42 protein-coding genes and 2 tRNA genes (1 of these 44 running past the window's edge) are annotated in these 57,671 nt (G+C 71.9%); 9 read left to right on the top strand and 35 right to left on the bottom strand.

The annotated features are described in order from the left end of the window. Positions 1-1,127 carry the 5' portion of a translation elongation factor 4 gene (gene lepA, locus ACSLTV_RS21475; RefSeq protein ID WP_432137461.1) on the bottom strand. Its footprint begins 742 nt before the window's first position, so only the first 1,127 of its 1,869 coding nucleotides appear in the window; the start codon lies at positions 1,125-1,127; the stop codon falls past the left edge of the window. A gap of 248 nt (positions 1,128-1,375) precedes the next feature. Here lepA and rpsT point away from each other — a divergent pair, with 248 nt between their 5' ends. Further along, positions 1,376-1,642 (top strand): 30S ribosomal protein S20, encoded by a 267-nt coding sequence (rpsT, locus tag ACSLTV_RS21470; RefSeq protein ID WP_432137460.1) that lies wholly within the window; start codon positions 1,376-1,378, stop codon positions 1,640-1,642. 241 nt (positions 1,643-1,883) lie between these two features. Here rpsT and ACSLTV_RS21465 read toward each other — a convergent pair whose 3' ends face one another. The 10 genes from ACSLTV_RS21465 to leuS all read right to left on the bottom strand — a co-directional run bounded on the left by ACSLTV_RS21465 (position 1,884) and on the right by leuS (position 14,746). Further along, positions 1,884-2,279 (bottom strand): nuclear transport factor 2 family protein, encoded by a 396-nt coding sequence (locus ACSLTV_RS21465; RefSeq protein ID WP_432137459.1) that lies wholly within the window; start codon positions 2,277-2,279, stop codon positions 1,884-1,886. A gap of 248 nt (positions 2,280-2,527) precedes the next feature. Next, a complete protein-coding gene (gene holA / locus ACSLTV_RS21460) occupies positions 2,528-3,514 on the bottom strand; it encodes a DNA polymerase III subunit delta (protein ID WP_432137458.1) in 987 nt (328 codons plus the stop codon). Positions 3,515-3,614: 100 nt separating this feature from the next. After that, on the bottom strand, positions 3,615-3,860 hold the full coding sequence (locus ACSLTV_RS21455; protein ID WP_432157138.1) for a hypothetical protein: 246 nt from the start codon (positions 3,858-3,860) through the stop codon (positions 3,615-3,617). A gap of 102 nt (positions 3,861-3,962) precedes the next feature. Further along, entirely contained in the window at positions 3,963-4,607 is a 645-nt protein-coding gene (locus ACSLTV_RS21450; protein WP_432137456.1) for a dihydrofolate reductase family protein, read from the bottom strand. A gap of 93 nt (positions 4,608-4,700) precedes the next feature. After that, positions 4,701-5,501 carry an arylamine N-acetyltransferase family protein gene (locus ACSLTV_RS21445; RefSeq protein WP_435612668.1) on the bottom strand — a complete coding sequence of 267 codons (801 nt, stop codon included), beginning with the start codon at positions 5,499-5,501 and terminating at the stop codon, positions 4,701-4,703. A gap of 278 nt (positions 5,502-5,779) precedes the next feature. Next, the gene (locus ACSLTV_RS21440; RefSeq protein WP_435612667.1) at positions 5,780-8,452 is read right to left on the bottom strand and encodes a ComEC/Rec2 family competence protein; all 2,673 of its coding nucleotides are present in this window, start codon (positions 8,450-8,452) and stop codon (positions 5,780-5,782) included. Further along, the gene (locus ACSLTV_RS21435; protein WP_435612666.1) at positions 8,449-9,477 is read right to left on the bottom strand and encodes a helix-hairpin-helix domain-containing protein; all 1,029 of its coding nucleotides are present in this window, start codon (positions 9,475-9,477) and stop codon (positions 8,449-8,451) included. Before ACSLTV_RS21435 ends, ACSLTV_RS21440 begins: the two co-directional genes overlap by 4 nt. A gap of 483 nt (positions 9,478-9,960) precedes the next feature. After that, positions 9,961-10,806 (bottom strand): DegV family protein, encoded by an 846-nt coding sequence (locus ACSLTV_RS21430; RefSeq protein ID WP_432137452.1) that lies wholly within the window; start codon positions 10,804-10,806, stop codon positions 9,961-9,963. A gap of 190 nt (positions 10,807-10,996) precedes the next feature. Further along, positions 10,997-11,725: a hypothetical protein gene (locus ACSLTV_RS21425; protein WP_435612665.1), complete on the bottom strand. Its 729-nt coding sequence runs from the start codon at positions 11,723-11,725 to the stop codon at positions 10,997-10,999. Between the two features lie 153 nt (positions 11,726-11,878). Continuing rightward, positions 11,879-14,746: a leucine--tRNA ligase gene (gene leuS / locus ACSLTV_RS21420; RefSeq protein ID WP_435612664.1), complete on the bottom strand. Its 2,868-nt coding sequence runs from the start codon at positions 14,744-14,746 to the stop codon at positions 11,879-11,881. A 432-nt stretch (positions 14,747-15,178) separates the two neighbouring features. Between leuS and ACSLTV_RS21415 the strand changes: the two genes are divergently transcribed. Next, positions 15,179-16,588, top strand: a complete 1,410-nt coding sequence (locus tag ACSLTV_RS21415; protein ID WP_435612663.1) for a cytochrome b/b6 domain-containing protein — start codon at positions 15,179-15,181, stop codon at positions 16,586-16,588. Next, positions 16,585-18,192, top strand: coding sequence for an NADH-ubiquinone oxidoreductase-F iron-sulfur binding region domain-containing protein (locus ACSLTV_RS21410; RefSeq protein WP_435612662.1), 1,608 nt, complete (start codon positions 16,585-16,587; stop codon positions 18,190-18,192). The genes ACSLTV_RS21415 and ACSLTV_RS21410 overlap by 4 nt, the downstream gene beginning before the upstream one ends. Before the next feature lie 143 nt (positions 18,193-18,335). Here the strand turns inward: ACSLTV_RS21410 and ACSLTV_RS21405 are convergent. The 4 genes from ACSLTV_RS21405 to ACSLTV_RS21390 form a co-directional block, all read right to left on the bottom strand. After that, positions 18,336-18,408, bottom strand: a tRNA-Ala gene (locus ACSLTV_RS21405). Positions 18,409-18,546: 138 nt separating this feature from the next. Further along, a complete protein-coding gene (locus ACSLTV_RS21400; RefSeq protein WP_432137447.1) occupies positions 18,547-18,780 on the bottom strand; it encodes a hypothetical protein in 234 nt (77 codons plus the stop codon). Between the two features lie 3 nt (positions 18,781-18,783). Further along, positions 18,784-18,957 (bottom strand): hypothetical protein, encoded by a 174-nt coding sequence (locus ACSLTV_RS21395; RefSeq protein WP_432137446.1) that lies wholly within the window; start codon positions 18,955-18,957, stop codon positions 18,784-18,786. Positions 18,958-19,026: 69 nt separating this feature from the next. After that, positions 19,027-20,490, bottom strand: a complete 1,464-nt coding sequence (locus ACSLTV_RS21390; RefSeq protein ID WP_432137445.1) for an MFS transporter — start codon at positions 20,488-20,490, stop codon at positions 19,027-19,029. A 103-nt stretch (positions 20,491-20,593) separates the two neighbouring features. Between ACSLTV_RS21390 and ACSLTV_RS21385 the strand changes: the two genes are divergently transcribed. Next, positions 20,594-21,457 carry a helix-turn-helix transcriptional regulator gene (locus tag ACSLTV_RS21385; RefSeq protein ID WP_432137444.1) on the top strand — a complete coding sequence of 288 codons (864 nt, stop codon included), beginning with the start codon at positions 20,594-20,596 and terminating at the stop codon, positions 21,455-21,457. A 71-nt stretch (positions 21,458-21,528) separates the two neighbouring features. Here ACSLTV_RS21385 and ACSLTV_RS21380 read toward each other — a convergent pair. The 7 genes from ACSLTV_RS21380 to ACSLTV_RS21350 form a co-directional block, all read right to left on the bottom strand. Next, positions 21,529-21,601: transfer RNA gene (locus ACSLTV_RS21380), tRNA-Ala, on the bottom strand. A 96-nt stretch (positions 21,602-21,697) separates the two neighbouring features. Further along, positions 21,698-22,369 (bottom strand): histidine phosphatase family protein, encoded by a 672-nt coding sequence (locus tag ACSLTV_RS21375; protein ID WP_432137443.1) that lies wholly within the window; start codon positions 22,367-22,369, stop codon positions 21,698-21,700. Then, the gene (gene rsfS / locus ACSLTV_RS21370; RefSeq protein ID WP_432137442.1) at positions 22,366-22,812 is read right to left on the bottom strand and encodes a ribosome silencing factor; all 447 of its coding nucleotides are present in this window, start codon (positions 22,810-22,812) and stop codon (positions 22,366-22,368) included. The genes ACSLTV_RS21375 and rsfS overlap by 4 nt, the downstream gene beginning before the upstream one ends. A 119-nt stretch (positions 22,813-22,931) precedes the next feature. Next, the gene (locus tag ACSLTV_RS21365) at positions 22,932-24,779 is read right to left on the bottom strand and encodes a LytR C-terminal domain-containing protein (RefSeq protein WP_435612661.1); all 1,848 of its coding nucleotides are present in this window, start codon (positions 24,777-24,779) and stop codon (positions 22,932-22,934) included. A 25-nt stretch (positions 24,780-24,804) separates the two neighbouring features. Further along, positions 24,805-25,431, bottom strand: a complete 627-nt coding sequence (gene nadD, locus ACSLTV_RS21360) for a nicotinate-nucleotide adenylyltransferase (protein ID WP_432137440.1) — start codon at positions 25,429-25,431, stop codon at positions 24,805-24,807. A gap of 82 nt (positions 25,432-25,513) precedes the next feature. Then, a complete protein-coding gene (locus ACSLTV_RS21355) occupies positions 25,514-25,678 on the bottom strand; it encodes a hypothetical protein (RefSeq protein WP_432137439.1) in 165 nt (54 codons plus the stop codon). Positions 25,679-25,799: 121 nt separating this feature from the next. Then, complete coding sequence (locus ACSLTV_RS21350; protein ID WP_432137438.1) at positions 25,800-25,961, bottom strand: hypothetical protein; 162 nt, start codon at positions 25,959-25,961, stop codon at positions 25,800-25,802. Between the two features lie 114 nt (positions 25,962-26,075). Here ACSLTV_RS21350 and ACSLTV_RS21345 point away from each other — a divergent pair, with 114 nt between their 5' ends. Beyond that, entirely contained in the window at positions 26,076-27,197 is a 1,122-nt protein-coding gene (locus ACSLTV_RS21345) for a M48 family metallopeptidase (RefSeq protein WP_432137437.1), read from the top strand. Between the two features lie 87 nt (positions 27,198-27,284). Here the strand turns inward: ACSLTV_RS21345 and ACSLTV_RS21340 are convergent, their stop codons facing one another. From ACSLTV_RS21340 to ACSLTV_RS21315, 6 genes are all read right to left on the bottom strand, one after another. Then, positions 27,285-28,358 (bottom strand): hypothetical protein, encoded by a 1,074-nt coding sequence (locus ACSLTV_RS21340; RefSeq protein ID WP_435612660.1) that lies wholly within the window; start codon positions 28,356-28,358, stop codon positions 27,285-27,287. Between the two features lie 88 nt (positions 28,359-28,446). Further along, on the bottom strand, positions 28,447-29,022 hold the full coding sequence (locus tag ACSLTV_RS21335; RefSeq protein ID WP_432137435.1) for a hypothetical protein: 576 nt from the start codon (positions 29,020-29,022) through the stop codon (positions 28,447-28,449). A gap of 96 nt (positions 29,023-29,118) precedes the next feature. Next, the gene (locus ACSLTV_RS21330) at positions 29,119-30,405 is read right to left on the bottom strand and encodes a glutamate-5-semialdehyde dehydrogenase (RefSeq protein ID WP_432137434.1); all 1,287 of its coding nucleotides are present in this window, start codon (positions 30,403-30,405) and stop codon (positions 29,119-29,121) included. Between the two features lie 114 nt (positions 30,406-30,519). Then, positions 30,520-30,996 carry a hypothetical protein gene (locus ACSLTV_RS21325; RefSeq protein WP_432137526.1) on the bottom strand — a complete coding sequence of 159 codons (477 nt, stop codon included), beginning with the start codon at positions 30,994-30,996 and terminating at the stop codon, positions 30,520-30,522. A gap of 283 nt (positions 30,997-31,279) precedes the next feature. Beyond that, positions 31,280-32,407 (bottom strand): glutamate 5-kinase, encoded by a 1,128-nt coding sequence (gene proB, locus ACSLTV_RS21320; protein WP_432137433.1) that lies wholly within the window; start codon positions 32,405-32,407, stop codon positions 31,280-31,282. Positions 32,408-32,583: 176 nt separating this feature from the next. Continuing rightward, positions 32,584-38,973 (bottom strand): RHS repeat-associated core domain-containing protein, encoded by a 6,390-nt coding sequence (locus tag ACSLTV_RS21315; RefSeq protein WP_435612659.1) that lies wholly within the window; start codon positions 38,971-38,973, stop codon positions 32,584-32,586. Positions 38,974-39,431: 458 nt separating this feature from the next. Here ACSLTV_RS21315 and ACSLTV_RS21310 point away from each other — a divergent pair, with 458 nt between their 5' ends. After that, entirely contained in the window at positions 39,432-40,391 is a 960-nt protein-coding gene (locus tag ACSLTV_RS21310; RefSeq protein WP_432137431.1) for a phage baseplate protein, read from the top strand. A gap of 52 nt (positions 40,392-40,443) precedes the next feature. Here the strand turns inward: ACSLTV_RS21310 and galE are convergent, their stop codons facing one another. Next, positions 40,444-41,415: a UDP-glucose 4-epimerase GalE gene (gene galE / locus ACSLTV_RS21305; protein WP_432157147.1), complete on the bottom strand. Its 972-nt coding sequence runs from the start codon at positions 41,413-41,415 to the stop codon at positions 40,444-40,446. A gap of 277 nt (positions 41,416-41,692) precedes the next feature. Here galE and ACSLTV_RS21300 point away from each other — a divergent pair, with 277 nt between their 5' ends. From ACSLTV_RS21300 to ACSLTV_RS21290, 3 genes are read left to right on the top strand one after another with little or no spacing between them, the layout of a single operon-like run. Further along, positions 41,693-43,957, top strand: coding sequence for a bifunctional glycosyltransferase/CDP-glycerol:glycerophosphate glycerophosphotransferase (locus ACSLTV_RS21300; protein WP_432137429.1), 2,265 nt, complete (start codon positions 41,693-41,695; stop codon positions 43,955-43,957). Positions 43,958-43,965: 8 nt separating this feature from the next. Beyond that, positions 43,966-46,842, top strand: a complete 2,877-nt coding sequence (locus ACSLTV_RS21295; protein WP_432137428.1) for a bifunctional glycosyltransferase/CDP-glycerol:glycerophosphate glycerophosphotransferase — start codon at positions 43,966-43,968, stop codon at positions 46,840-46,842. Next, complete coding sequence (locus ACSLTV_RS21290; RefSeq protein ID WP_432137427.1) at positions 46,839-47,984, top strand: glycosyltransferase family 4 protein; 1,146 nt, start codon at positions 46,839-46,841, stop codon at positions 47,982-47,984. The genes ACSLTV_RS21295 and ACSLTV_RS21290 overlap by 4 nt, the downstream gene beginning before the upstream one ends. Before the next feature lie 129 nt (positions 47,985-48,113). Here the strand turns inward: ACSLTV_RS21290 and obgE are convergent, their stop codons facing one another. The 6 genes from obgE to ACSLTV_RS21260 all read right to left on the bottom strand — a co-directional run bounded on the left by obgE (position 48,114) and on the right by ACSLTV_RS21260 (position 57,252). Beyond that, entirely contained in the window at positions 48,114-49,550 is a 1,437-nt protein-coding gene (gene obgE / locus ACSLTV_RS21285; protein ID WP_432137426.1) for a GTPase ObgE, read from the bottom strand. A gap of 155 nt (positions 49,551-49,705) precedes the next feature. Beyond that, a complete protein-coding gene (rpmA, locus tag ACSLTV_RS21280) occupies positions 49,706-49,960 on the bottom strand; it encodes a 50S ribosomal protein L27 (protein ID WP_010041940.1) in 255 nt (84 codons plus the stop codon). Between the two features lie 13 nt (positions 49,961-49,973). After that, on the bottom strand, positions 49,974-50,294 hold the full coding sequence (gene rplU / locus ACSLTV_RS21275; RefSeq protein ID WP_412793873.1) for a 50S ribosomal protein L21: 321 nt from the start codon (positions 50,292-50,294) through the stop codon (positions 49,974-49,976). 273 nt (positions 50,295-50,567) lie between these two features. Further along, positions 50,568-54,974 carry an Rne/Rng family ribonuclease gene (locus ACSLTV_RS21270; RefSeq protein WP_435612658.1) on the bottom strand — a complete coding sequence of 1,469 codons (4,407 nt, stop codon included), beginning with the start codon at positions 54,972-54,974 and terminating at the stop codon, positions 50,568-50,570. Between the two features lie 276 nt (positions 54,975-55,250). Continuing rightward, positions 55,251-56,033: a TIGR03936 family radical SAM-associated protein gene (locus ACSLTV_RS21265; protein ID WP_432157149.1), complete on the bottom strand. Its 783-nt coding sequence runs from the start codon at positions 56,031-56,033 to the stop codon at positions 55,251-55,253. A 46-nt stretch (positions 56,034-56,079) separates the two neighbouring features. Continuing rightward, positions 56,080-57,252: a hypothetical protein gene (locus ACSLTV_RS21260; protein ID WP_435612657.1), complete on the bottom strand. Its 1,173-nt coding sequence runs from the start codon at positions 57,250-57,252 to the stop codon at positions 56,080-56,082. Between the last annotated feature and the right edge of the window lie 419 nt (positions 57,253-57,671).

The raw sequence follows: 57,671 nt of genomic DNA, 5'->3' as shown, positions 1-57,671 counted from the left end.
AACTCGCGCTCCAGCCGCTCGCGGATCACGTCGAGGTGGAGCAGCCCCAGGAAGCCCACGCGGAAACCGAAGCCGAGAGCCGCGGAGGTCTCCGGCTCGTAGACCAGCGCGGCGTCGTTGAGCTGCAGCTTGTCCAGGGCCTCGCGCAGCTCGGGGTAGTCCGAGCCGTCCAGGGGGTAGAGCCCGGAGAAGACCATGGGCTTCGGGTCCTTGTAGCCGCCGAGCGGCTCGGTGGCGCCCTTGTGCTGGCTGGTGACGGTGTCACCGACCTTGGACTGGCGCACGTCCTTCACACCGGTGATCAGATAGCCCACCTCGCCGACGCCGAGGCCGTCGGCCGGCAACATCTCGGGCGAGTTGGTGCCGATCTCCAGCAGCTCGTGCGTGGCGCCCGTCGACATCATCCGGATCCGCTCACGCCTGTTGAGCTGACCGTCGATGACCCGGACGTACGTCACGACGCCCCGGTACGAGTCGTACACGGAGTCGAAGATCATCGCGCGGGCGGGGGCGTCCTTGACGCCGACCGGGGCCGGGATCTCCTTGACGACCTTGTCGAGCAGCGCCTCCACGCCCAGGCCCGTCTTGGCCGAGACCTTGAGCACGTCGGACGGGTCGCAGCCGACCAGGTTGGCCAGCTCCTCGGCGAACTTCTCGGGCTGCGCGGCCGGCAGGTCGATCTTGTTCAGTACCGGGATGATCGTGAGGTCGTTCTCCATCGCCAGGTAGAGGTTGGCGAGGGTCTGGGCCTCGATGCCCTGGGCCGCGTCGACGAGGAGGATGGTCCCCTCGCAGGCGGCCAGCGACCGCGAGACCTCGTAGGTGAAGTCGACGTGCCCCGGGGTGTCGATCATGTTGAGGATGTGCGTGTTGCCCGGGTCGTTGGTCGGCGCCCAGGGCAGGCGCACGGCCTGGGACTTGATCGTGATGCCGCGCTCACGTTCGATGTCCATGCGGTCGAGGTACTGAGCACGCATCTGCCGCTGCTCGACCACGCCGGTCAGCTGGAGCATCCGGTCGGCGAGGGTGGACTTGCCGTGGTCGATGTGCGCGATGATGCAGAAGTTGCGGATCAGAGCCGGGTCGGTACGGCTCGGCTCGGGCACATTGTTAGGGGTCGCGGGCACGCAGGGTCCTGATTCTTGAGGTATCCGCAGGGCAGCGGCTCGGGTCGGATCGATACGTAGCTTCCATGGTCCCACGGGTGGGAAGCGGCAGCCGGTTTGGGCCACTCCGAGGGCCGCTGGTAGTGTGGGGGGCTGTGTCTCATGCCCTCTCAGCGCGAGGCACGACCCCAAGAAATCACCTGGTACGGGACCGGACGATCCCAGTGGGATCCCTCCTGCCCCGTGCCTGAACCTGAAAAGGCTCATTCGTGGCGAACATCAAGTCCCAGATCAAGCGGATCAAGACCAACGAGAAGGCCCGGCTGCGCAACAAGGCCGTCAAGTCCTCCCTGAAGACCGCGATCCGCAAGGCCCGCGAGGCCGCCGCCGCGGGTGACGTCGAGAAGGCCACCGAGCTGCAGCGCGCCGCGTCGCGTGCGCTCGACAAGGCCGTCTCGAAGGGCGTCATCCACAAGAACCAGGCCGCCAACAAGAAGTCGGCGCTGGCTTCCCAGGTCGCGTCCCTCAAGGGCTGAACCTCTTATCTGGTCTGATCGCCGGCAGGACCCAGGGCGGGCCCTCTCTCATCCGCCCCCGACCGGCACCCGAGCTCGCTCGCGGCCTGCGTTCGCCACGCGGGAGCGAGCTCACCCGGTATTGATCACCGGCATTGATCACCGGTACTGATCACCGGTTTTCACCGAAGGCCCCGGCATCTCGCCCTTCCCCAGGGCGGGTGCCGGGGCCTTCGGCTTGCCGGACTGCCGTTCCGGGCGCTCATGCCCAGAATTCGTTGTCCATGTCGAGGTCCATGGAGCACTCGTCGAGATCGCTCACCTTGTCCCCGACGATCCGGAAGACGATCACCTCGTCCGCGTCGAACCGCTTGCCGCCGCGCTCGGCGGTGATGTGGTGCAGTCCGACGGCATGACCCCGGCCGTCGACGAAGACGTTGCGCGGTTCCACACGCATCGTCCCGTTCGTCTCCTGCATGAGCCGGCCGTACATCTCGATGACCGAGTCCTGCCCCTTGTAGTCACCCGAGAGCATGTGGGTACCGGGCACGTGATGCGTGCAGTCCGCTGTGAACAGTTCACGCAGGCCGTCCATGTCACCACGGGAGAAGGCTTCATAGCCTCTGCGGACGAGCGCGGCATGCGGGTGTTCAGCCATGACGATCGCCACCTTTCACTGCCTGGGAGAGGTGCGGCTGATACGTACAATTCTCCTCGCTGGTCGGGCGGCGGCGACTGGATCACGGGTCCCACGGGCGGGTCCCGGTTCTCCGGGCCACAGGCGGGTCCCGGTTCTCCGGGCCACGGGCGGGTCCGGGTTCTCTGGGCCACGGGCGGGTCCGGGCTGTCCGCCTCACCGGACCAGGCCGGAGCCGGGCTGTCGCGGCCGGAGCCGGGCTCTCCGCGTCACCGCCCCCGGGAACGGGCTGCGCGGGCGATCGTCACCACGGCCTTCTCCAGGGCGTACTCCGGGTCGTCCCCGCCGCCCTTCACGCCGGCGTCGGCCTCGGCGACCGCCCGCAGCGCCACCGCGACCCCGTCCGGCGTCCAGCCGCGCATCTGCTGGCGCACTCGGTCGATCTTCCACGGCGGCATGCCCAGCTCCCGCGCCAGATCGGCGGGCCGCCCGCCGCGTGCCGAGGACAGCTTGCCGATGGCCCGCACGCCCTGCGCCAGCGCACTGGTGATCAGCACGGGCGCGACCCCGGTCGCCAGCGACCAGCGCAACGCCTCCAGTGCCTCGGCCGCCCGTCCCTCGACGGCCCGGTCGGCCACCGTGAAGCTGGACGCCTCCGCCCGGCCCGTGTAGTAACGCGCGACGATCGCCTCGTCGATCGTCCCCTCCACGTCGGCACAGAGCTGCGACACCGCGGAGGCGAGTTCCCGCAGATCACTGCCGATGGCGTCGACCAGCGCCTGGCACGCCTCGGGCGTGGCCGACCGCCCCGCGGCCCGGAACTCCTGCCGCACGAACGCCAGCCGGTCGGCCGGCTTGGTCATCTTCGGGCAGGCGACCTCCCGCGCGCCCGCCTTCCGCGCGGCGTCCAGCAGCCCCTTGCCCTTGGCCCCTCCGGCGTGCAGCAACACCAGCGTGATCTCCTCGGCGGGCGCCGGAAAATACGCCTTGACGTCCTTGACGGTGTCCGCCGACAGGTCCTGCGCGTTCCGCACGACAACGACCTTGCGCTCGGCGAACAGCGACGGGCTGGTCAGCTCGGCGAGTGTGCCCGGCTGCAGCTGGTCGGGGGTCAGGTCCCGCACGTCCGTGTCGGCGTCGGCGGCCCTGGCGGCGGCCACCACCTCCCGCACGGCACGGTCGAGCAACAGCTCTTCCTGCCCCACGGCGAGCGTCACGGGGGCGAGAAGGTCGTCATTCGCAGTCTTCCTGGCCATCGCCCCTCAGCATGTCACGCCGCACTGACAACCCGCCGCCCACCCGCGAGCCCGGGGCTCTTCCGACGCTTCACCACGGAGGTCGGTCCCTGGAAGGGCCCTACGGCTCCTCACGCCAGCCCTCCCACTCACCGGCGAACGCGTCCAGCTCCCCCGGGTCCAGCCGCCCGGCCTCGTCCCGCACCACCACCAGCCACTGGGCGTCCTCCGCGTCGTCCTCCCCGGCCAGCGCGTCCCGGACGAGCTGCGGCTCCTCGTGGATGCCGAACCGCTCCCCCAGGGCCTCGGCCACCTCCTCCGCCGCGTCACGGTCGGGCAGCACCAGGACATGTCTCACATCGCTCACGGCCCCATTGTCCAGGCACGGCGCGAGCCGACACGTCCGGCCGGGGGCGGCCCCCGCGGTCCCCGCCGCTGCCACCCCGTGCGCCCTCTCGGTCCGGCCTCGTCACTTCCGCCAGAACAGGTGGTGCGTCACCCCGCTCGAACTGGGCACCACATCGCAGTGGAACCGGTCGAACAGCTCCTCGGGCGACTCCCACAGCCTCGACCCCGCCCCGAGCTTCACCGGCGAGACCGCGACGTGCAGCGTGTCCACGAGGTCCGCATCGAGGAACTCCCGGATCGTGGTGGCCCCGCCGCCGAGCCGCACGTCCTTCCCCCGCGCCGCCTCCCGCGCCTGCTCCAGCACCGTCGCCGGGTCCCCGTCCACGAAGTGGAACGTGGTGTCGGACAGCGTGAACGACGGACGCGGATGGTGCGTCATCACGAACACCGGCGTGTGGAAGGGCGGCTCGTCACCCCACCACCCCTTCCACTCGTGGTCCTGCCACGGCCCCCGCTGCGGGCTGAACTTGTTGCGCCCCATGATCTCGGCCCCGATGTTCCGGGCGAAGTCCCGCGTGAGGTAGTCGTCGAGCCCCCGGCTCCCCGCGTGGTCCGTCCGCATGGGCCAGCCGGCCGTGGCCATGGCCCAGGACATCAGCTGGACCGGATCGGCGTGCCCGAACGGCCTCTCCAGACTCTGCCCCTCCCCGGCGCCGTATCCGTCACTCGACACAGTGAAGTTCTGGACCCTCAGCAGCTGCTGCATGACGTGCCTCCTACGCGTTCGGCAGTCGATTCCCGACAGGAGGGTGGACCGCCGTGACCGACGCCCCTTATCGCCCGCAGTGTGTGATGTGAATCACCTTTCGATGGGCTTCCGTACCTCCGGTACCCGGCCCAGCTCGATCCCGAACCGCTCCCGGTACACCGCCAGGACCTCCTCGTCCCCCGCCAGCTCCCGGCGCACCACCGTCCCGTCCGCCGTCGTCTCCTTCAAGCGCCGCCCGCTGAGCGTGATCCGCCCGCCGTCCTCCGTGTTCCGCGAACACACCAGCGACCGGGTGAAACCCGACTCCGGCGAGGTCCGATGCCACCATGCGCCCGTCACGAAGTCACCGAGCACCCGTGGCCGCAGCTCCAGCCGGTACTCCACCCTGCCGTTGCGCACGACGTCGAGGTCGTCCGCCTCCTCCGCCTCGACGAGGCGGAACACCCCGCCGGGCTCGACCTGCTCGCCCCGTTCCCCGAACGCCAGCGGATAGTGGCTGTGCTCCCCGAACCCCACATCCGCCAGCCACTCGCTCCCGTCCTCCGCCACCACCCGCAGCGCCATATGGTCGTACGGCACCCCCCACCGCCGCTCCCCCTCGCCGTGCACCCGGGCCGCGAGCAACGCCACCTCGAAGCCCAGCGCGCCCAGCAGCGCCCCGAACGCCCCGTTCAGCTCGTAACAGAACCCGCCCCGGTGCGCGCCCACCACCTTGTCCACCAGCCGCTTCTCCTCCAGCACGATCTCCTCCCCGAGGTGGATCGAGAGGTTCTCGAACGGCACCGCCCGCAGATGGCGCACATGCAGCTCGCGCAGAGCCTCCACAGTGGGCCGCGCGGGGCGCTCGGCGCCGAGGCGGCGTAGATAGGCGTCAACCTGTACGGAGTCCATGTGACCAGTCTCCTGGCTTGCCGCCTGTCCCTTCCTCCACTTGCTCTCCGCCTTTTGCCCTCCGCCTGTCGCCCTCCGCCTTCCGGCCTCCGTCTCCGGGTCCGGACCGTGCTGTGTCCTACTCCGCTTGCCCTCCATCCCGGGCCCCTCCCCCTCCCTCCCCCCGAGGCTTCCGCCCGCCCCTTCCTCTCCCTCCCCCGAGGCTTCCGCCCCGCCCCTTCCCCTCCCTCGGGCCTCCGCCTCCAACCCTCTCCCCCTCCGCCACCACCGCCCCCACTTCACCGCCCCTCGGCCCCCCACGCCCGCAGGTCCGACCGGCTGCCGCCGACCGCCAGCGCCCCGTCCCGGTCCGTGCGCAGCACCACCGCACCCGTCGCCCGCAGCGCGGCCAGCGTGGTGGGAGCGGGATGACCGTAGGTGTTGTCCGCCCCGACGGAGATCAGCGCCACTCTCGGCGCGACCACGTGCATCAGGTCCGGGTCCTGATAGGCCGAGCCGTGATGGGCCACCTTCAGGACGTCCACCGAGCCGAGCAGCCTCGCAGCCGGCGACCTCAGCAGCGCCTGCTGGGCCGGGGGTTCGAGATCCCCGAGAAGGAGCAGCCGCAGCCCCGCAGAGCGCACCAGCAGGGTCACGCTGGCGTCGTTCGGCCCGTCGGCCTCCGGGGCCGGCCGGGGCGGCCACAGCACCTGCCAGTCCACGGCTCCCACGCGCCGCCGCTCGCCCACCACGGCCCACCCGACCGGTACACCTCGCGCCGCCGCCTCCTTCCGTACGAACTCCACCTGCTCCTCGGGCTCCTCGAACCCGGTCGTCTCGATCGCGCCCACCGTCCGCCCACGCAACACCCCCGGCAGCCCGGCCACATGGTCGGCGTGGAAGTGCGTCAGGACGACCAGCGGGACCCGGGTGACGCCCAGCGTGCGCAGACACCCGTCCACCAGCGCCGGGTCGGGCCCGGCATCCACCACCACCCCGGTCGCCTCGCCGGCCGCCAGGACCAGCGCGTCGCCCTGTCCGACGTCGCACACGGCCAACCGCCAGCCCGGCGGCGGCCAGCCCGTGATGACTCGTGCCAGCGGCGGTGGCCGCACCACGGCCAACAGGAACAGCAGCGCGCACGCGCCGCACAGCCACGGGTGCCGCAGCAGCCGGCGCCCGGCTGCCACCGCCGCCGCCGTGACGAGGGCGAGCAGCAGCGCCCCGGTCCAGCCGCCGGGCCAGTCGACTCCGCTGCCGGGCAGCGCCGCCCCGGTCCGTGCGACGCCCGCGACCCACCCGGCCGGCCACCGCGCACACCAGGCCAGCACCTCGGACACCGGCATCGACAGGGGCGCCGCGGCCAGCGTCGCGAAGCCGAGCACCGTGGCCGGTGCGACCGCGCACTCCACGAGCAGATTGCAGGGCACCGCCACCAGACTGACCCGCGCCGACAGCACCGCGACGACCGGTGCGCACACCGCCTGCGCCGCTCCGGCGGCCGCCAGTGCCTCCGCCGGCCGGGCCGGTACCCCGCGGGCCTGGAGCCCGGCGCTCCAGCGCGGTGCCAGCGTGAGCAGGGCTCCGGTGGCGAGAACGGAGAGCAGGAAGCCATGGCTGCGGGCCAGCCACGGGTCGTACAGCACCAGCAGCAGCACCGCCGTCGCCAGGGCGGGGACCAGTGATCTGCGGCGGCCCGTGGCTAGGGCGAGCAGCACCACCGCCCCGCACGCCGCCGCCCGCAGAACGCTGGGGTCGGGCCGGCAGACGACCACGAACCCGAGCGTGAGTGCCCCGCCGAGCACCGCGGTGGACCGCAGCGGGATCCCGAGACGGGGTGCCAGACCGCGCCGCTCGGCCTGTTGGGCGAGGCCGGGCGGTCCGATCAGCAGGGCGAGGACGATGGTGAGGTTGCTGCCGGAGACGGCGAGGGTGTGCGCGAGGTCGGTCGCCTTGAACGCCGCGTCCAGTTCCGCCGTGATCCGCGAGGTGTCGCCGACGACCAGGCCCGGCAGCAACGCTCGCGCGTCGCCGGGCAGCGGGTCGGTGGCCTCGCGGAGCCCGGCCCGCAGGCGTCCCGCGAACCGTTGCGCAGCCGACGCCCGTGCGACGACCCGCGGCGCGATCGGGTCCCGGACCCGGAGCACGGCCGCGATCCGGTCTCCGCGCGTGAGGGCGGGTGCCAACCGTCCGGTGACCCGTACCCGCGTCGACGGGAGCAGCCCGAGCCAGGCCGAGCGCGTGTCCTCCGGCCCGCTGGCTCCGGGCTTCCGCAAGCCGTCGGGGCCGGCCCGCGCGTCCGGATCGGCGCCGGCACCCGGCCCGCGCCCGGTGTCTGCCTTTCCGGCGTCCACCACCAGCAGCACCGGTGTCCGGGTCGTCACCGCCGTGCCGCCCGCCTGCTCGACGCGGAGCACCTCACCCTCGGCCAGCACGGACGGGTTCCTGCTGCGGTCCCCACCGGCCCGGGGGCGGGTGAGCCGGGGATCGGAGGTGAGCCGTACCTCCGCGGTGACAGTCATGTACTGACGGGCCAGCGCCGGCACCGGCCCCCGGCGCAGATCCGCCCCGTGCAGCCCGGCCGACGCGGCGGCCGCCGCCACGCAGAGCAGTACACCGGCCACGGTCACCGTCCACCGGAGGCGGTCGCCCGCGGCGGCTTCCGGTGAGCCGCCGACCCCGCCCACACTCTGTCGCGCGGCAGCCCCACCCCCGGTACGGCGCCGTGCCAGGAGCAGCACGCTCCCCACTACCGCGCATCCCAGGGCGACGGCCGTCACCACGGTCGGCGTCGCGTTCAGCGTGAGCGCCGCCGTCGCCCACGCGGCGAGCGCGGGGGGCACCAGCCGCAGGTCGGCCGGCCCCTCCTGCCGGGGGTTGGCGGCGCCGAGCCGTTTCCCCGAGTCCGCGTGCACGGCCTGCCGGGCGGCGACCCCGGGGCTCGCTCCGCTCTCCGTCCGGACGTCCGTCATGGCCGCACCAGGTTGCGCAGGTCCGCGAAGCGTCGCTCGCCGATGCCGTTGACCTGGCGCAGTTCGTCGACCGAGCGGAAGCCGCCGTGCCGCGTGCGGTGGTCGAGGATGTGCCGGGCGAGAACCGGGCCCACTCCCGGCAGGGTGTCGAGCTGTTCCAGCGTGGCCGTGTTCAGCGAGAGGGGAGCGGTGGGTCCGGCACCCGGCGGTGGCACTCCGGCCGCTGCCCCGGCCGTCCCGGCGGCAGCGGCCGACGCGGGGAGCGGGGCGCCGACGACCACCTGTTCTCCGTCGACCAGGAAGCGCGCCCGGTTGATCCCGCCGGTGTCGGTGCCCGGCCTTACCCCGCCGGCCGCCCGGAGCGCGTCGGCGACCCGGGAACCTGCGGGAAGTCGGTGGATTCCCGGCTCGCGCACCTTGCCGCTGACGTCCACGACGATCTCGGCGGCTGTCGCGGCCGGGGCGGTGGCCGGGACGCCGGCGGCGCCCGTGACGGACGCCGTGCTGTCGGCCACCGCCGGGTAGGGCGCCGCCGCGCGCACCGTCTCGGGGGCCCGCACTGGCTGCGGTCGGCCGCCCCAGAAGTGCTGTGCGGCGAGGACGGCGGCGGCGAGCAGCACCACCGAGAGGGCCAGCACGCTCCTGCGCTCCATGGCGCAGTGTGCCTGCGCCCACAGCGGCAGCCGCTCCCGCAGGGCCGCCGCGATCCTGCCCCGCCGGATGTCCGTCCTCGTCTCCGCCGACCGCCCGGCCCTCTCGTCGGCCCCGGGCTCCGCCGACGATGTATCGGAGGTGGCGGCCGCCGGAGGCCCCGAAGCAGCTGCCGCCCCGAGGCTCGCGAGCGGAGCCGATACCGAGAACGGAACCGATGGCGCCGATGGCGCCGATGCGGAACGCCAAGCCGATACAGCCCGTGGCGCCGGTGGAGCCGGTGCCGCCAGTGAAGCCGGTGCGGCTGAAGTCGAGGGCGCTGGTGGCGCCGGTGGGATTGAGGCAACCGGTGGAGCCGGTGGCTCCTGTGCCACCGAGGCCGCCGGTGGATGCGAGGCCGCAGTGGCCGCCGGGGCCGGACCGGCTGCCGGACCGGCGAGCGCGGCCCGATCCGTTCCGGAGGCCGAGGACGGCCCGGTGTCGGGAACGGGCGTCCCCAGGGCTGCCCCGTCTCCCGGCGGGCCGGTCCCCGACTCCCTTGCCTGCACGGCCCGTTCGGTGAACAGCACCTCGGCGCGGCGGCGGACGTCCTCCGCCGAGGTCCGCCGGTGCCGCGAGGGCTCCCCTGCCGGTGGGCGAGAACGGCGACGCGTACGGCCGTCGGAGCCGGGTAGCCGGCCGGGGCCGCTGGTCGCGGTCGTGCTGCGGGTGCGTGATCGGAATGCCATGCCACGAGCATCGGACATCTCACCCAGCCACGATGATCTTGCTTGATTTCCGTGGATGACGGGCCAGTTGTGGACAACTGCGTCACCCACACGAGGGATCCGGCCCCGAAGAGCCCGGGTGACGCCTCATCACCTCGGCGAGACCACGACCCCGAGCAGCCCGGGTCCGGTGTGCGCCCCGATCACCGCGCCCACCTCGCTCACGTGCAGATCGGCGAGTCGGGGCACCCTCTCGCGCAACCGCTCCGTCAGAGCGGCGGCCCGGTCGGCGGCGGCGAGGTGGTGGACAGCGATGTCCACGGGCGCCCCGCCCGCCCGCTCGGCGACCAACTCCTCCAGACGGGCGATCGCCTTGGCCGCCGTCCGGACCTTCTCCAGCGGCTCGATCCGCCCGCCCTGCAACTGCAGCAGCGGCTTGACGGCGAGCGCGGAGCCCAGCAGTGCCTGCGCGGTGCCGATACGGCCGCCGCGGCGCAGGTAGTCGAGGGTGTCGACGTAGAAGTAGGCGGAGGTGCCGCCGGCCCGCTTCTCCGCGGCCGTGACCGCTTCGTCGAGAGTGCCGCCGGATTCCGCCGTCTCGGCCGCGGCGAGCGCGCAGAAGCCGAGCGCCATGGCGACCATTCCGGTGTCCACCACCCGCACGGGCACCGGCGCCTCACGGGCGGCGACGACGGCCGCGTCGTAGGTACCGGACAGTTCGGCGGACAGGTGCAGGGAGACGATGTCGGTGGCGCCGGACTCGGCGACCTTGCGGTACGTCTCGGCGAAGAGCTGCGGGCCGGGCCGCGAGGTGGTGACGGGGCGTCGCCTCTGCAGAGCCTGGGCCAGCGCGCGGTGGGAGATCTCGGTGCCGTCCTCCAGGGCCTGGTCACCGAGGACCACCGTCAGGGGCACGGCGGTGATGCCGTGGCGCTCCATCGTCCGCTGCGGCAGGTAGGCCGTTGAATCCGTGACGATCGCGACATGGCGGGACATGAGCTGGAGGTTACCTGCCGTAGCGTGCGGGTGGCAGCCCGGGCCCTCGCGGGCGGACTGCCCTTGACCGGATCCGTCGCCCGGGCCCGGCCGGTACCGGGCACGATTCCGGCCCTGTCCCGAGACGGAACCGGGAACCGTGCCGAGCAGTGCGGGCGCGCGCCGATCCGCTGCCGGTCCGGATTCCGGATCAGGTGGTGCTCTCGGGACGGGGCTTCTTCTGCCAGGGGTAGGTGGGCCGTACCCCGGGCGGGGTGATGGCCGGCCGCACCGGGTCGGGGTGCGGGTCCGAGGACTGCGTCCTTGGCCGGCCGTCGTCCGCGGCACCGGGAGCCGGGGCCTCGGGCCAGGGCGGCGGGGTCTGCGCGGGGTCCTCGACGGTCCAGTGTCTGAGGGCGCCGGCTTCGACGTCGATCTGGGACCTGAGGGCGTCGAGGTCGTCGTCGGCGAAGCGCCGGGCGCGGTCCCGGGCGGCCCAGCGCAGAGAGTCCGCCGAGCCGGTGATGCGCTCGGTGCGTTCGCGGAGGTCGGGCAGCCGGGCGGTCAGGGTGGCCCGGTCGGGCTCGGACTCGAGGCGCTTGAGGTCGGCGTCCAGTTCGTGCCCGTGGGCGCTCAGCCGCCGGAACAGGTCGAGGGACTCCTTGAGGGATTCGTCCTCGGCCGCTCCCGCGAGCAGCGCGTCCTGCGTGGCGCGCATGGAGGTACGCAGCTTGAGCCGGAGCTGGGCGATCTCGGCGGCCGGCCCGAACTGGGTGAAGGACTTGGCGCGCAGGGTGTGGTCCTCGACCGTGCGCCGGGCCTGGGTGAGCGTGCGGTCCACGCCGCGCCGGGCCGCGCCGACCACCTTCACCGTCGCGTACACGCCGAGCGCCAGGAAGGCGACGAGGAACAGGACGACGACGGCGATCACTGTTTCCACGGCGCTCCTCCTCCAGCGGGCACGGCGCGCTGCGCGCCATCTCTCCACGGTAAACGCCGCGGGCAGACCGTGGGTTCCTGCGGAACCCCGAACCTGCCCGCAGAAAACCCTGAGCCGTCTCCGGGATCACCCGGAGACGGCTCTGGTCACGCGCTACGCCGGGACGATGTTCACCAGCTTGGGCGCCCGCACGATGACCTTGCGGATGTCCGCACCGCCCAGCGCCTTGACGACGCCGTCGTCGGCCAGCGCCGCCTTCTCCAGCTCCTCCTCGGAGATGGTGGGGGGCACCTCCAGCCGGGCCTTGACCTTGCCCTTGATCTGCACGACGCAGGTCACCGTCTCGTCGACGACGTAAGCCGGGTCGGCGACCGGGAAGTCCCGGTGGACGACCGAGTCGCCGTGGCCCAGCCGGTGCCACAGTTCCTCGGCGATGTGCGGGGCCAGCGGAGCGATCAGCAGTACCAGCGACTCGGCGACCGGCCTGGCCACCGTGCCGCCGGCCTTGGTCAGGTGGTTGTTCAGCTCGGTGATCTTGGCGATGGCGGTGTTGAACCGCAGGCCTTCCAGGTCCTGGCGGACGCCGTCGATCGCCTTGTGCAGGGCGCGCAGCGTCTCCTCGTCGGGCTCGGCGTCGGTGACGGTGATCTCGCCGGTCGACTCGTCGACGACGTTGCGCCACAGCCGCTGCAGCAGGCGGTACTGGCCGACCACCGCGCGCGTGTCCCATGGCCGGGAGACGTCCAGCGGGCCCATCGCCATCTCGTACAGGCGCAGGGTGTCGGCGCCGTACTCGGCGCAGATCTCGTCCGGCGTGACCGCGTTCTTCAGGGACTTGCCCATCTTGCCCAGCTCGCGCCTGACCGGCTCGCCCTCGAAGAAGAACGCCCCGTCGCGCTCCTCGACCTCGGCGGCGGGCACCGGGAAGCCACGGCTGTCGCGGTAGACGTAGGCCTGGATCATGCCCTGGTTGAACAGCTTGTGGAACGGCTCCGCGGAGGAGACGTGCCCCAGGTCGAACAGGACCTTCGACCAGAAGCGGGCGTACAGCAGGTGCAGCACGGCGTGTTCGGCGCCGCCGACGTACAGGTCGACGCCGCCGTGCGGCAGGCCCTCGCGCGGGCCCATCCAGTAGCGCTCGATGTCGGGGGCGACCAGCTGGTCCTCGTTGTGCGGATCCAGGTAACGCAGCTCGTACCAGCAGGAACCGGCCCAGTTGGGCATGGTGTTGGTCTCACGGCGGTACGTCTTCGGGCCGTCTCCCAGGTCCAGGGTGACGTTGACCCAGTCCTCGTTGCGCGACAGCGGCGTCTCGGGCTGGGTGTCGGCGTCGTCCGGGTCGAAGGTGCGCGGGCTGTAGTCCTCGACCTCGGGCAGCTCCAGCGGCAGCATCGACTCGGGCAGGGCGTGGGCGACGCCGTCCTCGTCGTAGACGATCGGGAAGGGCTCGCCCCAGTAGCGCTGACGGCTGAACAGCCAGTCGCGCAGGCGGAAGTTGACGGTGCCTTCGCCGATGCCCTCGCGCTCCAGCCATTCGGTGATGCGCGCCTTGGCCTCGGCGACGCCCAGGCCGTCCAGACAGACGCCGTCACCGGCGGAGTTGACGATCTTCGCGTCGTAGGAGGCGAAGGCGTGGTCCCACGCGGACGGGTCGGTACCCCGGCCGTCGGTGGGCTCGACGACGCAGCGGATGGGCAGTTCGAAGGCGCGCGCGAAGGCGAAGTCGCGGGTGTCGTGCGCCGGGACGGCCATGATCGCGCCGGTGCCGTAGCCCATCAGGACGTAGTCGGCGACGAAGACGGGGACCCGCTCGCCGTTGACCGGGTTGGTGGCGTACGCGCCGGTGAAGACGCCGGTCTTGTCCTTGGCCTCGGCCTGCCGCTCGACGTCGGACTTGGACGCGGCCTGCGCGCGGTACGCGGCGACGGCCTCGGCCGGGGTGGCGTGACCGCCGGTCCACGCCTCGTGGGTGCCCTGCGGCCAGGCGTCCGGGGTGAACTTGTCGACCAGGGGGTGCTCGGGCGCCAGCACCATGTAGGTGGCGCCGAACAGGGTGTCGGGGCGGGTCGTGAAGACGGTGATGCGTTCGCCGTCGATCGGGAAGTCGACGCGGGCGCCCTCGGAACGGCCGATCCAGTTGCGCTGCTGCAGCTTGATCGCCTCGGGCCAGTCCAGCTCCTCCAGGTCCTCCAGCAGCCGGTCCGCGTAGGCGGTGATGCGCATGTTCCACTGGCGCAGCTTGGCCTTGAAGACGGGGAAGTTGCCGCGCTCGGAGCGGCCGTCGGCGGTGACCTCCTCGTTGGCCAGGACCGTGCCCAGGCCGGGGCACCAGTTGACGGGCGCGTCGGAGGCGTAGGCCAGGCGGTAGCCGCCCAGGACGTCGGCCTGCTCGACGCCGCTCAGCGCGTCCCAGGAGCGGCCACCGGGGACCGGGCGCTCACCGGAGGCGAACTGGGCGACGAGTTCGGCGATGGGGCGGGCCTTGCCGGCCTCCTCGTCGTACCAGGAGTTGAAGATCTGCAGGAAGATCCACTGGGTCCACTTGTAGTAGTCCGGGTCGATCGTGGCGAACGACCGGCGCTTGTCGTGGCCCAGGCCCAGCCGACGCAGTTGGGCCGTCATGTTCTCGATGTTGGCCTCGGTGGACACGCGCGGGTGCGTGCCGGTCTGCACGGCGTACTGCTCGGCGGGCAGGCCGAAGGCGTCGAAGCCCAGGGTGTGCAGGACGTTGTGGCCGGTCATGCGCTGGAAGCGGGCGAAGACGTCGGTGGCGATGTAGCCCAGCGGGTGGCCGACGTGCAGCCCCGCACCCGAGGGATACGGGAACATGTCCATGATGAACTTCTTGGGCCTGGCGACCAGCTCCGGATCACCCGCCAGGTCACCCGCGGGGTTCGGCGCGGCGTACGTCCCGTCGGCGTCCCAGAAGTCCTGCCAGCGTGCCTCGATCTCGGCCGCCATCGCGGCCGTGTAGCGGTGCGGCGCGGCCGTCTCGGCGGCAGCGGGGTTCGTCTCGCTCATGATCCTCAAAGCTCCATCGATCGTCTCTGCCAGCGGCTTCCCCGCGGAAACGAAAAATCCCCTCGCACAGGAGGGGACGCCGCGCCGACTCCGATCGCGGTCTCACCCGCGATCGGGACTGATCAGCGCGGCTCGCTAAGCAGAAGGCGTACGGCACGCATGCGGTCAGGGTACCGCAGGCATTGAGCAGGCCGCGACGCGCTTCCGTATGGCTAGGGAACACACCACGCGCGCGTGGACGCGTGGGACGGCGAAGGAGGAGCACTGCACCACGATCAAGGTTTACTTCGCGTACCAGCCCCTACTGGGCGCCGGACCCAGCGCATTGTCATTTGATAACAACGCAATAACTCAAACCTCGTACTCGTCGGTATGGCGCCGCCTAGAGTTCGCCAGCGGGACCGCTTTCCCGAACCGCTCGGAGTTGCCCCCATGAACCCTCGTCGTAGTAGCAGCTCGCTCCCCATGCCGGGCCGGTCGGCCTCCGGGGTGGCCTACGCTGCCGTCCTGCTCCTCATACCCGTGGTCGTCCTGCTCGGAGGCAACTGGCTCCAGGAGTTCCTCAACTTCGGTGCGGGCGTCCTGTCCCTGGTCTGCCTCACCTGCTCGGTGATCTGGGGGCTGGTGGCCCAGGACCGGCTCGTCCTCAACACACGCCAGCGCATCGTGGCGCAAGGCATCCACCGGGTGACCGCGGTCGCCTCGATCGCGTTCCTCCTGGTGCACATCACGGTCAAGCTCGCCCTGGACCACACCAGCTGGATCGCCGCCGTCATCCCGTTCGGGCTGCTGTTCAGCGACAGCGACGCCATGCAGGGCAGCGCCTTCCTGATCGGCCTGGGCACGGTGGCCGCGCTCCTGATGATCTTCGTCGCGGTGACGGGCGCGCTGCGCAACCAGTTCGCGTCGCCCGCACCGGTCGCGGCTCGCTGGCGCGCGATGCACATGCTGGCCTACCCGGCCCTGTGCGCGGCCCTGCTGCACGGCCTGTTCGCGGGCCGCGCGGCGAAGCCGTTCTTCATGATCTCCTACGAGCTCTCGCTGGCCGGTGTCGTGGCGGCGCTCGCGCTGCGCGCAGCCCCGCGCCCGTTCAAGCGCAAGGTCGCCGCCCGGCTCACCGCGCTGATCGGCGGCGAGGGACGCGACTTCCGCGAAGGGCGTGATTTCCGCGAAGGGCGTGATTTCCGCGAGGACCGTGACCTTCGCGGGGACCGGGACCTTCGCGGCGAGCGCGACCGTCGCGGGGAACCGGCGGACGGCTGGGCCGGAACAGCGCCGGGCGGTTCGGCGCTGCCGGGCTACGAGAACCGCGCGGCCCGCGCACCGGAGGCCGATTCCCGGTCCTCCTCGCGCCTGTCCCCGCCGTCGGCGTCGGCGTTCTACGACACGCCGACCGCACCGGAGCCCGCCAACGGCTTCGCGGCCGCCTACCGCGCCGTCTCGACCCCCTCGCGCGGACCGCGGACCCCCGCCGACCAGACCGCCCACATGGACCCACTCGATCTGCAGGCCACCGAGGCGATGCCGCGGGTCGACTCCGGCGGCAGCACCTCGGGCAGCTGGCCCATCCCGTCCCCGCCCCCGGTCGGCGAGGCACCCCCGTCGGCGTACGACCCGCTCCAGGACACCGGATACACCATCCCGGTCTATGGCAATCCGGACAGCGGCGGATACGGCGGACGTGATGTGTACGACACCGGTGAGACGAACACGGGGTACGGCGCGTACAACCAGAACGACACGTACAACAGCGGTCCCGCCAACGAGACGAACCCCGGCGCGTCCTACGACACGCCGGGTCCGGGCGAACCTTGGAACGCGCCTTCCGGAGGCTATAGGTGAACGAGGCCCTGCCCGACGTCCCCGAAGTCCGCGTGGTCGGCCTTCCGCAACTCACGTCGGGCTTCGACCTTGTGGAGCGACTCGACCTGCCCATGCACCTGAAGGTGCACGGGCCGCTCGAACCGATGGGCGGCGAGCAGCTCGCGAAGCTCGCCGAGAACATCAACCTGAAGGGCCGCGGCGGCGCCGGCTTCCCCTTCCACAGGAAGCTGCGCTCGGTCGCCGAGTCGGCGATCAAACGCGGTGTCCGGCCGGTCGTCGTCGTCAACGGCAGCGAGGACGAACCGGCCTGCCGCAAGGACACGGTGCTCATCAACCGTGCCCCGCACCTCATCCTGGACGGCGCCCTGCTGTGCGCCGAGGCCCTGGGCGCCCGCACGCTCGTGGTGGGGGTGACCCGGGAGTCCACCCAGCGCTCCATGGAGGCGGCGCTCGCCGAACGCGGCCTCAGCAACAGCCGTCGGTCGGCTCTACGCGCGTGGGTGCAGCGCAACCCGGTCCGCATGGTCACCGGAGCCGCCGCGTCACTGATCCGCTCGATCGACGGCGGCCCGGCGATCCCGCCCGGCCGCAAGATCAGTGCCTCGCAGAGCGGCGTCGGCGGCGCACCGACCCTGCTGTCGAACGCCGAGACGTTCGCCCAGCTGGCCATCGCCGCCCGCATCGGGCCGGAGCGCTACGGCAACACCGGCCTGTACGACGAGCCGGGCACCGTCATGCTCACGGTCTCCGGCGCCGTCGCCCGTCCCATGGTGCTTGAGGTGCCCACCGGCGTGCCGCTGCGCTACGTGCTGCAGCTGGCCGGCGCCCCGCCCGTCCCGCAGGGCGTGCTGACCGGCGGCTACCACGGCAAGTGGATCGACGCGGCGACCGTCAACGAGGCGGTCGTCTCCCGCAACTCCCTGGACGCCGTGGGCGGGTCACTGGGCGCCGGCGCGATCCTGCCGATCAGTCAGGAGACCTGCCCGCTGGGCGAGTCGTTGCGGGTGGCGCAGTGGCTGGCGGAGGAGAGCGCGGGCCAGTGCGGCCCCTGCTACCTGGGACTGCCCGCCGCCGCGCGCGGCATGGAGGACATCCTGAACGGCGGCGGTCCGGCCGCCCTGGAGGCGCTCAAGCAGGTCGCCAAGAACGTCAAGCGGCGCGGCGCGTGCTCGCACCCGGACGGTTCCGCGATGTTCCTGGAGTCGACGGTCAAGGCGTTCACCGACGACCTGGCCGCCCACGTCCTCGGCAACGGCTGCGGACGGCCCGTGGAGGGCGTGCTGCCGCTCTTCGAGGGGGGCAGGGTCCCTACGGGCATTCCGGGCGGCGAGAGCGAGGAGAACGGCCCCAGCCGGCAGAAGATCTTCGTCGACTGGACCCTGTGCCGCGGCCACGGCCTGTGCGCGGACATCCTCCCGGAGGTCTTCGAGTTGGGCGCGGACGGCTTCCCGACGGTCGCCCAGGCGAACGTGCCGCGCTACGCCGAGGACAAGGCGATGCGCGCGGTACGGCGTTGTCCGGCACTGGCCCTGCGCATCGAGGAGGACACGCGCGGGCAGGCTCCGTCGCGCAACCTGCCGGTGCTGTCCCAGGGCCGCGGCCGCCGGGCCCTGGGCCGCTGACCGACCCCGCGGGGCCGCCCACGCGGCGGCCCCGTGCTCCGGTCCGCGCCCCCACCGGGGCGGACCGCGGCCTCCCGAGCGGAAGCGCCTCGCCAAGAAGACGAAAAATCCCGCCGGATCATAGGATCCGGCGGGATCTGCTGTGGAGCTAAGGAGAATTGAACTCCTGACCTCCTGCATGCCATGCAGGCGCTCTACCAACTGAGCTATAGCCCCTCGCGTCACGCGGTGGAACCGCGCTTTTCCGCTGTCCTCCGGGTTTCCCCGGCGGCGACGCCAACATTACACGGTCCGGAGGGTGGAACACCAAATCGGTTTCCCCGGGCCCGGACGCGGACCGCGATGTGGTCCGCGTCAGGCCGTCACGAACGAGTAGAACCGCTTGAGCGTGCAGTGCTCCTCCAGGAGCCGGCCGTAGATCGGCTCCCCCTCCAGTTCGCGGTACGTCTCGATCGGGTCGCCTTTTATGATCAGCGCCCGCGCGCACTCCTCGCACCAGTACTGGTAGTCGGAGTTGACCGGCTCCATGTCACGGACGATCGGATTGCCGCTGCCGCACCAGTCACACTTCCGCCTGTGTGCACCCATCGATCAGCTCCAGCTGTGGCCGCAGGACGTGCACACGTACGAGATGCCGCCGTTGTCCCCGAGGACCTGGGCCACGTGCGCGGAACCACAGGAGGGGCAGCTCAGGCGGGTCACCGTTTCCCGGGTCGTCGCCCCCGCGAAGAGGCCGCCGACCTCTTCGAGGATGCTCGCAGGCATCGCCACTCCCTCCCGTCGGGCCGCGCCCCCTTCCGGCCGTTTGATTCTGCCACGACCGGACCGACACGGTCAGCGACGCCGTCGTACCAGTCCGGACACGGCACCCGCGACGGCCGTCGCGGCGAGCGCGCACATGCATGTCAGAAGAGCTTGCCCAGAGGTATACGCCGACAAGGCCCCGAGTGACTCAAGCCGGTCGAGGAAGAGTGCTCCGAAGGCGGCCACCCCGACCAGCTGGCCGAGCTGGGTGACCGTGGCGAGCAGCCCGCTGGCGTCCGCCGCGTCCTCGGGCCGCACCGTGGCGAGTGCCCCGGTGAGCGTCGGGCTGAAGGCGAGGGCGACGCCCGCCCCGACCCCGAAGTAGGCGGCGAACACCAGAACGCCGCCATGGGTGCCGCTCTCCAGCGTCAGCCCCACGCCCAGCACGGCGAGGGCGAGCAGTACGAACCCGGCGGGAATCAGCAGCGGTTGCCACCGGGCGGGCCACCGGCGCCAGGTCAGCCCGATCACACCGAACACCAGGGCCGTCGGCGCGAAGGTCAGCCCGGCCCGCAGTGGGCTGTCCCCGAGACCGCCCTGCAGGTGCAGGGTGAGGGCGAACAGGAAGCCCGCGTTGACGGTCATCGCGCCCGCGATGCGCAGCACGGCGAGGCCCATCCCGGGGTGGCGCACCACCCGGGGCGCGATCAGCGGGGTACCGCCGCGCCGGGCGAGCCGGGACTCGTATCCGCAGAACAGGGCGAAGACGGCGGCACCGGCGGTCAGCGACAGCCACGACCACAGCGGCCAGTCCTTCTCCTGGCCGAGCACCAGCGGCACGGTCACCAGCGAGACCGCCGCCGCCAGCAGCACGAGTCCCGGCCCGTCCAGGCTGCGGGTGTGGCCGGACCCGGTGCCCCGCGGCAGGACGCGGTGGCCCACGGCGAGCAGCACCAGGCCGACCGGCACGTTGACCAGGAACACCGGCCGCCACCCGGTGCCCAGCAGGTCGGCGCTGACCAGGACGCCGCCGACCACCTGCCCGGACGCCGCGCCGAGAGCGAGGACCGCCGAGTACGCGCCGAGCGCCCGGATGCGGGCCTCGCCGGTGAAGGACCGCTGGATGAGACTGAGCACCTGCGGGATCATCAGCGCCGATCCGGCGCCCTGCGCCAGCCGGAAGAGGATCAGCTCGGTGGCGCCCTGGGCCAGCCCGCAGGCGAGGGAGGCCGCGGTGAAGAGCGCGAGCCCGGCGAGGTGGACCCGGCCGTGGCCGAACCGGTCGCCGAGGCGGGCGCCGGTGATCAGCAGAACCGAGTAGGTGATGGCGTAGCCGGCGACGACGAGTTGCAGATCGGCGCCGGAGGCACGCAGGTCGGAACCGATCGTGGGGGCCGCGACGTTCACGATGAACACGTCGAGCAGGGCCATGAACTGGGCGGCGAGGAGGACCGTGAGCAGCGGGCGGGGCCGATTGTCAGTGGCGGGGTGTTTACTTTCCGTAGTGACAGCGGCGGGCGCCACGGCGGTGCCCGGTCGAGGTGTGGTCGTCATGCCGTAAAGCCTGACGACGCCTCGATACGGGTGCCGAGTGCCCGCTGATGCTGGTACTGACAGCACCTGTCAGGTCAGCGGTGGGAGTTCGACCATGGGGGACATGACGATGGCGACGACGCAGCGGCGCAGGCCCGAGCTGGCGGCCTTCCTGCGCAGCCGACGCGCCCGGGTGACACCGGCGGACGTGGGGATGCCGCCGGGGCTGCGGCGCCGGACGCCCGGGCTGCGCCGCGAGGAGGTCGCCCAGCTCTCCGGCGTGGGGGTGACCTGGTACACGTGGCTGGAGCAGGGCAGACCGATCAACGCCTCCGCGCAGGTGCTGAACGCGGTGGCGCGCACCCTGCGGCTGGACCCGTCGGAGCGGGAGCACCTGTTCCATCTCGCCGAAGTGCCGTACCTGCCGCCGTCGAAGCCGTCGGCGCAGTGCGTCGGGCCCGAGGTCCAGGGCATCATCGACGCGCTGGTCCCGCGTCCGGCCGTGGTCTACAACGCGCGCTACGACATCCTGGCCGCCAACGCCGTCTACCGCGACCTGTTCTTCAGGGCGGACGACGCGAGCCGCACGCAGCCGCGGAACGCGCTGTGGGCGCTGTTCACGGTCCCGCAGGAGCTGTGCCCCCTGGTGTCCCGGGAGACCGAGCTGCCGACGATGGTGGCGACCCTGCGCTCGGCGTACGGGGTGCATGCCGGCGAGCCGGCCTGGGAGGAGTTCATAAGGGCGCTGGCGGCGGCCAGTCCGCAGTTCGCGCGCCTGTGGGGTTCCGGTGACGTGGCCCAGCCGGGGCGGCGGGTGAAGGTGTTCCGGCACGCGACGGTGGGTGAGCTGCGGATGACCTCGATGTCGTTCTCGGTCGACGGGATGCCCGAGTGCCGGATCGTCGTCTACACGCCGGAGGACGAGGAGAGTTCGCGACGGACGGCGCTGTTGTGGAGCCGCTACGCGAAAGAGCCCGTCGAGCAATGAAAAATCCCGCCCCTCGAAGGGACGGGATCCTCATCTACCGATCTTTGACAACTCAATAGAGTGTCGACCAGTGGAGCTAAGGAGAATTGAACTCCTGACCTCCTGCATGCCATGCAGGCGCTCTACCAACTGAGCTATAGCCCCTCGTCCACGCGGCGGAGCCGCATGGTGTCGCGCCCCGCTCGGCGGGGCGAACAAGAAGAACTTTAGCCTGCGACCTGCGGAAAGTGAAATCCGCGGTCAGTCGTCGTCACCGAGGACCGGTTCCGGCAGGGTGCCGGCGTTGTGCTCCAGCAGCCGCCAGCCGCGGGCGCCCTCGCCGAGGACGGACCAGCAGCAGTTGGAGAGACCGCCCAGGCTCTCCCAGTCGCGGGCGTCCAGGCCGAGCAGCCGGCCGATGGTGGTGCGGATGGTGCCGCCGTGGCTGACCACCACGAGCGTGCCGTCCTCGGGAAGCTTCTCCGCGTGCCGCAGCACGACCGGGGCGGCCCGGTCGGCGACCTCGGTCTCCAGTTCGCCACCGCCGCGGCGGACCGGCTCCCCGCGCTTCCAGGCGGCGTACTCCTCACCGTGGCGGGCGATGATCTCCTCGTGGGTCAGCCCCTGCCAGACGCCGGCGTACGTCTCGCGCAGCGCCTCGTCGACGGTGACGTCCAGACCGGTGAGCACGGCCAGCTCGGCGGCCGTGCGCGCGGCGCGCGTCAGGTCCGAGGAGACGATCGCGTCGGGCCCGAGGGAGGCCAGCAGCCGGGCGGCGCGGCGGGCCTGGGCCACGCCGGCCTCGGTCAGCTGGACGTCCGTGGTGCCCTGGAAACGGCGCTCCACGTTCCACGCGGTCTGGCCGTGCCGCCACAGGATGACGCGGCGGCCGCGGCCGGTCCTGCGCTCGGACACCTCACCCGTGGCGCTCACCACTCACCCCCGGGTTCGACCGCGTCCGCTTCGGCGGCCTGCAGCTTGGCGTGCTCCTCGGCCTTGCCCCGGGTCGCCCTGGCGTCCTCGGGCAGCTCCAGCTCGGGGCAGTCCTTCCACAGCCGCTCCAGGGCGTAGAAGACCCGCTCCTCGCTGTGCTGGACGTGGACGACGACGTCCACGTAGTCGAGCAGGACCCAGCGGGCCTCGCGGTCGCCCTCGCGGCGTACCGGCTTGGCGCCGCGCTCCTTCAGCAGGCGCTCCTCGATCTCGTCGACGATCGACTTGACCTGGCGGTCGTTGGGCGCGGAGGCCAGCAGGAAGGCGTCCGTGATCGACAGCACGTCGCTGACGTCGTAGGCGATGATGTCGTGCGCGAGCTTGTCGGCGGCCGCCTGCGCGGCGGTGTTGATGAGCTGGACAGAACGGTCGGTGGCGGTCACTGCGTGGCTTTCCGTAGGTGGTCAGTTGCCTTCAAGGGTCTCACGGCCCGCCGACGGCCCCCACGGACCAGCGCACTCCGGCGCCGTGTGCGGGGACCCGCCGCGGCGCCGGGGTGCGGCTAGGACGAGGACGCGCGGGGCTCGTAGTCCTTGCCGAGGACCACGGCCACGGACGCGTTGCCGGGCACGGTGCCCTTGGCCACCGCGCTGGTGGGCAGGCCCAGGGTCTTGGCGACCTCGGTGGCGTTCTCCTTGCCGGCGTCGTCCTTGTACAGCACCTTCGAGGTGGCCCGGGTGTCCTCGGCGGTGCCGGCCTCCAGGAAGCTGAAGCCGCCGTTGAGGAGCACCACACGCGCGTCCTCGGTGTTCGCCCGGACGCCGGTGGCGTTCTCCACGGAGACGGTCACGGCGGCGCCCTGCTCGGGGCTCTTCGCGGTGCCGCCGAGGACGTCCTTGACGACGCCGGCGCCGGCCTTGGCGCTCAGCGTGCCGTCGGCCTCCACGGGCAGCAGGGCGGTCTGGTAGTCGCCGCCCTTGGCGAGGTCGGCGAGTTTGGCGAGGAAGGCGCCGAGGTCCTTCTCCGACAGCGACGGGTCGGGGATCTGCGCGAGGGTCTGCACGGTGAGCGTGGCGCCCTGCTCGTCGGAGGACAGCTTGCGCAGCACCCCCTGCATGACCTGCCCGAACCGCTGGAGCTGGGCGTTCTGCGCCTCCTCGGCGCCGCGGTAGGTGGCGTAGGCGACGGCCATCTTGCCGCTGAGGGTCTGGCCCTCGCCCTTGTGGACGAGGAGCGTGCCCTTCTTGGCGCCGGGGTCGGGGACGTCGGTGTCGGTGTCGACCTCGATGTTGCCGACGAGGTCGACGAGGTTCTGCAGGAACGGGGTGTCCAGGCGCCAGGTGCCCTGGATGTCGGTGCCGAGGGCGGTGTTCAGCGCGTCGCGGGTGCCGGAGGAGCCGTCCTCCTCGACGGACTTGGCCAGGGTGGTCGTGGTGCCGTCCTCGGTGGTGACCACCAGGGAGTTCGGCAGCAGCATCGTGGTGCCCTGCCGGGTGGTGGTGTTGTCGACGAGGAGAGCGGTGGCGGTGCCGCCCTTCGCGGTGTCGTGCAGATGTACGACGATCACGTCGCGCTGCTGGGGCCCGGCGGCCGCGGTGGTGCCCTGCTTGCCGTCGGAGGACGACAGACCGGGCAGCTTCCCGGCGTACCAGAGGTAGCCGGCCCCGCCGACGGCGACCAGGGCGAGGACGACGACGAGGGCGATGAGCCGGCTTCGGGCGCGTCGCTTGGCCTCCTCGCGGCGCTCGGTGCGGTTCTCGGTGAAGTTCAGCCAGTCGATGACGTCCTCGGAGTCACCGTCGGGCTCCTCGACGAAGGCGAACTGCCCGGTGTGGTACTCGCGTCCGTCCGGGCCCGTGTCCTGCCGTGGTTCCCGTTCGGAGTCCACGGGGCGGGACTGCTGCGGGATGTGGGCGGTCTGCTCGGCGACCCGCGGCTGCCGCCCGCCGGCCGACTGCCCGTACGGGGCGTACGGGGCGTACGGGGCGTACTGGTCGTACGGTGCAGGACCGCCGCCCTGCCCCGGCCGGTCCGCGGCGGGGCCCCCGCCGCCGTAGGGGTCGTAGCCCACGGGCGTCTGCGTCCCGGTGTCGTAGGGCGACGGCCCGGGCTGCTGCCGGCCGGTGTCGTAGGACGTCGGGGCCGGGGGCTGCCGACCGGTGTCCTGGGCGGGCACGTGCTGCTGCCGCCCGGTGTCGTGGGGGGCGGGTGGCTGCTGGCCGGTGGCGTACGGGTCGTAGCCGTAGCCCTGCTGCCCGTAGCCGTAGCCCTGCTGCTGGGCGTACGGGTCGTAGGGCTGCTGCTGGGGCTGCCCGGGCCAGACCTGCCGGTACACCGGCTGTCCGTACTCGTCGTAGCCGACGAGCTCGTAGGGGGCGTCTCCGTAGCCCGCGTCGTATCGGTCGTTCACCGGCACCCCTCTCGGCCCGCTCGCCTCACTCGCCGCGGTACAACTGGCGCTTGTCGATGTAGCGCACGACTCCGTCCGGCACCAGATACCAGACGGGTTCGCCCTTGGCGACTCTCGCACGGCAGTCCGTGGAGGAGATGGCGAGGGCGGGCACCTCGACGAGCGAGACACCGCCCTCGGGCAGTCCGGGGTCGGTCAGGTGGTGTCCCGGCCTGGTGACCCCGATGAAGTGCGCGAGGGAGAACAGTTCCTCGGAGTCCCGCCAGGTGAGGATCTGGCCCAGGGCGTCCGCACCGGTGATGAAGAACAGATCGGTGTCGGGGTTGAGCGCCCGCAGGTCCCGCAGGGTGTCCACGGTGTAGGTGGGGCCGCCGCGGTCGATGTCGATGCGGCTCACGGAGAACTGGGGGTTCTCCACCGTCGCGACGACCGTCATCAGGTAGCGGTCCTCGGCCGGGGAGACGTCGCGGTGGCTCTTCTGCCACGGCTGCCCGGTCGGGACGAAGACGACCTCGTCCAGGTGGAACTGCGCGGCGACCTCACTGGCCGCCACGAGGTGCCCGTGGTGGATCGGATCGAACGTCCCGCCCATGACGCCGAGGCGGCGTTTGCCCGTGTGCGACGGGCCGGTAGGCATGTCCTGCTCTCCCATGCGTGCAGACCCTACCGGCCCCGCCTGAAGCGCTCGGGCCGAGGATGCCCGGAGCGCCCCGGTATGACCACGGGGCGGTACCTCAGCGGTCGCGGTTGAAACGTGTGGTGACCCACAGCAGGAGCAGCAGGATGAGGAGGGCTCCGCCACCGGTGACGTAGGGGCTGAGGCTCTCGTGGTTGCCACCGTGCTCCTCGCCCTCGGCGGCGATGGTGACCAACTGGGCGGCGGCGCTGTGGAAGCTCATCTTCGGCAGGACCTATCCGGGTGTGGGCGGGATAAAGACGTCGGCCCATGGTAAGCGGCGGGTTCTACGGCGATCACGCCGACTCCGCCGTCGGGGAGCCGCCGGGAACCTTCGGGGGCGCTCAGTCGTCCTTCCGCCTGTAGCCTCGCAGCAGGAACCACGCGGCCAGCACGCAGCCCACGACCATCACGATCAGCACGACGCGGAGGAGATTCCCCGCGCCCTGCCGTTGGGCGGCGGCCGCGGCCTCGGTGAGCCACGCGGCTGCGGGGTCGGGCTCCATGACGCGGGACTCCTCACGTGTGGTGCCCGTCCACCGTAACTCCGCCTAGGCTGGGCCCTGCTTCGGGGGCGCAAAGGGTCGTACAAGGGTCCGCAAAGGGCCATTCTCACGCGCATGGGGGAAGACATGTCCGACGACGGTCACCAGCACACCGAGCAGGGGAAGGTGCCCAGCAGGCAGCGCAGGCGGTTCCCGGGGATCTCCTCCCGCGCCTACGAGCACCCGGCCGACCGGTCGGCGCTGGTGGCACTGCGCAAGCTCAGCGGCTTCGACACGGTGTTCAAGGCGCTCAGCGGGCTGCTGCCCGAGCGCAGCCTCAGGCTGCTGTTCCTGTCCGACTCCGTGCGGGTCTCGGACCAGCAGTTCGCCCACCTCAACGACATGCTGCGGGACGCCTGTTACATCCTGGATCTGGAGAAGGTCCCGCCGATGTACGTCACGCAGGATCCACGGCCCAACGCGATGTGCATCGGCCTGGACGAGCCGATCATCGTGGTCACCACCGGGCTCGTCGAGCTGCTCGACGAGGAGGAGATGCGGGCGGTCATCGGCCACGAGGTGGGGCACGCCCTGTCCGGGCACGCCGTCTACCGCACGATCCTGCTGTTCCTGACCAGCCTCGCGCTCCGGGTCGCGTGGATCCCGCTGGGCAACCTCGCGATCATGGCGATCGTGACGGCGCTGCGGGAGTGGTTCCGCAAGTCGGAGCTGTCGGCCGACCGTGCGGGACTGCTGGTGGGACAGGACCTGCGGGCCTCCATGCGCGGCCTGATGAAGATTGCCGGCGGCAACCACCTGCACGAGATGAACGTGGATGCGTTCCTGAAGCAGGCCGAGGAGTACGAGCAGGGCGGCGACCTGCGCGACTCGGTGCTGAAGATCCTGAACGTGCTGCCCCGCTCCCACCCGTTCACCACGGTGCGCGCGGCCGAACTGAAGAAGTGGTCCGAGTCCCGCGACTACCAGCGGATCATGGACGGGCACTACCCGCGCCGCGACGAGGACAAGGACACCTCGGTCTCGGACTCCTTCCGTGAGTCGGCCTCGCACTACGCCACCCACGTCAAGTCCTCCAAGGACCCGCTGATGAAGCTGGTCAGCGACCTCGCGGGCGGCGCGGGCGACCTGGGCGGCCGGGTGCGGCGCGGCTTCACCGGCTTCACCGGCTCGGCTCCGCCGAAGGACGGGCCGGGCGACGGCTCCCCGAAGGACGAGCGGCCGGGCGCCGACGACTGAGCGGCCGATGAGGCTGTCGGACTGGGCGTTGATCGCCTCGTCCGTCAGGCCCCCGCCCCGGGGGCGGGGCCGCTGGGGGCTTCGCCCCTACACCTTGGGCTGGGCGGTGTTCGCCAGCGTGCCGCACAGGGCCGTGGCGTTGCCGGTCGCGTAGGGGTCGGTGCCCGCCGGGCCGCCGACGGTGGCGGTCTGGCCGGACAGCAGCGGGTGCAGGTGGTCGGTGGTGTCCTCCGAGCAGGACAACGGGCCGGCCTGGACGTAGGAGACGATGAGCCGGGTCTGGTGGACCCGCAGGTTGTCGCGGTCGAAGCGGAACTGCAGGGTGCGCCGGACGGTGAACAGCGACGCGGGCGCCCCGGCCTCGGAGCCGGCCGGGCGCAGGGCGTAGACGAAGGTGTGGTCGGCGGTCACCTCAAGGGTGGCCGCGTCCGCCTCGGCGGCCTGCAGCGTGCCCTGGACGCGGATCTTGCGGTCGGCCAGCTCGACCTGGGCCGGGTCGAAGCGGACCAGCCAGCCGGTCGGAGCGTGCCGCCCGTCCGCCGCCGGGTGCTGGAAGCTCGTGTCGAACTGGTCCAGCTGGTCGGCGTCGAGCAGCATCCGTACCGGTCGCACCTGCTGCCCGGTCAGCACCTCCGGGTACAGCGACGAGTGCACGATGTAGTCCTTCGCCGTGGTCAGCGCCGTGACGACCTGGCTGTCGGAGAAGTGCGCGGTGCGCCGGGAGGGGGGCAGCGGAATGCCTTCGGCGCCGAGGCGGAACTGGGCGGCGGGGCTGCGGGCGAAGAGCCGCTCCGGGTCGGGGGCGCCGGGCACCTTGCCCTGCGGGGCGAGCGGGATCACCGTCATCCGCAGCGGCTCGGTGGTCTGCCGGGCGGCCAGGGGTGACTCGTAGGGGCTGCGCACGCCCATGTAGATGGCCGTGCCGAAGGCCAGGGCGATCAGCACGACGAGGATCAGCGCCTGCCGGGACAGCCCCCGATGCACCGGGGCCCGGCGGCGTACGGCGGGGGCGTGGTCGGCGATCCGCTCCTCGGCGGAGTACTCCTGGAGGCGGGCAGCGCGAACGAACGACTCGTCGAAGACGACGGATCGGTACTCGTCCTCGCCACCTCCGGGAGCGCCCTCGGGGGTCCCCTCCGGTGGGTCTCCAGGCCCGCCCATACCTTCAGAGTAGGTCCGCGCGAGCCCGGGTAAACGCGGAGCGACAGGACAACTTCTGACAGGTCCCCACCACGTTCGGGGCGGGTGGTCAGGGGGTCGGGGGCACCGCCGCCACGGGTGGCCTGGAAGAGTCGGCGGAGGTCGACGGCGTCACCGCTCCGCCCTGCTCCGGGCCGGTGGAGGCGGGCGGCGGGACCTGGTCGCGGCTGTCCGAGGAGGCGCCCCGGTACACCGCGGCGAAGGCCAGCGCGACCATGCCGACCCCCATCACGACGGCGAGCATCCAGGCGACCGGGCGGTGCCAGCGGACCGCCTGCCGGCCGTACGGTCCATAGCCGCGGCGGTCGTCGAAGAGGTCCGTGTCGTCGAGGTCGTCGTAGTCCGGATCATGGCCGAAACCGCCCGGACCGTCGGGGCCGTGGGCGTCGTCGTAGCGCTCGCCCCGGGCGTGCGCGCGCCGGGTCTCCGCCTCGGCCGCCTCCGCTCTGGACTGCGCGGCGGCCAGGAGGCGCTCGACGGCGGTCGGCTCGTGGATGACGGCCGCCGCCACGAAGGCCTCGTCGAAGACCACGGAGGCGAACTCTTCGTCCGACACTCCGCGGTCGTGGTCGTCGTCGGGCTCCCAGCCGTCACGGAACGGCGTGCCCCCCACGTCCTCCGGCACTCCTCCAGAGTAGACCTGGGGGGGCAAGTTGGGCAGACGGTACGGAAATTATCCGCCAGGCGAGACACCGTACCGGCCGCCCGCGGACGGCCGGGGTCAGCGCCGGACGTGCCCGTCACCCGTGACGATGTACTTGGTGCTGGTGAGCTCCGGCAGGCCCATGGGGCCGCGGGCGTGCAGCTTCTGGGTGGAGATGCCGATCTCCGCGCCGAAGCCGAACTGGCCGCCGTCGGTGAAGCGGGTGGAGGCGTTCACGGCGACCGTGGTGGAGTCGACCAGCTGGGTGAACCGGCGAGCGGCCTGCTGGGAGGTGGTGACGATGGCCTCGGTGTGGCCGGAGGTCCACAGCCGGATGTGCTCCACGGCCCGCTCCAGCGAGTCCACGACGGCGGCGGCGATGTCGTGGGAGAGGTACTCGGTCTCCCAGTCCTCGGCCGTAGCTTCCACGACGGTCGCCCGGGAGCCCTTGGCGTGGGCCAGCACCCGCTCGTCGGCGTGGACGGTGACCCCGGCGTCGGCGAGGGCGTCCAGGGCGCGGGGCAGGAACTCGGGCGCGATGTCCTGGTGGACGAGGAGCGTCTCGGCGGCGTTGCACACGCTGACCCGCTGCGCCTTGGAGTTGATCAGGATGTCGATCGCCATGTCGATGTCGGCGTGGGCGTCGACGTAGACGTGGCAGTTGCCGGTGCCGGTCTCGATCACCGGGACGGTGGACTCGCTGACGACCGTCTGGATGAGGGAGGCGCCGCCGCGCGGGATCAGAACGTCGACCAGGCCGCGGGCGCGCATCAGCTCGCGCACGCTGTCGCGGCTCTCGCCGGGCACCAGCTGGACGGCGTCGGCGGGCAGCCCGGCGCCGCCGACGGCGTCGCGGATCACGCGGACCAGGGCGGTGTTCGACGCGTAGGCGGAGGCGGAGCCGCGCAGCAGGACCGCGTTGCCGGACTTCAGGCAGAGGGCCGCGGCGTCCACGGTGACGTTCGGGCGGGCCTCGTAGATGATGCCGACGACACCCAGCGGGACGCGGACCTGGCGCAGGTCGATGCCGTTGGGCAGGGTGGAGCCGCGCACCACCTCGCCGACCGGGTCGGGCAGCGCGACGACGTCCCGTACGTCGGAGGCGATGGCGCGCACCCGCTCGGGGGTGAGGGTCAGCCGGTCGACGATCGCCTCGCTGGTGCCGGCCTCGCGGGCCTTGGCGATGTCCTGGGCGTTGGCCTCGACGATCTCGCTGGTACGGACCTCCAGCGCGTCCGCGATGGCGAGCAGCGCGTCGTCCTTCGCGGCGCGGGGCAGCGGCGCGAGATCGGCGGCGGCCGCCTTGGCGCGGTAGGCGGCCCGGGTGACCGGGGTCATGGAGTCGTACGGGGAGAGCGTGGTCATGGGGGAAGGGTAGTGCGCCGCGTGGTCCCGGATCACCGCTTGTCCCAAACCGCGAGACACCGGACCAAAACGGATGACGGGCCGCGCCCCTCCGGCACCGGCGGGGCAATACCACTAGAACGGATGGACGCCGACCGGGGTGGCCGGTGGCGGGCCGTAGCCCTCGGCGACGCGCTGGTGGTAGGTCTCGCGGTCGATGACCTCCAGGCCGACGATCTCCCAGCGCGGCAGTCCGGCGGTGTGACGGTGCTCGCCCCACAGGCGCAGGGCGACGGCGGCCGCGTCGTGCAGGTCGCGGGCCTCCTCCCAGTAGCGGATCTCCGCGTGGTCGGCGGCGTAGCGGCTGGTCAGCAGGAAGGGATGGTCATGGGCGAGCTGTTCCAGGGCCCGGCGCAGGTCCTTGAGGGGGACGTCCTCGCCGGAGACGCTGAGGGTGACGTGCCACAGCCGGGGCAGGTCCTTCGGCTCCTCGTACCGCTCGCCGGCGGTGACGCTGGTCAGGGTGCGCTCCTCGCCCGCCGTGCGGGCGGACGCGGACGCCTCGCCGGAGCGGCCCGTGCCGCCACGGGACGCCGCCACCCCAGGGCGCACTCGTCTCACGACGGCCTCCTTCACGCTTGTGCGGCGCTCGTACGGAACGTGTCTGTCGACACCAAGTTGGCAGGCGGAGGGCGTCCTTGGGGCGCTTTCACGGAACGTCCCCCACGGGTACGGATCGTTCGACCCGGCGGGGAGCGCCCGTTCGACGTTCCGGGGCGTGCCCGTTCGACGCCCCTGGAGTGCCCGTTCGGCCGGACCGAGACGGCTGTTCGACCTGGTCGGACTTGTGCGACCTGGCCGGTGTGCCGGCCGGCGGAGAACCGCCCGAGGGTCCCTAGGGGTGCAGGATCACCAGGTCGTCCCGGTGGACGACCTCCCGCTCGTACGCCGGTCCGAGTTCCCGCGCCAGCTCGCGGGTGGAGCGGCCGAGCAGTTGCGGGAGTTCCTTGGCGTCGAAGTTGACCAGCCCGCGGGCCACCGCGCGTCCCGCGCCGTCGCGCAGCTCGACCGGGTCGCCGGCGCTGAACTCGCCCTCGACGCCGGCGATACCGGCCGGCAGCAGTGAGGTGCGCCGCTCGACGACCGCGCGTACGGCCCCGTCGTCGAGGGTGAGGGCGCCCTGGGGGGTGGAGGCGTGCTGGAGCCAGAGCAGGCGGTCGGCGGAGCGCCTGCCGGTGGTGTGGAACCAGGTGCCGGTGTCACCGCCGGCCAGGGCGTCGGCCGCGTGGACGGCGCTGGTCAGCACCACCGGGACACCGGCGGCGGCGGCGATCCGGGCGGCCTCGACCTTGGTGACCATGCCGCCGGTGCCGACGCCGGCCTTGCCCGCGCTGCCGATCTCCACCTCGGCGAGGTCGGAGGGCCCGCGCACCTCGGCGATGCGCGAGGTGCCCGGCCTGCTGGGGTCGCCGTCGTAGACGCCGTCGACGTCGGAGAGCAGCACCAGCAGGTCGGCGTGGACGAGGTGGGCCACGAGGGCGGCGAGGCGGTCGTTGTCGCCGAAGCGGATCTCGTCGGTGGCGACGGTGTCGTTCTCGTTGACGATGGGGAAGGCGCCCATCGCGAGGAGCTTGTCCAGCGTGCGCGAGGCGTTGCGGTGGTGGGCGCGGCGGCTCATGTCGTCGCTGGTCAGCAGGATCTGGCCGACGCGGACGCCGTAGCGGGCGAAGGAGGCGGTGTAGCGGGCGACGAGCAGGCCCTGGCCGACGCTGGCGGCGGCCTGCTGGCGGGCCAGGTCCTTGGGGCGGCGGCGCAGGCCGAGCGGGGCGAGTCCGGCGGCGATGGCGCCCGAGGAGACCAGGACGATCTCCTTCTCGCCACCGCTGCGGGCCTTGGCGAGGACGTCGACCAGCGCGTCCACGCGGTCCGCGTCGAGACCACCGGCCGCGGTGGTCAGGGACGAGGAGCCCACTTTGACGACGATCCTGCGGGCCTGGGCGACCTGATGCCTTGCCGCTGACACGTGCTTTCCTCCACCCTCGCGCCCACGCCAGGTCGGACGTGGCTGTTGCAATCTACGCGAAGATGTACGGAGCGTGCCCGGGTGGTCCACTTCGCGGACCTGTGCGGGACGGCCTCGGCGGCCTGTCCGCACAGGACAGGCCGCCGAGGGTGGTGGGGGCGGGGGAGGCGGTAGGCCTAGAAGATCGAGAGGATCTTGTTGCCGACCTTCCCCGCGATGTTGACGAGGGCCGACGGGATGTCGGCGACTCGGGTGATGCCGGTCGACCCTGAGCCCACGCTCAGGCCGAACTCCGAGGCGGGGCCGAAGCCGCCCGTGAAGACGTTGACGGTGTCGCCTCTGGAGTTCTTCGTGTCGAAGGTGCCCCGCCAGCCGCCGTGCAGCGGCCCCCATTCGGCGTCGACGCCCGAGCCGAGACCACGCAGCTGGTCCAGTGAGTCCGCGTTGCTGAACAGGGCGTTGCCGGTCACCCCGGCTCCGAAGTCGAGGCCCTCCGTGAACTCGGCCGATCCGGTGACCGCCCACGCCGTCTTGCCGCGGGCCGACGTGGTCCGCACGAGGCAGACGCTGCCGTTGACGCCGATGATGGCCGACGCGCTGCCGTTCACGCACAGCCCGGTGGTGTTCAGGTAGCTGCGCATGTAGTCGGTGAAGCCGCTGACCTTCTCGATGAGGGCGCTGATCGTCGAGTCGTCCCCGGGGGGCGCCGAGGTGGTGGTCGTGCCGCCGGACTTCTTGCCCGTCGTTCCCTTCGTGGTCTTCGTGGTCTTCGTGGTCTTCTTCGTCTTCGGCTTGTCGGGGATTCCGTCGCCGTTCCTGTCGTTCCTGGGGCAGGCCGGCTCGCCGTAGATGCCGCACAGGAGCCTCAGACCCGACGGGTCGCTGTAGGCGATGGGGTTGTTGTCGCTGTAGCTGTACGCCGACAGGTTCTGCGGGTCGGTCGGTTCCGTCAGTTCGTCCGGGCTGAGGAAGCGGCCCAGCGACGCGTCGTACATGCGGGCGCCGAGCAGCGACAGGCCGGTGGAGTCGTCCTCCTGCTTGCCGATGTACCCCCGGTCGAGGCTCGCCGGCAGGTCGCCGCCGGCGTTGCGCTGCTTGCCGAACGGTGTGTAGCGGCGGCGGGTGACCAGGCCGCCCATGGTGATGACGAGGGAGGTGGACGCCTGGGTGTCGCTCAGCAGCCAGGTCAGCTTGCCGTCGGTGGTGCCGTCGGCCTCCCGGACGGCGACGGCGGTGCCCGCCGCCGAGTACAGGCGGGTGGCCCGGACGCTGCCGCCGGCCGCCTTGTGGAGTTCGTGGCCGTCGATGTAGAGCACGTTCTCCTGCGGCGAGGTGCGCAGCAGGACGTTGCCGTCGGTGCCGTACACGTAGCCGGACACCTCGTCGCCCGTGGCGGTGTGCCGGGTGATGCGGCCGACCCGGTTCAGCGCGGTCCACTCCAGGTCGGAGGTGACCCCGTCGACCGTGCGGGACGTCATCCGGCCCGCGTCGTCGTAGCCGAAGGTGTCGTTGCCCGCCCGGGTGACGCCGTGCGGGCGGGGCAGGCCCGCCGTGTAGGACGATCCGTCGGCGCTGTAGCCGGGGTAGGTGTAGTCCCTGGTCGTCGCGCCGGTGGCCGTGGTGTCGGTGACGGACTCGATGTTGCCGAGCTCGTCGTAGGTGTACGCCGTGTCGTACGGGTCGAGCCCGCCGGTCAGGTCGGCTGGGGCCGCGCCGGCGCAGCCGTCCGTCGCCTGGGTGGTCCACCCGCGGGTGACGCGGTTGAGTTCGTCGTACGCATAGCACTCGCTCTGGTGCGTCACGCCGTCGGTGACGCCGGTGAGCTGGCCGCCGAGGTCGCGGGTGAACGTGTCATCCTGGGCGACCTGGGTGGTGGTGCCGGTGGTCACGGTGGTGGTGATGTTGGTCAGCGCGCCGCTGCCGTCGGTGTCGTCGTAGGTGTAGGCGCGGTTCACCGTCGCGTCCGGGCCGCCGCTCGTGCCGTAGGCGCGGGCGTCGAGCCGGCCGAGGCCGTCGAAGCCGATGGCGGACTGGTAGGTGGCCAGCGGGGAGGACACCTTCGAGGGCAGGCCCTGGGCGGTGTAGGTGGTGGTCACGGTCTCCGCGGGCAGGCCGCCGACCGCCGGGTAGCTCACCGACGTCATGTGGTCGGCCAGGTCGTAGCCGTATCCGACGGTGTAGGTGCCGGCCAGGCCGGAGCCGTCGTCCGGGACGGTGTAGGCGCGGCCGGTGACGCGTCCGCGGTCGTCGTACCCGGTGACGGTCTGCGTGTAGGCCAGGCCGTTCGCGTACGACGTGGTCGCCGCCACCCGGCCGGCGCCGCCGGGCGCGCTGTCGTAGGTGGTGCGCTGCAGGGTCGTCGTGCCCTGACTCACCGTCGTGGGCCGCTGGAGCGCGTCGTACGCGTAGCTCAGCGTGGTGCCGGTGCCGTCGGTCACCGTGGCGGTCTTGCCGTTCTCGTCGTAGGTCGTCGAGGACGATCCGGTGTCCGGGTCGGTGGTGGCCGTGCGTTCGCCGAGCCAGTTGTAGGTGTAGCCGGTGGTGTTGCCCTTCGCGTCGGTGATCTGCCTCAGCTGTCCGCTGCGGGTGTAGTCGTACGACGTCGACTGCGTCCCGTCGGGGCCGTGTTCCACGACCCGGGTGGTCTGGCCGAAGACGTCGGTGAAGCTGTCCCTGCGCTCGCCGGTCGCCGGGACGGTGGTGGTGTAGTCGCCGAAGTAGTGGGTCCGGGTGTGGCGGCCGGGCTGGGGAACGCCGTTGACGAGTGTCTGGACCTCGGTCGTCCGGCCCGCCCAGTCGAGGATCGGGTCGTTGTAGGACGGCAGGTCGGCCACCGTGGGCAGCACCATCCCGGAGCCCGCCGCGCCCGTGTTGTGGAAGGCCGCGGAGGTGCCGGTGACGTTGCCGGAGGTGTCGTAGCGGGTGGAGACCACGGTGCGTCCGGTGCCGTCGGGGGCCGTCGACTGGGTCTCCCGGGTGCGGCCGAGGCCGTCGTAGTACTCGTAGGAGTCCGTGTAGGTGGTGCCGGACTGCAGGACGCTCGTGGTCACCCGCGGCGGTCCGCTGACCACGTCCGGCACGCCGTCGGTGTTGGTCGTCGTCGGAACGGTGTAGGTGAACTTCATCGACGGGTCGCCGCTCGGGTAGTTCCCGATCTCGGTCGGCTTGAAGATCTGGACGATGTGGCCCACCGAGTCGTGCACGAACCGGGTGGTGAGGCCGCTCGCGTTCTGCGTGCGGTACGGGGTGCCCCACAGGCGGGAGTTCCACGTGGTGGTGGACGTCGCCGTCAGCGGTCCGGTGCCGTCGGGGTCGGGGGTGGTGACCTTGACGCCGCCGACCGGCCAGGAGGTCGCCGGCGAGTACGTCGTCGTGGTCTTGGCGCGCTTGCCGTCGTAGGTCGCGGTGATGCGGCCGGCGGCGTCGTAGTCGGTCCAGGTGCTGCGGTAGGTGCCCGCGCCCGTGTAGCGGCGCTCCTCGGTGACGTTGCCGTCGACCAGGGCGGCGTCGTTGCCGGCGACCGAGGTGGAGCCGTCGTACAGCGTCACCGTGTAGGCGTCCTGGTTGGCGGAGCCGCGTGCGGCGCAGTCGGCCGCGTAGTGGCGGCGTTCGTCCTCCAGGACCATCCAGCGCTTGACGTCGGAGCCGGGGAAGTTCGCCGTGTTGTAGGCGCGGCCGTAGGTGGTGCAGCGGTTGTCGTCGTAGTTCTCCAGACCCCAGTCGTTGGTGCGCAGGGGCAGGCCGTAGGTGGTGCTGGTGGCGGAGGTGTCGTCGTACTCGTCCTTGACGGTGTGGACGCGCCAGCCCTGGGAGGTGCTCTGGTACGTGGAGGTCTTGCTGTCGCGCACGAAGCGGGCGTCGGGCAGGCCGTCGTACTGGGCGGTGTTGTGCACCCAGTACTCCTTGCGGACGCGTTCGTGGGAGGAGCCGTCGCCGTCGCGCCGGGACTGTTCCAGGGTCCGGCCGGCCAGCCAGGCGGAGTCGGTCCAGGAGTCGCCGAAGCCGTCCTGGACGGAGACGCTGCGGGTCAGGGAGGAGTCCGTCTTGGAGGTTCGGTCGCCGTCGAGTCCGCGGTAGAGCCAGTAGTAGGTGGAGCCGGCGTTGCTCTTGGTGCCGGTGAAGACCTCCACCTGCTGGTAGCCGCGCCAGTCGGACCAGGTCTCGTCGGCGTCGGGGGTGAGCGGGTCGTTGGTGAACCGCCAGCCGGCGCCGCCGTGGTACTCGTAGCGCGTGGTCATGACCGGGTCGCCGTCGTGGCTCGCGCCCTGCCCCACGCCGGGGTCGACGGAGACCTGGGTGACCAGGAACTTCTTGAACCAGCCGGTCTGTTCGGCGCCGCCTTCGGGGACCCACTTCTGCCAGTAGCAGTCCTGGGTGTTGGAGGACTGGCTCGGCAGGCTGCTGATGTCGCAGGCGTCGGGCGCGCCGTAGGTCACGCTGGTCACCGAGCCGAGGTCGCCGTAGACGGTGTTGACGCGGCGGAAGTTGAGCGTGCCGGAGCCGACCTGGTTGTCCAGCCATTCGCCGTTGAAGTTGATGACGGGCAGGCGCAGGTCGGGTCCGTCGCCGTAGCCCTTGCGCTGGACGTAGTCGAGCCAGAGCGTCTTGCCGACCGTGCCGTCGGGGTTGGGCAGGCCGTACTTCATCTGGTACTGCATCGCCGGTGCCCACGGGTCGGCGTCGGTGTCGCGGACGTACGTCTTGATGTCCCACAGCATGTCGGTGGTGAAGAACGTCGGGTAGTACGTCTTGCCGGCGCAGTAGTTGTCCGCCGAGGTCCCGTCGCACATGAGGTCGGTGGGGACGTCGGGGTAGGAGTCCGGGTTGGAGGAGATGCCGGGGCAGGCGGGCGGCTCGGTGCCGAGCGGGTCCTTGTAGCTCATCCGCTCCACGCAGCGGCCGACGTGCTTGAGCACGACCTCGGCAGGCAGCTGGGCGCCGGTGATCTGGGAGGCCCAGCCGTACTCGATGCGGGCGAGGTAGCTCGCGGCGTCGTACCGGCGGGCCTTGTCGGCGTTGATGACCGACCGGTAGTGGTTGGTCTGCTTGTCGTAGAAGTAGGCGTTCTCGACCTCGTTGGGGTCGACGACCCGGTCGAGGTTCCAGCGCCAGGCCTGCGTGCAGGGCTCCGGGAACTGGGCGTGGCAGGGCTCCCCGGCGTCGTTGCCGGCCACCGGGATGGTGAGGACGGAGTCGGTCGCGGCGCTGTCGCGCTCGCTGCGGCCCCAGCCGAAGTAGTAGCGCATGCCGTCCTGGGTGGAGATCACCCAGTACTCGTCGTCCGAGCCGTGGCCGCCCCAGAGGTGCTGCACCCGCCAGCCCGGGTCGTCCTGGAGGTGGTAGGAGCCGGTGCCGTTGTCGTCCTGGATCAGCTGGGAGGTCACTCCGTTGAGGCTGATGACGTACACGGCGCCGTCCGGTTCCATGCCGGTGTTGGGCGAGTCCCAGCACATGTCGCCGACGGTGGGGATGCCGTCCTGCGAGCAGTTGCGGTAGCGCCGCTCGACGTAGCCGACGTCGAGGTCCCAGCCCATGCCGGCCCAGGACGCCTGGTTGTTGGTCGCGGAGGTGCGGCCGTCGACGGACTGGGAGTTGTACGACAGCGACAGCTCCGGGGTCGTGCCGAAGGGCGCCTCGGGCACGGTGATCGGCAGGTCGTAGGTGAAGGCGCCGGAGCCGATGGAGACGTCCCAGGTCCCGGTGGGGCTGAGCTTGCCGGCCCGGTAGTCGCCCTCGTCGGACGACGATCCCGTGGTCAGCGTCGTCACGGTGGCCTCGGAGGTGGCCGCGAAGGCGGTGCTGCTGAGCAGCGGGGCCCCGCCGGACGTGACGGTGGGCGTCGGGTCGGCGTCCGCGTACACCGTGGCCGTCAGCTTGCCGGACTCCACGTCGTTGTCGACGGGGAGGTAGCGGCGGTGGTCGGGGGAGCAGCCCGGCTTGTCGGGCGTGGTGAGCGCGCAGGCGGGCATCTGCACCAGGCGCAGCCGGGACGCGAAGCCGCCGCCATAGGCGTGCTCGAAGCCCGAGTAGTCGATCGTGACGCGGACCGGGCCGGGGGCGGCCAGCCGGTCCTTGCGGGTCAGGCGCAGGCCCATGCCGATGCCGCCGACCGGCTTGATCTCGGAGCGGTCCAGCACCTCGACGTCCACCGTCTTCGGCGCCGGAGCCGACGGCGCGAGCCCGACGAGGCCCCCGGACAGCGCGGGGTCCCGGTCTCGGGCGCCGAACGCGGCCTGCGGCGGGGTTCCGGCGGTGGCGGCCTGCTGGGCGGTGGGGGCCTGTACCGACACCACCGATGCCCGGGCCGCCTTGGCGCCCAGGGCGACGCGGGCCCGCGCGGGCCGGGGCCAGGTGGTGGCCGCGGGCTTCGTCTGGGTGGGTTCCGCCTGCTGCGCGCGCACGACGTCGCCCTTGCGGGCCGGGACGTCGACGGTCCGCTCCGCCGGCCTGGCGGCCTCCACGACCGCGGCGAAGGCGGGCGCGGACATGAGCCCCGCCAGCAGTGCACCGGAGACCGACACGACGACGCCGCGTCTGACGGATCTCGCTCTGACCGATCTCGCCACGAACCCCACCCTTCGACAGAACGACAAAGCGGCCCGGAATCGGGCACGCCAAGCAGTGCTCATCACGACGGGGGCAGGTTCGAGCCATGCCGAGGCGAACGCACTCCGGGCGGACAGTAATGAGTTCGATCAAGGAAGCCAACGCCTGCAAATTCCGACTTGTCCCGACAACACAGCCAACCGGATGTAAAGATTCCGCAAGAATGGCTGAATGAAAATCAGCGGCGCAGCCGGTGCTGTCGCCGACAAATCCCAGGTGTTTTAATGACCCGCCGTCGCCGAACGCCGGCGTTTCCTTTCCGAGGGGGCTTCGAAACACCATGCTCAACCGCAGACAGCTTCTGAGGACGGCGGGCGCGATCGCCGGCGTGGCGGCCGTTCCGGCGATCGCCGTCGGCGTGGCGCGCGGGACGGAAAGCGCTCGGCGCGACTCACAGGACCACGTCACGCCGGGTTCCGTGACCGCGAGCAAGCGGTTCGACCTCACGGCGCCCTCCTCGATGCTCCTGCGGGAGGTGCCGCTGGCGGGCACACGCGTCCTGCAGTCCTTCGCGTTCGACAACGCCGCCGGACATGTTTTCACCGTGCAATTGGTGGACGGCGGACTCCGGTTGCCCGGCGAGACGCGGACCTATTCGGGCAGTGACCGCACCGCCAACGGAGATCTGTGCCTGACCCGCCTTGACCTCTCCGGACGGATTCTCGGCACCATGTATCTCCGCGGATTCGGACATGGCGTACAGATCGGTGTCGAATCCACCGCATCCGGCAGTTATCTGTGGACCGAGACGCATTCCGTCCGCACCCAGAACGCGGACGGCACCTATTCGGGGTGGGGCGACCGGCTGGCCCGCTTCAGGTTCCAGAACGGATCGGTGCTGACCGCGGACTCGCCCGCCGTCACGCAGTACCAGCTGGAGAGCGGCGTCGACCGCACCACCGTCGCCACCGACCCGGTGAACAACCGGCTCGCCGTGCGCTGCCGGACCGGTGGGGCGTTCCGGTACCGGCTCTACGACCTCGCCGACTTCAAGGCGGGCGGCCGGACCCCGCTCGCCGACGTGCCCCAGCCGGCGGACCTCATGCCCGACCACCCGGACACCTTCCAGGGCTTCGCGAGCCACGGCAGCCACCTCTACCTGCTGGCCGGCACGCAGTACGGCAAGGACGGCTCGGTCTCGCCGTACGGCAACACGTTCATCACGTGCGTGGACTGGAACACCGGCGCGGTCGTCGAGCAGAAGCTGACCAGGGCGGGCTACTCGCTGCCGTACCGCGAGCCGGAGGGCATGGCCATCCAGGTTCCCGACCCGGCCGACCCGCTCGCGGTACGGCTGTGCAGCGGCTTCGCCTCCGTCACGTCCGACACGGACTCACGGAAGAGGGCCAGCATCTACTACAAGGAGGCGCTCGTCTGACCGGCCTCCCGGCGCACCCGGCCGTGGTGCGCCGGGTCACCGGATCACCGGATCACCGGTGCCAGTGCCGCCAGCCCGCCCAGGCGGACTCGATCATGGCGTCCAGGTCGTAGCGGGCGGACCAGCCCAGCTCCTGGTGGATCCGGTCGGCGGCGGCGACCACCCGTGCGGGGTCGCCCGCCCGGCGCTCGACCACCGTCGGGGCCAGGTCCTCACGGCCGGTGACCTTCAGGATGCGGTCCACCATCTCCCGCACCGAACTGCCCTCGCCGCGCCCGATGTTGAGCGAGAGGGCGGTTCCGGCGGGAGCGTCCTCCAGCCGCCGGGCCGCCGCGAGGTGGGCGGAGGCGATGTCCTCGACATGGATGTAGTCGCGCACGCAGGTTCCGTCCGGCGTGGCGTAGTCGTCGCCGAAGATCCGCGGGGCCTCGTCGGCCTCCAGGCGCTCGAACACCATGGGGATGAGGTTGAAGACGCCCGTGTCGGCCAGCTCCGGGCTCGCGGCACCGGCGACGTTGAAGTACCGCAGGGAGGCGGCCCGCAGCCCGTGCGCCGCGGCGGCGGCCTTGATCAGCCACTCGCCGACCAGCTTGGTCTCGCCGTAGGGGCTCATCGGCAGGCAGGGCGTGTCCTCGGTGACGAGGTCGACGTCGGGCATGCCGTAGACGGCGGCGGAGGAGGAGAAGACGATGCGGTCGACGCCGTTCGCCGCCATGACCTCCAGCAGGGTCTGCAGACCGGTGACGTTCTCCCGGTAGTAGTGGAGCGGCTGCTCGACCGACTCCCCCACCTGCTTCTTGGCGGCGATGTGCACGACTCCGGTGACCGCGTGGTCGCGGACCGCCTGCCCGAGCCGCTCGGCGTCGAGCACGCTGCCGACGACCAGCGGCACACCCTCGGGCACCCGCTCGGCGGTACCCGTCGACAGGTCGTCGTAGACGACGACGCTCTGGCCGCCCTCGGCCAGAGCGCGCACCACATGGGCTCCGATGTATCCGGCCCCGCCGGTGACCAGCCAACTCATCCGCACGCCTCCTCGATCGACGGTCAACGGATGCAGACTTCCCGCTGCGCGCGCGAAAATCGAGTCGGGCATACCGGATGTATGCCACCAAAGCCATGTCAAAGACAGGGAAACCGTGAATGCGAGAGAGATCTCATGGCCCGCCGGGCGCTCCACCACCTCACCCACGGGAACAACACGTGAATCCTTTACCCTGAGGGCTGCGGTATCCCGGGCCGCCGACGGGCATCCCGGCCCGCCCATCCCTCGCGGTCAGCCCTCGGAACAGGTTGTAAGGATGCCCCGACTCTCACTCATCGTCCCTGCCTACAAGGTGCAGGGCTATCTCTCCGAGTGTCTCGACTCCGTCCTCGACCAGGACTACACGGACTTCGAGATCATCGCGGTCGACGACTGCTCACCGGACGGGTCAGGGGCCATCCTCGACGACTATGCCCGGCGGGACGCCCGGGTGAAGGTGATCCATCTCACGGAGAACGTGGGCCTGGGGTACGCCCGCAACGCCGGCCTGGAGAGGGCCCAGGGCGACTACGTCCTGTTCCTCGACAGCGACGACACCATGACCGAGGGCTCGCTGGCGGCGATCGCCGAGCGCCTCGACGCCACCGGGGACCCCGAGATCCTCGTCTACGACTACGCCCGCTCCTACTGGGACGGCCGCGTCGAGCGCAACTACCGCGCCGACCTGCTGCGCACCGACGGCCCGGACGTGGTCCGGCTGACCGACCGGCCCCAGCTGCTCGATCTGTTGCAGATCGTCTGGAACAAGGCGTACCGCCGCGACTTCGTCGACCGGGTCGGCCTCACCTTCCCCACCGGCTACTACGAGGACGCTCCCTGGACGTACTGCTCCCTGATCAGCGCCGAGAGCATCGCCCTGCTCGACCGCGTGGGCGTGCTCTACCGGCAGCGCAGGGAGGGCGGCAACATCCTCAGGACCACCAGCCGCAAGCACTTCGACATCTTCGACCAGTACGGCCGTGTGTTCGACTTCCTCGACGCGCACCCCGAGCTGGACGAATGGCGCGAGCCGCTGTTCCGCAAGATGATCGCCCACTACCTGACCGTGCTGGAGAAGCCCGGACGGCTGCCCGCCGACGCGCGCGCCGAGTTCTTCCACCGGGCCTCCGCCGACTACCGGGCCCGGGTGCCGCAGGGCTTCACCCGGCCGCCCGCCGGCAAGGGCAAGAAGTTCGCCCTGCTGGAGCGGGACGCGTACGCCGCCTGGGCGAGCGCGATGACCGCCGCGAGGTTCCGTCAGCGCGTCAAGAAGAAGGCCGGCGCGGCCGTCACCCTGTCCAAGCGCGGCGCGATGGGCGCCTTCTACCAGTCCCAGCTGCGCCTGCCGCTCGACGACGGCCTCGCGGTGTTCTCCGCCTACTGGAGCCGCAGCGTCTCCTGCAACCCGGCCGCCATCGACGCCCAACTGGCCCGGCTGGCCCCGCACATCCGCCGCGTGTGGGTGCTGCGTCCGGAGGCCGCCGCCCTGGCCCCCGCCGGCGTCGACTTCGTGACCGTCGGGTCGCGCGAGTACTGGGCCGCGCTGGCCCGCGCCAAGTACCTCGTGAACAACGTGAACTTCGCGGACGTCGTGGTCAAGCGCGAGGGGCAGATCCACCTCCAGACCCATCACGGCACCCCGCTGAAGACCATGGGCCTGGACCAGCGCAAGTACCCGGCGTCCACCGACATGGACTTCGCCAAGCTCCTCAGGCGCTGCGACCGCTGGGACTACAGCGTCAGCGCCAACCGGTTCTCCACCACCGTCTGGGAGCGGGTGTACCCCTGCTCGTACACCACCCTGGAGACCGGCTACCCGCGCAACGACGTGCTGGTCACCTCCACCGCCGACGACGTACGCCGGGCGCGGGAGAACCTCGGGCTGGCCGACGGCACGCGCGCGTTCCTGTACATGCCGACCCACCGCGAGTACCAGCCGAACTTCCGGCCGGGCCTCGACCTGGCCCGGATGGCGCAGGAACTCGGCCCGGACGTGACCCTGATGGTGCGCGGCCACTACTTCTACGGCGCGTCGTCCCAGCACCTCGCCGACCTGCGCCGCAGCGGCCGGATCATCGACGTCTCGGCGCACCACCCGGTCGAGGAGCTCTACCTCGCCGCCGACGCGCTCATCACGGACTACTCCTCGGCGATGTTCGACTACGCGGTGCTGGACCGCCCGATCATCATCCACGCCCCCGACTGGGACGTGTACTCCGCGGTCCGCGGCACCTACTTCGACCTGCTGCAGGAGTCCCCCGGAGCGGTCTCCACCTCCCAGGCGGAACTGGTCCGGCTGCTGGACACCGGGGCCTACGACACCGCGGAGACGACGGAGCGCCGCGCCGCCTTCCGCGGACGTTTCTGTGATTTCGACGACGGACACGCAGCCGAACGGGTCGTACGACGCGTCTTCCTCCACGAACGCGCCGAGGATCTGCCCCCCGTGGTGCCGTTGGCCGAGCGGACGCCCGCGCCGCCACCCGGCCGGGCCCTCGACGCGTCAGCCCAGCCGTCCACCACCGAGTCGAGCCAGAGGTAGCCGCCGCAGTGTCCCAGCCCCACGACGAAACGCCCGACATCAGTGTCGTCGTCATCGTCTACAACGACGCCGAACGCCTCCCCACCGCGGTGCGGTCGGTCCTCGACCAGACTCTGCGCAACGTAGAGGTGATCATCGCCGACGACCATTCCACCGACGGCTCCTTCGAGGTCGCGCAGCGACTGGCGGCCGGCTCCGACCGGGTCCGCGCCATCCAGCTGGAGGAGAACAGCGGTGGCTGCGGCGAGCCGCGCAACCAGGGCGTCGCCATCGCCCGCGGCCGGTACGTGATGTTCCTCGACAGCGACGACACGCTCGAGGCCAACGCCTGCCGCAACATGCTCGACGCGGCCGAGCGCACCGACGCGGACCTGGTCTCCGGCCTCTGCCTGCGCGTGCACACCGACAGCCGCACGGGCAAGACCGCCAAGTGGTACCAGTGGCTCTACCGGCAGACCCGCACCTTCGACTCCATCACGGAGATCCCCGACCTGCTGGTCTTCGACACCCTGTCGACGAACAAGTGCTACCGCCGGTCGTTCCTCCTCGACAACGGCCTCGTCTTCCCGCGCGGCATCCACTACGAGGACCTGCTCTTCTCCGCCCAGGCCTACCTCGCCGCGTCGAAGATCACGCTGATCCCGAACACGGTCTACCACTGGAACGTGGTCGAGAAGGCCCAGGAGAAGTCGATCAGCAACCGGCGCAACGAGATCCGCAACTTCGCCGACCGCGTCGAGATCCACCGCAGGATCGACCGCATCCTGGCCGAGCAGGGCCACGACGAGCTCAAGCTGCACAAGGACCGCAAGTTCCTGAAGCACGACCTCGTCCTGTACCTCCGCGACCTGCCCTTCCTCGACGACGACTACCGGCACCGCTTCGCGGAGATGGCCCGGGGATACGTCCAGGGCTTCCCCGAGGAGGCGTACGAGGGGCTGACCCCCGTTCACCGGTTGTGCGCCTACCTCCTGCTGCAGGAGGACTGGAAGCACCTCATGCCGGCCATCGACACGCTCATCAACAAGAACAAGGTCTCCAGCCCGCTGGTGGAGCGCGACGGCCGCGTCTTCTGGTGCCCCGAGCACCTCGACGACCCGCTGGGCCGCCGCATCCTCGACGTCACCGACCTCGGCTACCACGACGCCCCCGTCCAGCGGCTGAACCTGCGCAACGCCGTGACCCGGTACGAGGAGAACGCCGGGGGGCTGGCCCTCGCGGGCGCGGTGGTCAACCCGCTCGGAGTGATCCCCCCGTCCGCGCGGCTGACGGCGGAACTGGAGTTCCGCGCCCGGCGCAAGAGCCTGCAGGCGTTCCGGTTCCCCGTCCCGTCGGTCACCCACCAGGGCGAGTCCGTCGTGTGGCAGGCCACGGTGCCCCTGGCGAGCAAGCTGCGGCCCCTGGGCATCGTCGACGACGTGTGGGACGTACGCCTGCACCTCACCGTCGACGGGGAGCGCACCACGAGCCGGCTCACCGTCGGGCAGACCGACCTGGAGAACACGGGCGCGATCCGCATCCGGCCGCGGCTGGGCCGCGCCATAGCGGACCGCATCCAGCCGCACGCCTCGGCAGGCGGCCACCTGGCGTTCCGGCTGACCCAGCACAGCCCGCTCGCCCAGCGCACCTCGACGCTCCTGCAGCGCAACATGCAGAGCCCGCCCGCCCAGATGGCCAAGAAGGTCGCGCGCAAGGTCGTGTCGGTGCGCAAGGAGCTCAACTCCGGTGCGCGCAAGCTCGAGACCTACGAGCGCATGAGCCGCCTGCTGCCCGTCCGCAAGGGCACGGTCGTCTTCGAGAGCCACCTCGGCAAGCAGTACAGCGACAGCCCGCGCGCCGTCTACGAGGAGCTGCGGCGCCGGAACCTCCCCGTCCGGGCCATCTGGTCGTACGCCGGTGAGCGTCCCACCGGGTTCCCGAAGGACGCCGAGCTGGTGCGCCGCTGGTCCTGGGGCTACCTCCGGGCGCTGGCGCAGGCCGAGTTCTGGGTCGACAACCAGGGCTTCCCGCTGAAGCTGCGCAAGCGGCCGGAGACCACCTACATCCAGACCTGGCACGGCTCCGCCCTCAAGCGCATGGGCTTCGACGCGCCGCAGGGCCGGATCATGACCGAGCCGGAGCGCCGCGAGTACCAGAAGGCGATCGACCGCTTCGACCACTTCGTGGTGCGCGGTGAGCACGATGAACGGACCCTCGCCCGGGCCTTCCGGATCCCGGAGGAGAAGCTCCTGCGCACGGGCTATCCCCGCAACGACGCGCTGGTGCAGGCGCGCGAGTCCGGCTCGCTGCCCGCGGCCACCGAGGAACTGGCCGAGCGACTCGGACTGCGCCGCGACCTGCCGGTGGTGCTCTACGCGCCGACGTTCCGGGCCCAGGCGAACGGCGCGGTGCGCAAGTTCGAGTTCCCGTTCGACGTGGAGGAGTTCGCGGACCGCTTCGGCGACCGCTTCACCCTGCTGATCCGCACCCACTACCTCAACAGCGTGTCGCTTCCGCCGTCGGTCGCCGGACGCGTCGTCAACGTCAGCGCGGAGCCCGACATCACGCCGTTGCTGCTGCTGTCCGACGCGCTGATCACCGACTACTCCTCGGTCATGTTCGACTACTCGCTCCTCCAGCGGCCCATGCTGTTCTACACCTACGACTGGGACGACTACGTGGGAAGCAGCCGCGGCACCTACTTCGACCTGTCCGAGCAGGCGCCGGGACCGGTGGTCAGGACGACGGAGGACCTCTTCGAGGCGCTGTCCGACCTCGGCGCTCTCGCCTCCGGCTACGAAGGACGGCTCAAGGAGTTCATGACGCAGTACGGCGAGTACGACCGGGGCGACGCCGCCGCCCGGATCGTCGACCGCTTCTTCGGCACCCGGGGAGAAGCCCGATGACACAGCGCGACATCATCTTCGTGGCCAACGAGGTCAACGAACTCGGCGGTGTGGCCCGCTGGCAGACGTTCATGGCCCGGCTCTTCGCCGAGCGGGGACACCGCGTCACCATCGTGGGCATCGCCCCGACCGAGACGCCCCTGGATCTCGGCGAGAACCCGCCGTTCGAGACGGTGACCCTGTACGACGTGCGCCCGCCGGGCCGCTGGCAGGCCCGCACGCTGCCCGACCGCGCCAACCTGGCCGCCCGGCGCCGCGAGGCCGCGCGCGAGGCGGAGATGCGGCAGGCCGCGGAACGCCTGTCGGGGATCTTCCGCGCCGCACGTCCGGGCGCCATGATCATCGTGACCCAGGTGTGGGCCATGGAATGGGTCGCCGTCGCCGACACCGCCGGCCACCGCGTCATCGGCATGAGCCACGAGGCGTACGAGACGTCCCGCACCTCTTCGCGCTTCCACCGCGTCCAGCGGTACTACAAGGACGTCGACCGGCTGCTCGTGCTGACGCAGGAGGACGCCGACCTGTGGATGGTGCGCGGGCTGAACAACGTGGGGTTCATGCCGAACCCCATCCCGATGATGGCGGAGACCCCGTCCCCCCGCACCGAGAAGGTCGTGGTGAGCATCGGCCGCCTCGGCTACGAGAAGGGCGTCGACCTGCTCCTCGACACCTGGGCCGAGGTGGCGCCCGAACATCCCGGCTGGCGCCTGCGCATCTACGGTTCCGGGCCGGACGAGGGCAAGCTCAGGGAACAGTGCACCGAGCTGGGCCTCGACGACTCCGTGGAGTGGGCCGGCCAGACCTCCGACGTCATGGGGGCCCTGCACGGGGCGTCCCTCTTCGTGATGTCCTCGCGCGGTGAGGGCTTCCCGCTGGCGCTCCTGGAGGCGATGTCCTGCGCGCTGCCGTGCGTGGCCTTCGACTGTGCCCCCGGCGTCCGCGAGATCGTCCGGCACGAGGAGGACGGCTTCCTGGCCCGTCCCGGCAACACCTCCGAGCTGGCGCGCTCGCTGGGCCGGCTGATGGCCGACGGCGAACTGCGCGACGCCATGGGGGACAAGGCCCACAAGAACGTCCAGCGCTTCTCGGCCTCGGAGATCACGGACCGCTGGGAGGAGCTGTTCGCGTTCCTGGAGCGCTGAACACCCGACACGAACGGACGAGGACCGGCCCCCGCCACCGGGGACCGGTCCTCGTCCGTTACAGCAGTCCCGCGCCGCTTCCCGAAGGCCTGCGGCCGCCTCCCGGGCGGCGACGCGGAGTACGAGTCCCTAGAACGGCTCGAAGTCGTCGTAGTCCTGGTCCGCGTCGTCCCGCTCCGCCTGCCGGTCCCGGCGGCGCTGGGCCGCGGGGCGGGGTGCCTCGAAGCGGTGGTCCTCGCCGCGGCGCCCGAGCATCTCGGCGCCGGACATGACGGAGGGCTCCCAGTCGAAGACGACGGCGTTCTCCTCGGGACCGATGGCGACGCCGTCACCGGCCCGGGCACCCGCCTTCATCAACTCCTCCTCGACGCCGAGGCGGTTGAGGCGGTCGGCGAGGTATCCCACGGCCTCGTCGTTGTTGAAGTCGGTCTGCCGCACCCAGCGCTCGGGCTTCTCGCCCCGCACCCGGAACAGGCCGTCGTCCTCGCGGCTGACGGTGAAGCCCGCGTCGTCCACGGCCTTGGGCCGGATGACGATCCGGGTCGCCTCCTCCTTCGGCCGGGCGGCCCGCGCCCTGGCCACCAGGTCGGCCAGCGCGAACGACAGCTCCTTCAGCCCCTTGTGGGCGACCGCGGACACCTCGAAGACGCGGTAGCCGCGCGCCTCCAGGTCCGGCCGCACCATCTCGGCGAGGTCCAGGCCGTCGGGTACGTCGATCTTGTTGAGGACGACGACCCGCGGCCGGTTGTCGAGACCGCCGTACTGCGTGAGCTCCTCCTCGATGACGTCGAGGTCGGAGACGGGGTCACGGTCGGACTCCAGGGTCGCCGTGTCGAGGACGTGCACCAGGACGCTGCACCGCTCGACGTGGCGCAGGAACTCCAGGCCGAGGCCCTTGCCCTGGCTGGCGCCGGGGATGAGACCGGGCACGTCGGCGATGGTGTAGACGGTCGAACCCGCGGTCACCACGCCGAGGTTGGGCACCAGGGTGGTGAACGGGTAGTCGGCGATCTTCGGCTTGGCCGCGCTCAGCACGGAGATCAGCGAGGACTTGCCGGCGCTCGGGTAGCCCACCAGCGCCACGTCGGCGACGGTCTTCAGCTCCAGCACGATGTCGCGCAGGTCGCCGGGCTCGCCCAGCAGCGCGAAGCCGGGCGCCTTGCGGCGGGCGCTGGCGAGGGCCGCGTTGCCGAGGCCGCCCCGGCCGCCCTGGGCGGCGATGAAGGACGTGCCGTGCCCGACCAGGTCGGCGAGGACGTTGCCCGCCTTGTCCAGGACGACGGTGCCGTCCGGCACGGGCAGCACCAGGTCCTGGCCGTCCTTGCCGGAGCGGTTGCCGCCCTCGCCCGGCTTGCCGTTCGTGGCCTTGCGGTGCGGGGAGTGGTGGTAGTCGAGCAGCGTGGTCACGGACTGGTCGACGGTGAGGATCACATCGCCGCCGCGCCCGCCGTTGCCGCCGTCGGGCCCGCCGAGCGGCTTGAACTTCTCGCGGTGGACGGAGGCACAGCCGTGACCTCCGTTACCCGCGGCGATGTGCAGCTCGACGCGGTCCACGAAGGTGGTCATGGTTCGGTGCCTCCAGAAACGTACGGTGTGCCGTCGGACGTACGGGATGTCGTCGAACGCACGGGATGTCTTCGTAGTAACACGCGAAAGGCGGACCCGCCTTCCCGACCGGGAAGTGAGGTCCGCCTCGCGAAGCGTTCGGTCTGTGCCTGGTGTCAGGCGACCGGAACGATGTTCACGACCTTGCGGCCACGGTGGGTGCCGAACTGCACCGAACCGGCCTGCAGCGCGAACAGCGTGTCGTCGCCACCACGGCCGACACCGGCGCCCGGGTGGAAGTGGGTGCCGCGCTGACGAACCAGGATCTCACCCGCGTTGACGACCTGACCGCCGAAGCGCTTCACGCCGAGCCGCTGGGCGTTGGAGTCGCGACCGTTCCGGGTGGACGATGCGCCCTTCTTGTGTGCCATCTCTCCTCAGTCCTTACTTCGCAGCCGCGGGGATCGCGGTGACCTTGATCGCCGTGTACTGCTGGCGGTGGCCCTGACGACGGCGGTAGCCGGTCTTGTTCTTGTAGCGCAGAATGTCGATCTTCTGGCCCTTGTGGTGGTCCACGACCTCGGCCTGGACCTTGATGCCGGCCAGCACCCACGGGTCGCTGGTCACGGAGTCGCCGTCGACAACGAGCAGGGTCGAGAGCTCGACCGTGTCGCCAACCTTGGCGGTGGAAATCTTGTCAACCTCAACGATGTCGCCGACAGCAACCTTGTGCTGGCGACCACCGCTGCGCACGATGGCGTACACGCGGATCTCTCTTTCGCTCGGAAAACGGCACCCCCGAAGGCCAGCCGTCCACGACAGCGGGCGGCCTCTCCCGGCCACCGAAGGCCCGGGAGGAAGAGGTTTACGGGGATGTGGCGTGGTCATTCGACACGCCGACGGTCAAGGTTACGGGTCCGCTGCCGAAGGGGTCAAACCGGGGCGGGCCCCGCCGGTGTGCGGCCGGTCACGTCGGCCCCACGCGGCGCGAGCGCGCGGACGGGGCGCCGGCCCTGCCGGACCGGCGCCCCGCGCCGCTCAGCTCTCGTCGGCCGGGGCCGACGCCGACGACGTGCTCTGCTGGGCCGCCGCGGTCTTCTTCGTGACCGTCTTGGCGGCCTTCTTCGCCGTCGTCTTCTTGGCGGCCGTCTTCTTCGCCGCGGTCTTCTTGGCCGCCGTCTTCTTGGTGGCGGCCTTCTTCGCCGTGGCCTTCTTGGCGGCCTTGCGCGCCGTCTTCTTGGCCGCCGGAGCGACCTCCTCGGCGGACTCGGCGGACTCTGCGGACTCTGCGGACTCGGCCGTACCGGCGGCCTCCGGGGCCGCGGCCGACTCGGCCGGCTCCTCAGCCGCCGGGACGACCACGACGGCCGCCTCCTCGGACGCGGTCGGCGCGATGGTCTTGCGGACGGCGCGACGACGCGGGCGGGCGGGCGCGGCGCTCTCGGCGGCGACCGGCTCGGCCTCCCCCGCGGCAGCCCCGGCCGGGACCTCCACCTGCTCGGCGGACCCCTCGGCGGGCACCGCGGCCGGCTCACCGGCGGCCGGCTCGGCGACGGTCACCACGGCCGCCTCCGCACCCGCCGGCGAACCGGCCGGCGCGGACGCCTTGCGGGTGGCCCGACGACGCGTACGGCCCTTGGGCGCGGCCTCCTCGGCGGGCGCGGCCTCGACGACCGGGTCCTCCACGGCGGCCGGCTCGGCGTGCGCGGCGGCGGCCTCGGCGGGCTGCACCGGAAGCGCCGCCTCCGCCTCGGCGGTGACGTCCTGCGCGGTGGGCGCGGGGGCGGCCGGCTCGGCCACTGCCTCGGTCTCGCGCGGTGTCTCGGTCCCGCGCGGTGTCTCGGCCGGCGCCTCAGCCCGCTTCGACCTCGGCGCGCCCGCCGGTGCCGACGCGCGGCGGCTCGCCCGGCGCCGGGTACGGCCCCGGCCGGCCGCGGCCTCGGCCTCGGCGACGCTGCTGTACAGCTCCTCGTCCGGCGCGAAGTCCGGCGAGGGCAGCGCGACCGGCTCCGCCACCGCGGCGGTCTCGGCCTCGCGCTCGGCCTCCTCCTCCGCGGTCACGGCCGGCTCTGCGGACACGGCGCTCTCGGCGGTCTCCGGGACCTCCACGACGGCGTCGTGCTCGTGGACGTGCTCACCGCCGCGACCGCGCTTCTTGCGCTTGCCGCCGGTCGCCGACGGCTGGTCGAGGTGGACGATGACGCCGCGCCCGTTGCAGTGGACGCAGGTCTCGGAGAAGGACTCCAGCAGGCCCTGGCCGACCCGCTTGCGGGTCATCTGGACCAGGCCGAGCGAGGTCACCTCGGCGACCTGGTGCTTGGTGCGGTCGCGGCCCAGGCACTCCAGCAGCCGGCGCAGCACGAGGTCCCGGTTGGACTCCAGCACCATGTCGATGAAGTCGATCACGATGATGCCGCCGAGGTCGCGCAGCCGCAGCTGGCGCACGATCTCCTCCGCCGCCTCCAGGTTGTTCCTGGTGACCGTCTCCTCCAGGTTGCCGCCCTGGCCGGTGAACTTGCCGGTGTTGACGTCGATGACGACCATCGCCTCGGTCCGGTCGATCACCAGCGAACCGCCGCTGGGCAGCCAGACCTTGCGGTCCAGCGCCTTGGCGAGCTGCTCGTCGATCCGGTAGGTGGCGAAGGCGTCGACCTCGGAGGTCCACTTCGACAGCCGCCCGGCGAGGTCCGGGGCGACGTGCGACACATAGCCGTGGATGGTCCCCCAGGCCTCGTCACCGCTGACGATGACCTTGGAGAAGTCCTCGTTGAAGATGTCCCGCACGACCCGGACCGTCATGTCCGGCTCGCCGTACAGCAGGGACGGCGCGCTCGAGCCGCCGCCCTTCGCCTTCTTGCGGATCTCCTCCCACTGCGCCTGCAGCCGCTCGACGTCCCGGCGCAGCTCCTCCTCGCTCGCGCCCTCGGCGGCGGTACGCACGATGACGCCCGCGTCCTCGGGGACGATCTTCTTGAGGATGGTCTTCAGCCGTGCCCGCTCGGTGTCGGGCAGCTTGCGGCTGATGCCGGTCATCGACCCCTCGGGGACGTACACCAGGTAACGGCCCGGCAGGGAGACCTGGCTGGTCAGACGCGCGCCCTTGTGGCCGATCGGGTCCTTGGTGACCTGCACCAGGACCGACTGGCCGGACTTCAGGGCGGACTCGATGCGGCGCGGCCCGTTGGCCATGCCCAGCGCCTCGAAGTTGACCTCACCGGCGTACAGCACGGCGTTGCGGCCCTTGCCGATGTCGATGAAGGCGGCCTCCATCGACGGCAGCACGTTCTGCACCTTGCCCAGGTAGACGTTGCCGACGTACGACGTCGACTGCTCCTTGTTGACGTAGTGCTCGACGAGCACACCGTCCTCCAGCACGCCGATCTGCGTACGGTCGCCGTGCTGGCGGACGACCATGACCCGCTCGACGGCCTCGCGCCGGGCCAGGAACTCGGCCTCGGTGATGATGGGCACGCGGCGGCGGCCCTGCTCGCGGCCCTCCCGGCGGCGCTGCTTCTTCGCCTCCAGACGCGTGGAGCCCTTGATGGACTGCACCTCGTCGGACGGCTCGGCCGCCTTGCGGGGCTCGCGGACCTTGACGACGGTGCGCTCGGGGTCGTCGGCGGACGGCTCGGTGTCCACGGACGTGTCACCGGCCCGACGGCGGCGACGGCGACGACGGCGGGTGCCGGCGCTGGAGCCGGAGCCCTCGGCACCGCCCTCCTCGGCGTCCTCTTCCTCCTGCTCGGCGGTGTCCTCGGTGTCCTGCGCGGCCTGCTCGGTGGCGAGCTCCTCGGCCTCGGCGTCCCCGCCCTCGCCCTCGGCGGCCTCGCCCCGGCGGCGTCGGCGACCGCCCCGGCGGCGCCGGCGGCGCGAGCCGGTCTCCTCGCCGTCCTCGGTCTCCTCACCCTCGACGAGGTCCTCGGCGTCCTCGGCCGTCTCCTCCGCGGCGGGCTCGGCGGCGGCCTCGGTGGACTCCGCGTTCTCGGGCGTCTGGAAGGTGGGCGCCGTGGTCTCCTCGCCCGCGGTGGCACCGCGGCGGCGGCGCCGGCGCCGCGACCCGGTCGGCTCCTCGGCGGCCTCCTCGGCCTCGGCGGTCCCGCTCTCCGACTCCGCGGCGGCGGCCTCGGCGGCGGCCCGTTCCGGCGTCTGGAACCTGGGCTCGGCGAACACCGGCGGCTGGAACACGGCCACCGCGGGCCGCGCCGGGCGGCGCGGCGCCTCGGCTTCGGCACCCTCGGTGCTCTGCGTCGCGGCCGGCTCGGCGAACAGCCCACCGGCGGTCTTGCGCACGACCCGGCGACGGCCGCGCCGGGGAGCGGCCGCCTCGGCGGGCTCCTCCGCGGGCTCCTCCGCAGCGGTCTTCCCCTCCGGGGCCTTCTCCGCGGGGCGCTCCTCGCCGGTGGTGGCCTGGGCGGCCGTCCCGGCGGCGGGCAGCACCTCGCCGGTCAGCTCGGCGGCCGGGGTCTCGGCGGCCTCCGCGGCGACGGCCCGGCCCGTGGGGGTACCGGCTTCCGCGCCCTCGGCCGCCCCGGCGGGAGCGGTCGCCTTGCGGGTGGCGCGTCGGCGCGTACGGGTCCTGGGCGCGGCCTCCTCGGCGGCGGCGGTCTGCGCCTCGGCGGGCTCCGCGGCCTCGGCGGCCGCAGGAACCTCGGGAGCCTCGGTGGTGCCTGGGGCCTCGGTCTGCTGGGGGGCAGCGGCGGGCGCGGAGGCGCGGCGGGTGGCCCGACGGCGGGTACGGCCGGCGGGCGCGGCCTCGGCGGCGGGCGCGGCGGCCGTCTCGGCGGTGGCTCGGTCGGACGGTGTCTCGGTCACGGCGGCCTCCTCGGCCTGGCTGGGCGCGGAGGCCGCGGGCAGAACGCTCTCGGCGGCCTCGGCGGACGCCGGGGTGCCGGCGGGCGCGGAGGCGCGGCGCGTGGCCCGACGACGCGTACGACGCGGCGCGGCCTCCTCGGCCCCTCCGGCCTCCTCGGCCACGGGCTGCGCGGTCTCCTGGGGCTCCGGCATCTCGGCGGCGGGTTCGGCGGCGGCCGGTACGACGGTCTCCGCGGTCTCGGCGCTACCAGCGGACGCCGGGGTGCCGGCGGGCGCGGAGGCACGGCGCGTGGCCCGACGACGCGTACGACGCGGCGCGGCATCCTCGGCGTCCTGCGCCTCGGTGTCCTGCGCCTCGGTGTCCTGCGCCTCGGTGTCCTGCGCCTCGGTGTCCTGCGCCTCGGTGTCCTGCGCCTCGGTGTCCTCGGCCTCGGGCGTCTGCACCCCGGTCTGCTCCTCGGCGGTGTCCTCCTCGGCCGGTATGGCCGAAGCGGTGACGTCCTCGGTCATCTCGGAGGCGGCGACCGGCGGACCGGCGGGGCGGGAAGCGGCCCGGCGCCGACGACGCGGCGGCAGGGTGTCGCTGGGGGTGGTGGTTTCGGAACCCTGAGTGGGTTCGATCGGTTCGAGCATGCGGGCGTTTCTCCCGTCAGGCTCCCGGGCGCCGCGCCTGGTCCGGCGTCGATCATGAGGATCGTCCGCCGTTGACGTCCGCGGCTCGCGCGATGCGCGGTGCCGCCGTCCGGGGCGCGGGCGCCGCACGGGAGCTCTCTGTGTCCTGTCTCGCCGGTTCCGTACGCCGAATGCGCACGGCCTGGCGAAAGTCTTCTGGTCGGTGCGCTGCCCGACCCAGGTGGCTCCCGAGTACGAGGGCGGCGCTACGACGTCCGTCCCTTCGCGGGACCTTCCTTACGCCGGCGCCGTCGCGGCGGCGGCGGAAGCGGCCGTGGGTAGGGCCGTCGCAGCCTCGCGGTCGGGCGCGAGCGGGTCGGTCACCGTGCCGGTCTCTTCATCGAGCAGCCCCTGCGCCAGCCTGGTCACCGCTGCGGGGACCGGCGGCGCCAGGTCGGCCACGGCGCGGAGACCGGACAGGACGTCGTCGGGTCGTACGGCAGGCGTCACGTGCCGAACAACCAGCCGCAGTATCGCACAGGGCTGGTCGCTGGGCCTATCAGCCGGCGAACTGTGCGTTTCCGTTGTTTCTCGTGTTTCCAGCGTGACGACGGCGGCGCGTGCGTCGAAGGTGCGCACGCCGTTCTTGGTGCGGCGCTGCACCTCGACGGTGTCGGCCGTGTTGAAGGCGGTCACCGCGCGCTCGGCGTCGAGGGGGTCGACCCCGGCCAGTCGCAGCTCCCACACCGAGGCCGCCAGCCGGTCGGCGAGTCCGGAGGTCCGCGCCTCCACCGCCTCGACGACGTCGAGCCCGGCGGGCAGCGACTCGTCGAGAAGGACCCGCAGACCTTCCGGGTCCCGGGCCTCGGTGAGCGCGATCTCCAGATACTCCGCCTCACTGCCCGTGCCGGTGGGTGCGGCATTGGCGTACGACACCTTGGGGTGCGGCGTGAACCCCGCCGAGTACGCCATCGGCACCTCGGCGCGGCGCAGCGCACGCTCGAAGGCGCGCTGGAAGTCACGGTGGCTGGTGAACCGGAGGCGGCCGCGCTTGGTGTAGCGCAGTCGGATGCGCTGCACCGCGGGTGCGGGCGGCGGGCCTTCGGGCTGTCGCTTGCCCAGTGTCCTAGTCCTTCGTGAGAGCGGTGGTACTTCTACCAAGAGTACGTGCCCCGGAGGGCTGAGGTTCCCGCCCGCCCACCGCTTCCCTCTCCGGGGGCCTCCCGAACAGGGCCCGGCGTACGTCGGCGCGCACCTGCCGTACGGTCTCGCGGGCGGCGGCGACGGCCTGGCGGCCGGCCCTGCCGGCGGCGCGGGCGGCCTCGGCCGCAGGCCGCAGGACGGCGTCGCGCAGCAGGTGTCCCACGGGCGTGAGGACCGTGCGGTGGACCCAGCGCACCGGCTCGACGAAGACCAACCGGAAGAGCGTCCCGAGGAACCGTCCGACGGCGACCGAGATCCGTCCCGCCATCCGCCAGGCGTGCCCGAGGGCCTCCGCGACCTCCCTCGCGAGGAGGGCGAGAAGCCGCCCGAGGGGCACGAGGACCCATCGCCACAGCGCCGACGCGGGCAGCACGAGCAGTACCCGGCCGGACCAGTACAGCCCCAGGCCCACGCCGGCGAGCAACAGCCCCGCGAGCCGGCCGGCGGCGCGTCCGACGGGGGTGAGGATCCTGGCGTACAGCCACCGCGCGGGGGCGACGACGAGATGCCGCACGAGCCAGACCACGGGCACGACGACCACGTACCGCACCAGCCAGGCCACCGGCACGACAACCGCATACCGCACCAGCCAGGCCACGGCGGTGCAGGCCCCGAGTGCGACGGTCCTGAGGGCGGACGCGGTGCCCCGCAGCAGCCGCAGCGCGGCGTGCCCGAACGGGGTGAGCACGCGCGCGTACAGCCAGGCGAGTGCCGCGGCCGCTCGGCTCGCGAGCAGGGCGAGGGCGTGGCCGACCGGGGCGAGGACGGAGCGGTACAGGAGGACGACCGGCACCACCAGCAGCACCCGTCCCAGCCATGCGAGGGCCCGGCACAGGGGCAGTACGCCGTACCGCCAGAGGACGACGGCCGGCCGGACGAGCAGTACCCCGGCCAGCCACACGAGGGCCCGCCCCGCCGGCCGGAGCACCGTGCGCGTGACGAACCGCCCGGCGGCGGCGAGCGCGTCCCACGCCATCCGCACCGGCAGCACCAGCACCAGCACGGCGACGCGGACCGGCATACGGATCGCGACGACCAGACACCCCTCGGGCGGTTCCTGACGCGCGGGTGGCTTGCGCAGGTCAACAGGGTCCATGACGACGTAGACGCGTCCACGGCCCGCGTGGATGCGCGGTCTCCCACGAACGCGCGTGCAGAACGCGGGCGGTTGACGTGGGCGGTTGACGTAGCCGACGACGGCACCTTCCAGTCTCGACTTGGCTGATTCTGATCGGTTTCCGCGCAGGAAGTGAAGATCTCGGTCATTCAACTCCCCGTTCCACGAACGCCTTCGAGTAAGTTTTCAGGCGCAAGTGGGGGGGCTTGCGTGAACACCGAACGGTGCTCCTCCACGTTCGCCGTCAACTCGGAAATGTCGAGGAGTGAGGAACACCATGCAGCTGAAGAGACTGGTGGGTACCGCCGTGGCCGCGGCTGCCGCGGGCACCCTGGTCTGGTTCGGGACCACCGCCGGCGGCTCCACCGGGCAGGCCACCGCGGACGGGGCCGTCAAGG

Source organism: Streptomyces sp. bgisy159, from assembly GCF_965341775.1.
Classification (GTDB): Bacteria; Actinomycetota; Actinomycetes; order Streptomycetales; family Streptomycetaceae; genus Streptomyces.
The sequence above is the reverse complement of the archived record's forward strand: the minus strand, read 5'-3'. Positions and strand labels throughout refer to the sequence as shown.

Excerpts from the sequence above, each read along its gene's own strand:
- rpmA (WP_010041940.1), bottom strand. The coding sequence starts at position 49,960 with ATGGCACACAAGAAGGGCGCATCGTCCACCCGGAACGGTCGCGACTCC.
- ACSLTV_RS21465 (WP_432137459.1), bottom strand. The coding sequence starts at position 2,279 with ATGGCTGAACACCCGCATGCCGCGCTCGTCCGCAGAGGCTATGAAGCC.
- ACSLTV_RS21450 (WP_432137456.1), bottom strand. The coding sequence starts at position 4,607 with ATGCAGCAGCTGCTGAGGGTCCAGAACTTCACTGTGTCGAGTGACGGA.
- ACSLTV_RS21400 (WP_432137447.1), bottom strand. The coding sequence starts at position 18,780 with ATGGGTGCACACAGGCGGAAGTGTGACTGGTGCGGCAGCGGCAATCCG.
- ACSLTV_RS21290 (WP_432137427.1), top strand. The coding sequence starts at position 46,839 with ATGACACAGCGCGACATCATCTTCGTGGCCAACGAGGTCAACGAACTC.
- ACSLTV_RS21395 (WP_432137446.1), bottom strand. The coding sequence starts at position 18,957 with ATGCCTGCGAGCATCCTCGAAGAGGTCGGCGGCCTCTTCGCGGGGGCG.
- ACSLTV_RS21430 (WP_432137452.1), bottom strand. The coding sequence starts at position 10,806 with ATGTCCCGCCATGTCGCGATCGTCACGGATTCAACGGCCTACCTGCCG.
- ACSLTV_RS21415 (WP_435612663.1), top strand. The coding sequence starts at position 15,179 with ATGAACCCTCGTCGTAGTAGCAGCTCGCTCCCCATGCCGGGCCGGTCG.
- holA (WP_432137458.1), bottom strand. The coding sequence starts at position 3,514 with ATGGCCAGGAAGACTGCGAATGACGACCTTCTCGCCCCCGTGACGCTC.
- ACSLTV_RS21440 (WP_435612667.1), bottom strand. The coding sequence starts at position 8,452 with ATGACGGACGTCCGGACGGAGAGCGGAGCGAGCCCCGGGGTCGCCGCC.
- galE (WP_432157147.1), bottom strand. The coding sequence starts at position 41,415 with ATGAGTTGGCTGGTCACCGGCGGGGCCGGATACATCGGAGCCCATGTG.
- nadD (WP_432137440.1), bottom strand. The coding sequence starts at position 25,431 with ATGGGAGAGCAGGACATGCCTACCGGCCCGTCGCACACGGGCAAACGC.
- ACSLTV_RS21330 (WP_432137434.1), bottom strand. The coding sequence starts at position 30,405 with ATGACCACGCTCTCCCCGTACGACTCCATGACCCCGGTCACCCGGGCC.
- ACSLTV_RS21355 (WP_432137439.1), bottom strand. The coding sequence starts at position 25,678 with ATGAGCTTCCACAGCGCCGCCGCCCAGTTGGTCACCATCGCCGCCGAG.
- ACSLTV_RS21445 (WP_435612668.1), bottom strand. The coding sequence starts at position 5,501 with ATGGACTCCGTACAGGTTGACGCCTATCTACGCCGCCTCGGCGCCGAG.
- ACSLTV_RS21260 (WP_435612657.1), bottom strand. The coding sequence starts at position 57,252 with ATGGACCCTGTTGACCTGCGCAAGCCACCCGCGCGTCAGGAACCGCCC.
- ACSLTV_RS21390 (WP_432137445.1), bottom strand. The coding sequence starts at position 20,490 with ATGACGACCACACCTCGACCGGGCACCGCCGTGGCGCCCGCCGCTGTC.
- ACSLTV_RS21340 (WP_435612660.1), bottom strand. The coding sequence starts at position 28,358 with ATGGGCGGGCCTGGAGACCCACCGGAGGGGACCCCCGAGGGCGCTCCC.
- ACSLTV_RS21385 (WP_432137444.1), top strand. The coding sequence starts at position 20,594 with ATGACGATGGCGACGACGCAGCGGCGCAGGCCCGAGCTGGCGGCCTTC.
- obgE (WP_432137426.1), bottom strand. The coding sequence starts at position 49,550 with ATGACCACCTTCGTGGACCGCGTCGAGCTGCACATCGCCGCGGGTAAC.
- leuS (WP_435612664.1), bottom strand. The coding sequence starts at position 14,746 with ATGAGCGAGACGAACCCCGCTGCCGCCGAGACGGCCGCGCCGCACCGC.
- ACSLTV_RS21345 (WP_432137437.1), top strand. The coding sequence starts at position 26,076 with ATGGGGGAAGACATGTCCGACGACGGTCACCAGCACACCGAGCAGGGG.
- ACSLTV_RS21300 (WP_432137429.1), top strand. The coding sequence starts at position 41,693 with ATGCCCCGACTCTCACTCATCGTCCCTGCCTACAAGGTGCAGGGCTAT.
- ACSLTV_RS21270 (WP_435612658.1), bottom strand. The coding sequence starts at position 54,974 with ATGCTCGAACCGATCGAACCCACTCAGGGTTCCGAAACCACCACCCCC.
- ACSLTV_RS21350 (WP_432137438.1), bottom strand. The coding sequence starts at position 25,961 with ATGGAGCCCGACCCCGCAGCCGCGTGGCTCACCGAGGCCGCGGCCGCC.